The sequence below is a fragment of the Enterococcus sp. XAF26B05_ASV22 genome, from assembly GCF_056727285.1.
Genome location: NZ_CM161538.1, coordinates 1,441,786 through 1,498,986, shown reverse-complemented (window position 1 = coordinate 1,498,986; position 57,201 = coordinate 1,441,786). Strand labels below are relative to the sequence as shown.

General features: G+C 34.2%; 67 protein-coding genes, 1 other RNA gene, 1 pseudogene and 1 other annotated feature (2 of these 70 cut by a window edge). Of the genes and pseudogenes, 10 read left to right on the top strand and 59 right to left on the bottom strand.

All coding sequences use genetic code 11. The features are described 5' to 3' along the window. Positions 1–462 carry the beginning of an ABC transporter permease gene (locus AC1PU0_RS07455; RefSeq protein ID WP_206849837.1) on the bottom strand. 1,074 nt of this gene lie to the left of the window's left edge, so only the first 462 of its 1,536 coding nucleotides appear in the window; the start codon lies at positions 460–462; the stop codon falls past the left edge of the window. Positions 463–786: 324 nt separating this feature from the next. On the opposite strand from AC1PU0_RS07455, the gene AC1PU0_RS07450 reads away from it, so the two are divergent. Beyond that, entirely contained in the window at positions 787–1,743 is a 957-nt protein-coding gene (locus AC1PU0_RS07450) for a serine hydrolase (protein WP_242596595.1), read from the top strand. Positions 1,744–1,789: 46 nt separating this feature from the next. On the opposite strand, the gene AC1PU0_RS07445 is transcribed toward AC1PU0_RS07450, so the two are convergent. From AC1PU0_RS07445 to AC1PU0_RS07400, 10 genes and pseudogenes are all read right to left on the bottom strand, one after another. Beyond that, complete coding sequence (locus AC1PU0_RS07445; RefSeq protein WP_206849836.1) at positions 1,790–2,425, bottom strand: V-type ATP synthase subunit D; 636 nt, start codon at positions 2,423–2,425, stop codon at positions 1,790–1,792. 6 nt (positions 2,426–2,431) lie between these two features. Continuing rightward, positions 2,432–3,808 carry a V-type ATP synthase subunit B gene (locus tag AC1PU0_RS07440; RefSeq protein WP_206834803.1) on the bottom strand — a complete coding sequence of 459 codons (1,377 nt, stop codon included), beginning with the start codon at positions 3,806–3,808 and terminating at the stop codon, positions 2,432–2,434. Further along, positions 3,801–5,581: pseudogene (locus AC1PU0_RS07435) on the bottom strand (V-type ATP synthase subunit A). The gene AC1PU0_RS07440 and the pseudogene AC1PU0_RS07435 overlap by 8 nt, the downstream one beginning before the upstream one ends. 156 nt (positions 5,582–5,737) lie before the next feature. Next, complete coding sequence (locus AC1PU0_RS07430) at positions 5,738–6,049, bottom strand: V-type ATP synthase subunit F (protein ID WP_069654741.1); 312 nt, start codon at positions 6,047–6,049, stop codon at positions 5,738–5,740. Next, positions 6,039–7,040 carry a V-type ATPase subunit gene (locus tag AC1PU0_RS07425; RefSeq protein WP_206849834.1) on the bottom strand — a complete coding sequence of 334 codons (1,002 nt, stop codon included), beginning with the start codon at positions 7,038–7,040 and terminating at the stop codon, positions 6,039–6,041. The genes AC1PU0_RS07430 and AC1PU0_RS07425 overlap by 11 nt, the downstream gene beginning before the upstream one ends. A 36-nt stretch (positions 7,041–7,076) precedes the next feature. Then, entirely contained in the window at positions 7,077–7,658 is a 582-nt protein-coding gene (locus tag AC1PU0_RS07420; RefSeq protein ID WP_206849833.1) for a hypothetical protein, read from the bottom strand. A 13-nt stretch (positions 7,659–7,671) separates the two neighbouring features. After that, positions 7,672–8,145, bottom strand: a complete 474-nt coding sequence (locus tag AC1PU0_RS07415; RefSeq protein ID WP_010760283.1) for a V-type ATP synthase subunit K — start codon at positions 8,143–8,145, stop codon at positions 7,672–7,674. A gap of 15 nt (positions 8,146–8,160) precedes the next feature. After that, positions 8,161–10,161 carry a V-type ATP synthase subunit I gene (locus AC1PU0_RS07410; protein WP_206849830.1) on the bottom strand — a complete coding sequence of 667 codons (2,001 nt, stop codon included), beginning with the start codon at positions 10,159–10,161 and terminating at the stop codon, positions 8,161–8,163. Then, positions 10,148–10,474 carry a hypothetical protein gene (locus AC1PU0_RS07405; RefSeq protein WP_206849828.1) on the bottom strand — a complete coding sequence of 109 codons (327 nt, stop codon included), beginning with the start codon at positions 10,472–10,474 and terminating at the stop codon, positions 10,148–10,150. Before AC1PU0_RS07405 ends, AC1PU0_RS07410 begins: the two co-directional genes overlap by 14 nt. A gap of 165 nt (positions 10,475–10,639) precedes the next feature. Then, positions 10,640–10,687, bottom strand: a sequence feature (sodium ion sensor (DUF1646 type); this cis-regulatory element may regulate processes involved in with the transportation of sodium ions). A gap of 142 nt (positions 10,688–10,829) precedes the next feature. Beyond that, a complete protein-coding gene (locus tag AC1PU0_RS07400; RefSeq protein WP_206849826.1) occupies positions 10,830–11,147 on the bottom strand; it encodes a hypothetical protein in 318 nt (105 codons plus the stop codon). A gap of 888 nt (positions 11,148–12,035) precedes the next feature. Here AC1PU0_RS07400 and AC1PU0_RS07395 point away from each other — a divergent pair. After that, positions 12,036–12,950 carry a helix-turn-helix domain-containing protein gene (locus tag AC1PU0_RS07395; RefSeq protein ID WP_069654735.1) on the top strand — a complete coding sequence of 305 codons (915 nt, stop codon included), beginning with the start codon at positions 12,036–12,038 and terminating at the stop codon, positions 12,948–12,950. A 298-nt stretch (positions 12,951–13,248) separates the two neighbouring features. Here AC1PU0_RS07395 and AC1PU0_RS07390 read toward each other — a convergent pair whose 3' ends face one another. Next, on the bottom strand, positions 13,249–13,824 hold the full coding sequence (locus AC1PU0_RS07390) for a DapH/DapD/GlmU-related protein (protein WP_069654734.1): 576 nt from the start codon (positions 13,822–13,824) through the stop codon (positions 13,249–13,251). A 123-nt stretch (positions 13,825–13,947) separates the two neighbouring features. Between AC1PU0_RS07390 and AC1PU0_RS07385 the strand changes: the two genes are divergently transcribed. From AC1PU0_RS07385 to AC1PU0_RS07375, 3 genes are all read left to right on the top strand, one after another. Then, complete coding sequence (locus AC1PU0_RS07385) at positions 13,948–14,814, top strand: LysR family transcriptional regulator (RefSeq protein WP_206849823.1); 867 nt, start codon at positions 13,948–13,950, stop codon at positions 14,812–14,814. 280 nt (positions 14,815–15,094) lie between these two features. Further along, on the top strand, positions 15,095–15,229 hold the full coding sequence (locus tag AC1PU0_RS07380) for a hypothetical protein (protein WP_277989345.1): 135 nt from the start codon (positions 15,095–15,097) through the stop codon (positions 15,227–15,229). Between the two features lie 129 nt (positions 15,230–15,358). Continuing rightward, positions 15,359–15,733: a transposase gene (locus tag AC1PU0_RS07375; protein WP_206849822.1), complete on the top strand. Its 375-nt coding sequence runs from the start codon at positions 15,359–15,361 to the stop codon at positions 15,731–15,733. Between the two features lie 598 nt (positions 15,734–16,331). Here AC1PU0_RS07375 and AC1PU0_RS07370 read toward each other — a convergent pair. The 24 genes from AC1PU0_RS07370 to AC1PU0_RS07255 all read right to left on the bottom strand — a co-directional run bounded on the left by AC1PU0_RS07370 (position 16,332) and on the right by AC1PU0_RS07255 (position 36,580). Then, on the bottom strand, positions 16,332–17,468 hold the full coding sequence (locus AC1PU0_RS07370; RefSeq protein ID WP_206849821.1) for an SH3 domain-containing protein: 1,137 nt from the start codon (positions 17,466–17,468) through the stop codon (positions 16,332–16,334). A gap of 60 nt (positions 17,469–17,528) precedes the next feature. Then, positions 17,529–17,735 carry a BhlA/UviB family holin-like peptide gene (locus tag AC1PU0_RS07365; RefSeq protein ID WP_206849820.1) on the bottom strand — a complete coding sequence of 69 codons (207 nt, stop codon included), beginning with the start codon at positions 17,733–17,735 and terminating at the stop codon, positions 17,529–17,531. After that, positions 17,736–17,864, bottom strand: coding sequence for a hypothetical protein (locus AC1PU0_RS07360; protein WP_277989344.1), 129 nt, complete (start codon positions 17,862–17,864; stop codon positions 17,736–17,738). Next, on the bottom strand, positions 17,864–18,151 hold the full coding sequence (locus AC1PU0_RS07355) for a hypothetical protein (protein ID WP_206849819.1): 288 nt from the start codon (positions 18,149–18,151) through the stop codon (positions 17,864–17,866). The genes AC1PU0_RS07360 and AC1PU0_RS07355 overlap by 1 nt, the downstream gene beginning before the upstream one ends. Positions 18,152–18,163: 12 nt before the next feature. Continuing rightward, positions 18,164–18,676 carry a hypothetical protein gene (locus AC1PU0_RS07350; protein ID WP_206849818.1) on the bottom strand — a complete coding sequence of 171 codons (513 nt, stop codon included), beginning with the start codon at positions 18,674–18,676 and terminating at the stop codon, positions 18,164–18,166. Beyond that, on the bottom strand, positions 18,677–19,690 hold the full coding sequence (locus AC1PU0_RS07345; protein WP_206849817.1) for a BppU family phage baseplate upper protein: 1,014 nt from the start codon (positions 19,688–19,690) through the stop codon (positions 18,677–18,679). It lies immediately after the preceding gene. 18 nt (positions 19,691–19,708) lie between these two features. Next, positions 19,709–22,306 (bottom strand): phage tail tip lysozyme, encoded by a 2,598-nt coding sequence (locus AC1PU0_RS07340; RefSeq protein ID WP_340689584.1) that lies wholly within the window; start codon positions 22,304–22,306, stop codon positions 19,709–19,711. Beyond that, on the bottom strand, positions 22,306–23,019 hold the full coding sequence (locus AC1PU0_RS07335; protein ID WP_340689583.1) for a phage tail protein: 714 nt from the start codon (positions 23,017–23,019) through the stop codon (positions 22,306–22,308). Before AC1PU0_RS07335 ends, AC1PU0_RS07340 begins: the two co-directional genes overlap by 1 nt. 3 nt (positions 23,020–23,022) lie before the next feature. After that, complete coding sequence (locus AC1PU0_RS07330; protein ID WP_206849816.1) at positions 23,023–25,323, bottom strand: phage tail tape measure protein; 2,301 nt, start codon at positions 25,321–25,323, stop codon at positions 23,023–23,025. A gap of 191 nt (positions 25,324–25,514) precedes the next feature. Further along, positions 25,515–25,982 (bottom strand): hypothetical protein, encoded by a 468-nt coding sequence (locus tag AC1PU0_RS07325; RefSeq protein ID WP_206849814.1) that lies wholly within the window; start codon positions 25,980–25,982, stop codon positions 25,515–25,517. Next, positions 25,975–26,628 carry a major tail protein gene (locus AC1PU0_RS07320; protein ID WP_206849812.1) on the bottom strand — a complete coding sequence of 218 codons (654 nt, stop codon included), beginning with the start codon at positions 26,626–26,628 and terminating at the stop codon, positions 25,975–25,977. Before AC1PU0_RS07320 ends, AC1PU0_RS07325 begins: the two co-directional genes overlap by 8 nt. Further along, a complete protein-coding gene (locus tag AC1PU0_RS07315) occupies positions 26,625–26,990 on the bottom strand; it encodes an HK97-gp10 family putative phage morphogenesis protein (protein ID WP_206849810.1) in 366 nt (121 codons plus the stop codon). Before AC1PU0_RS07315 ends, AC1PU0_RS07320 begins: the two co-directional genes overlap by 4 nt. Next, positions 26,980–27,318, bottom strand: coding sequence for a hypothetical protein (locus tag AC1PU0_RS07310; protein WP_206849807.1), 339 nt, complete (start codon positions 27,316–27,318; stop codon positions 26,980–26,982). Before AC1PU0_RS07310 ends, AC1PU0_RS07315 begins: the two co-directional genes overlap by 11 nt. Continuing rightward, positions 27,308–27,634 (bottom strand): phage head closure protein, encoded by a 327-nt coding sequence (locus tag AC1PU0_RS07305; protein WP_206849806.1) that lies wholly within the window; start codon positions 27,632–27,634, stop codon positions 27,308–27,310. Before AC1PU0_RS07305 ends, AC1PU0_RS07310 begins: the two co-directional genes overlap by 11 nt. After that, positions 27,612–27,878 carry a phage gp6-like head-tail connector protein gene (locus AC1PU0_RS07300; protein WP_206849885.1) on the bottom strand — a complete coding sequence of 89 codons (267 nt, stop codon included), beginning with the start codon at positions 27,876–27,878 and terminating at the stop codon, positions 27,612–27,614. The genes AC1PU0_RS07305 and AC1PU0_RS07300 overlap by 23 nt, the downstream gene beginning before the upstream one ends. 1 nt (position 27,879) lies before the next feature. Next, a complete protein-coding gene (locus AC1PU0_RS07295) occupies positions 27,880–29,190 on the bottom strand; it encodes a phage major capsid protein (protein WP_206849804.1) in 1,311 nt (436 codons plus the stop codon). Continuing rightward, complete coding sequence (locus tag AC1PU0_RS07290) at positions 29,190–29,774, bottom strand: HK97 family phage prohead protease (protein WP_206849803.1); 585 nt, start codon at positions 29,772–29,774, stop codon at positions 29,190–29,192. The genes AC1PU0_RS07295 and AC1PU0_RS07290 overlap by 1 nt, the downstream gene beginning before the upstream one ends. Continuing rightward, on the bottom strand, positions 29,758–30,927 hold the full coding sequence (locus AC1PU0_RS07285; protein ID WP_242596593.1) for a phage portal protein: 1,170 nt from the start codon (positions 30,925–30,927) through the stop codon (positions 29,758–29,760). The genes AC1PU0_RS07290 and AC1PU0_RS07285 overlap by 17 nt, the downstream gene beginning before the upstream one ends. A 14-nt stretch (positions 30,928–30,941) precedes the next feature. Further along, on the bottom strand, positions 30,942–32,678 hold the full coding sequence (locus AC1PU0_RS07280) for a terminase large subunit (RefSeq protein ID WP_111247778.1): 1,737 nt from the start codon (positions 32,676–32,678) through the stop codon (positions 30,942–30,944). Next, positions 32,675–33,130, bottom strand: coding sequence for a P27 family phage terminase small subunit (locus AC1PU0_RS07275; protein ID WP_242596592.1), 456 nt, complete (start codon positions 33,128–33,130; stop codon positions 32,675–32,677). The genes AC1PU0_RS07280 and AC1PU0_RS07275 overlap by 4 nt, the downstream gene beginning before the upstream one ends. A gap of 105 nt (positions 33,131–33,235) precedes the next feature. After that, a complete protein-coding gene (locus tag AC1PU0_RS07270; RefSeq protein ID WP_206849802.1) occupies positions 33,236–33,619 on the bottom strand; it encodes an HNH endonuclease in 384 nt (127 codons plus the stop codon). After that, positions 33,612–33,896 (bottom strand): hypothetical protein, encoded by a 285-nt coding sequence (locus AC1PU0_RS07265; protein ID WP_206849801.1) that lies wholly within the window; start codon positions 33,894–33,896, stop codon positions 33,612–33,614. The genes AC1PU0_RS07270 and AC1PU0_RS07265 overlap by 8 nt, the downstream gene beginning before the upstream one ends. Positions 33,897–34,021: 125 nt before the next feature. Further along, positions 34,022–34,441, bottom strand: coding sequence for a sigma-70 family RNA polymerase sigma factor (locus AC1PU0_RS07260; RefSeq protein ID WP_206849800.1), 420 nt, complete (start codon positions 34,439–34,441; stop codon positions 34,022–34,024). A gap of 387 nt (positions 34,442–34,828) precedes the next feature. Further along, positions 34,829–36,580, bottom strand: a complete 1,752-nt coding sequence (locus AC1PU0_RS07255) for a phage/plasmid primase, P4 family (RefSeq protein ID WP_206849799.1) — start codon at positions 36,578–36,580, stop codon at positions 34,829–34,831. Positions 36,581–36,783: 203 nt separating this feature from the next. Here AC1PU0_RS07255 and AC1PU0_RS07250 point away from each other — a divergent pair, with 203 nt between their 5' ends. Next, entirely contained in the window at positions 36,784–37,512 is a 729-nt protein-coding gene (locus tag AC1PU0_RS07250; RefSeq protein WP_206849798.1) for a DUF4145 domain-containing protein, read from the top strand. Position 37,513: 1 nt separating this feature from the next. Here AC1PU0_RS07250 and AC1PU0_RS07245 read toward each other — a convergent pair whose 3' ends face one another. From AC1PU0_RS07245 to AC1PU0_RS07165, 17 genes are all read right to left on the bottom strand, one after another. Then, positions 37,514–39,199 carry a hypothetical protein gene (locus AC1PU0_RS07245; RefSeq protein ID WP_479998794.1) on the bottom strand — a complete coding sequence of 562 codons (1,686 nt, stop codon included), beginning with the start codon at positions 39,197–39,199 and terminating at the stop codon, positions 37,514–37,516. Between the two features lie 4 nt (positions 39,200–39,203). After that, positions 39,204–39,746 carry a hypothetical protein gene (locus AC1PU0_RS07240; RefSeq protein ID WP_206849794.1) on the bottom strand — a complete coding sequence of 181 codons (543 nt, stop codon included), beginning with the start codon at positions 39,744–39,746 and terminating at the stop codon, positions 39,204–39,206. A gap of 49 nt (positions 39,747–39,795) precedes the next feature. Next, the gene (locus tag AC1PU0_RS07235; protein ID WP_206849792.1) at positions 39,796–40,299 is read right to left on the bottom strand and encodes a DUF669 domain-containing protein; all 504 of its coding nucleotides are present in this window, start codon (positions 40,297–40,299) and stop codon (positions 39,796–39,798) included. Further along, positions 40,299–40,589, bottom strand: coding sequence for a hypothetical protein (locus AC1PU0_RS07230; protein WP_206849791.1), 291 nt, complete (start codon positions 40,587–40,589; stop codon positions 40,299–40,301). Before AC1PU0_RS07230 ends, AC1PU0_RS07235 begins: the two co-directional genes overlap by 1 nt. 71 nt (positions 40,590–40,660) lie before the next feature. Beyond that, positions 40,661–42,511: an AAA family ATPase gene (locus AC1PU0_RS07225; protein WP_206849789.1), complete on the bottom strand. Its 1,851-nt coding sequence runs from the start codon at positions 42,509–42,511 to the stop codon at positions 40,661–40,663. A gap of 199 nt (positions 42,512–42,710) precedes the next feature. Continuing rightward, positions 42,711–42,977 (bottom strand): hypothetical protein, encoded by a 267-nt coding sequence (locus AC1PU0_RS07220; protein ID WP_206849785.1) that lies wholly within the window; start codon positions 42,975–42,977, stop codon positions 42,711–42,713. Beyond that, positions 42,974–43,300 carry a hypothetical protein gene (locus tag AC1PU0_RS07215; RefSeq protein WP_206849782.1) on the bottom strand — a complete coding sequence of 109 codons (327 nt, stop codon included), beginning with the start codon at positions 43,298–43,300 and terminating at the stop codon, positions 42,974–42,976. Before AC1PU0_RS07215 ends, AC1PU0_RS07220 begins: the two co-directional genes overlap by 4 nt. After that, positions 43,301–44,551, bottom strand: coding sequence for an SNF2-related protein (locus AC1PU0_RS07210; protein WP_206849781.1), 1,251 nt, complete (start codon positions 44,549–44,551; stop codon positions 43,301–43,303). Continuing rightward, positions 44,548–44,853 carry a hypothetical protein gene (locus AC1PU0_RS07205; RefSeq protein WP_111247767.1) on the bottom strand — a complete coding sequence of 102 codons (306 nt, stop codon included), beginning with the start codon at positions 44,851–44,853 and terminating at the stop codon, positions 44,548–44,550. The genes AC1PU0_RS07210 and AC1PU0_RS07205 overlap by 4 nt, the downstream gene beginning before the upstream one ends. A 50-nt stretch (positions 44,854–44,903) precedes the next feature. Further along, positions 44,904–45,215 carry a hypothetical protein gene (locus AC1PU0_RS07200; RefSeq protein WP_206849779.1) on the bottom strand — a complete coding sequence of 104 codons (312 nt, stop codon included), beginning with the start codon at positions 45,213–45,215 and terminating at the stop codon, positions 44,904–44,906. After that, positions 45,199–45,483: a hypothetical protein gene (locus tag AC1PU0_RS07195; RefSeq protein WP_206849777.1), complete on the bottom strand. Its 285-nt coding sequence runs from the start codon at positions 45,481–45,483 to the stop codon at positions 45,199–45,201. Before AC1PU0_RS07195 ends, AC1PU0_RS07200 begins: the two co-directional genes overlap by 17 nt. Before the next feature lie 2 nt (positions 45,484–45,485). Continuing rightward, complete coding sequence (locus AC1PU0_RS07190; protein WP_206849775.1) at positions 45,486–45,683, bottom strand: hypothetical protein; 198 nt, start codon at positions 45,681–45,683, stop codon at positions 45,486–45,488. Positions 45,684–45,685: 2 nt separating this feature from the next. Next, positions 45,686–45,886 carry a hypothetical protein gene (locus tag AC1PU0_RS07185; RefSeq protein ID WP_206849773.1) on the bottom strand — a complete coding sequence of 67 codons (201 nt, stop codon included), beginning with the start codon at positions 45,884–45,886 and terminating at the stop codon, positions 45,686–45,688. Next, positions 45,883–46,095, bottom strand: a complete 213-nt coding sequence (locus AC1PU0_RS07180; RefSeq protein WP_111247762.1) for a hypothetical protein — start codon at positions 46,093–46,095, stop codon at positions 45,883–45,885. The genes AC1PU0_RS07185 and AC1PU0_RS07180 overlap by 4 nt, the downstream gene beginning before the upstream one ends. 2 nt (positions 46,096–46,097) lie before the next feature. Continuing rightward, positions 46,098–46,310: a hypothetical protein gene (locus tag AC1PU0_RS07175; RefSeq protein WP_111247761.1), complete on the bottom strand. Its 213-nt coding sequence runs from the start codon at positions 46,308–46,310 to the stop codon at positions 46,098–46,100. A 34-nt stretch (positions 46,311–46,344) separates the two neighbouring features. After that, on the bottom strand, positions 46,345–46,611 hold the full coding sequence (locus AC1PU0_RS07170) for a helix-turn-helix domain-containing protein (protein WP_206849772.1): 267 nt from the start codon (positions 46,609–46,611) through the stop codon (positions 46,345–46,347). A 9-nt stretch (positions 46,612–46,620) separates the two neighbouring features. Continuing rightward, on the bottom strand, positions 46,621–46,806 hold the full coding sequence (locus tag AC1PU0_RS07165) for a helix-turn-helix domain-containing protein (RefSeq protein WP_111247759.1): 186 nt from the start codon (positions 46,804–46,806) through the stop codon (positions 46,621–46,623). A 296-nt stretch (positions 46,807–47,102) separates the two neighbouring features. On the opposite strand from AC1PU0_RS07165, the gene AC1PU0_RS07160 reads away from it, so the two are divergent. The 4 genes from AC1PU0_RS07160 (at position 47,103) to AC1PU0_RS07145 (ending at position 50,970) form a co-directional block, all read left to right on the top strand. After that, positions 47,103–47,474, top strand: a complete 372-nt coding sequence (locus AC1PU0_RS07160) for a helix-turn-helix domain-containing protein (RefSeq protein WP_111247758.1) — start codon at positions 47,103–47,105, stop codon at positions 47,472–47,474. Between the two features lie 607 nt (positions 47,475–48,081). Then, positions 48,082–48,984 (top strand): helix-turn-helix domain-containing protein, encoded by a 903-nt coding sequence (locus AC1PU0_RS07155; RefSeq protein ID WP_206849771.1) that lies wholly within the window; start codon positions 48,082–48,084, stop codon positions 48,982–48,984. Between the two features lie 54 nt (positions 48,985–49,038). After that, positions 49,039–49,752 carry an ion transporter gene (locus AC1PU0_RS07150; protein WP_206849770.1) on the top strand — a complete coding sequence of 238 codons (714 nt, stop codon included), beginning with the start codon at positions 49,039–49,041 and terminating at the stop codon, positions 49,750–49,752. A 72-nt stretch (positions 49,753–49,824) separates the two neighbouring features. Then, positions 49,825–50,970: a tyrosine-type recombinase/integrase gene (locus AC1PU0_RS07145; RefSeq protein ID WP_206849769.1), complete on the top strand. Its 1,146-nt coding sequence runs from the start codon at positions 49,825–49,827 to the stop codon at positions 50,968–50,970. Between the two features lie 90 nt (positions 50,971–51,060). On the opposite strand, the gene ssrA is transcribed toward AC1PU0_RS07145, so the two are convergent. The 6 genes from ssrA to licT all read right to left on the bottom strand — a co-directional run. Next, positions 51,061–51,428: a transfer-messenger RNA gene (gene ssrA, locus AC1PU0_RS07140) on the bottom strand. Positions 51,429–51,563: 135 nt separating this feature from the next. After that, complete coding sequence (locus tag AC1PU0_RS07135; RefSeq protein WP_206838706.1) at positions 51,564–51,887, bottom strand: SMR family transporter; 324 nt, start codon at positions 51,885–51,887, stop codon at positions 51,564–51,566. A 159-nt stretch (positions 51,888–52,046) separates the two neighbouring features. After that, positions 52,047–52,523, bottom strand: a complete 477-nt coding sequence (locus tag AC1PU0_RS07130; RefSeq protein WP_206838704.1) for a GAF domain-containing protein — start codon at positions 52,521–52,523, stop codon at positions 52,047–52,049. Positions 52,524–53,293: 770 nt separating this feature from the next. After that, positions 53,294–54,724, bottom strand: coding sequence for a 6-phospho-beta-glucosidase (locus AC1PU0_RS07125; protein ID WP_479998793.1), 1,431 nt, complete (start codon positions 54,722–54,724; stop codon positions 53,294–53,296). 39 nt (positions 54,725–54,763) lie between these two features. Then, the gene (locus AC1PU0_RS07120) at positions 54,764–56,635 is read right to left on the bottom strand and encodes a beta-glucoside-specific PTS transporter subunit IIABC (protein WP_206838680.1); all 1,872 of its coding nucleotides are present in this window, start codon (positions 56,633–56,635) and stop codon (positions 54,764–54,766) included. Between the two features lie 164 nt (positions 56,636–56,799). Continuing rightward, positions 56,800–57,201 carry the 3' end of a BglG family transcription antiterminator LicT gene (gene licT, locus AC1PU0_RS07115; protein WP_206838679.1) on the bottom strand. Its footprint extends 435 nt past the window's final position, so 402 of the gene's 837 nt are visible here — the last part of the coding sequence; its start codon lies off the right edge, out of view — the gene reads right to left on this strand; the stop codon is at positions 56,800–56,802.

Here is a 57,201-nt window from a genome sequence, read left to right as displayed (position 1 = left end):
TTCACCAGCTTGAGGTGCACCTTCAACTTCACTGTTCGTTTGATCATTACTGTCTGCCGATGATGTTATAATTTCACTGTCGGATTCAGTAGAAATTGGGGTAATGCCCTCTCCTGCTCCTGCAGAAGATGAAGATAAAAATGAATACGATTTAACATTAGTCAAATTAGCTATCTTTTGTGCTTGAGTTAAAGAAACGGGTGTTAAACTAAAACTACCTGGATTTGGTTTTTCCCCTGTGGTCCCTTCTTGGCTTTTTTTCATTGCCGCTTCTCGATTAGCTGACAAAGTAACTGTTGCACCTACACTTTTTTTAGCATTTTCTGTTGCAGTCAAAGCTGCACTTTGAATCGTTAAACCAGCTAAAACAAAAATCAAAATAGCTGAAAAGACAGCACATAATAGAAATGTTCGCCCTTTCTTTGTCTTCATACTTAACATTGCACGTTTGATAAAATTCATGGACTTTAATTCCTCCTTAAATATAGGTAAAATAGCCTGTTTGACTATAACAGAGACTTTCAAGCTTATGCTTTGTTTCTTACATGCTTCCATTTGAAAGTACTCGTGAACAGGTATTACTTTATTCTCCTTACCTTAAACAAACCTTAAAGAGAATTTTATTTATCCATTCCCACTAAAACGAACCTTGCAAATCCATAGAAAAAGTGATTAAATGGTTGTGGTCGTATTTTTAGCTAAATTATTTATAGGCGATACATTTTCTATAATGATTCTTTGTTCTAATCATGACGATTCTAAAATTTTGAAAGGAACGAACGCGATTTGAAAAAGCAGAAAATGACTCTATATGGGATGATTTTCTCTATTTGTTTCTTTTTGATTGTTTCGTTCTTTTTTTCTACTCATACAGTAGATTACGCAAACGAAACGGAAACGAGTGAAAAAATTACTGCTCCAATAAAAAATACATCTGCTTCCACAGTTGAATCCCCTGCTTCTGAGGAAAAGGACAGTCCAGAACTGACCGCTTTTTATCATAAGATCGAACAAACAATGACCGATACTGCTAAAAGTTTTAATGGAGATGTCGGGATGACTTACGTAGATTTGACAACAGGGAAACAGGTTTCAATCAATGGAACAAAAGAATTCTATAGCGCGAGCACAATCAAAGTTCCTTTAGCAATGATGATTGCTGACAAGGTTCAAAATGGCGATTTAAAATGGGACGATCAATTGACCTTCAATGAAAAAGAGGATTATGAGGATGGTACAGGCATTATTATTAATAACATTCAACCAACCTACTCATTAAGAACGTTACAGGAGTATAACATTACTTATTCCGATAATATTGCTAAAAATATGCTTTACGATACATTCGGCGGAGATGTTGAAGCTAAAAAAGCTCTTTATGCACACTTCTTACAGAAAGAAACAGATTGGGACGATGCAAAGTTTACTTCTGAGGATGCTGCAAAAATCCTTAAAATGTTATACGAAGAGAAATCGTCCAATCAAGAATATCAAACGATTTATGATTATATGAAAAATACCGTTTTCCATGAGCGTATGGATACCCCGACAACATCAGGTAAAGTGGCACACAAGATCGGTTCATACGCTACTTTCTTACATGACATCGGCATCTTGGAAACGGAGCATCCGTTTATTTTAACTGTGTTTACAAACGGACCGACTGATGCTGGCATCTCATTTATTTCAACCATTACAGATCAATTGTGGAATATACAAAGGGATGAGCACCCAAAAAAATAGAGTAGCGATAACGTCCTTCTGTTATCGTTACTCTATTTTTAAATTATCATGCTTTACTACCCATATTTTTGATCTTGATCAAACGAGTGATTTCGCTACGTTCATTTTCTTCTAATTTCATTTGAATATAGTAAATTGTTTCTTCTAATTGAGGAATCGTCATATATTCTAACGCATTTACACGACGACGTGTCTTCTCGATTTCTTCAGCCATCAACTGACAGGTCTTTTCCACTTCTGCTAATTCCAACAATTTTGGCAAAACATTCGAAATTTTACCAAAAACATGATCCAATTCTGCATTGGAATTCAGATAACCATAGTTTAGTGGTGCTTCAGCTACTGTTTCGTCATAGTGAAAATTCATGATTGGAACCGTTACGCTCATAATATTTTTTTCAATCACATCGAGTGTGACATCGGCGGCTGGAACAGCCACAAGTTCTTCGATAAACGCTTCATTCAATGTCGCATTAGCTAACACGAAATTAGATAAGGCTTCTGTCAACTTTTCTTCTACATCGATTCGCAACTTATTATTCTTTTTCACAAGTAAAATAAACCGACGCATCAATTCATCTTGTTTATCTTTTAATAATTTGTGTCCACGACTTGCCGTTCCAAGTTGTTTCTTTAAACGAGAGAGTTCCATTCGAGTAGGATTCACATTTAACCGAGTCATAATCGATCACTCCCCTTCAGTCAAATACTCGTCCAGCATATCATCTTTAATACGCTTCAATTCAGTTCTTGGAAGCATTGACAATAGTTCCCAACCTAAATCGAGTGTTTCATTGATGGAACGATTCGCATAAAAACCTTGATTGACGTATTCTTTTTCAAAACGATCCGCAAATTTTGCATAAATTTTATCTACTTCTGACAATGCTGATTCTCCAAGGACAACTGCTAGTTCTTTCGCTTGTTTTCCCTGTGCATATGCTGCAAATAATTGATTCATCGTTGGCGCATGATCGATCCGAGTCTTCCCTTCACCGGTTCCTTTATCCTTTAAACGAGACAAAGATGGCAGCACATCAATCGGAGGCTGGATTCCACTCTTATATAAATCTCTAGATAAAATAATTTGTCCCTCAGTGATATAACCCGTTAAATCAGGAATTGGATGTGTTTTATCGTCCTCTGGCATTGTTAAAATCGGAATCTGCGTCACAGAACCTTTCAATCCTCGAATACGGCCAGCACGTTCATACAACGTGGCTAAATTAGTATAAAGATAACCTGGGTATCCACGACGTCCTGGCACTTCACGACGGGCAGCGGAAATTTCGCGTAACGCTTCACAATAATTAGTCATATCTGTCATGATCACAAGAACGTGCATCCCTTTTTCGTAGGCTAAATATTCAGCTGCTGTCAATGCCATTCTCGGCGTAGCAATTCGCTCAATCGCTGGATCATTGGCTAGATTCATAAACATTACAGACCGATCGATTGCACCTGTTTGACGGAAATCTTCCATGAAAAATTCAGCTTCTTCAAATGTGATACCAATTGCTGCAAAAACAACGGCAAACTCTTCATCACTATTTAAGACATTTGCTTGACGAGCGATTTGAGCTGCTAACTCTTTATGCGGCAAACCAGAACCTGAAAAAACAGGTAATTTTTGTCCACGAACCAAAGTATTTAAATGATCGATAGCGGAAATACCAGTTTGAATAAATTCATCTGGATAATCTCTAGCAACTGGATTGATTACTTCACCATTGATATCAACCATTTTTTCTGGTAAAATTTCTGGTCCATTATCCTTAGGACGACCTAAACCATCAAAAATACGCCCGACCATATCTTCTGAAACACCCAATTCCAAAGGATGACCTAAAAAACGAACCTTTGAATCACGAAGATTGATACCACTTGTTCCTTCAAAAATCTGAACCATTGCTTTATCACCGTTAATTTCCAGTACTTGACCACGACGGATTTCACCATTTTGCATACGAACTTCAATCAATTCTTCATATTTGACGCCTTCAACTTTTTCAACAATCATCAAGGGGCCGACAACTTCATTAATCGTACGATACTCTTTAATCATTTGTCATCCCTCCATCTGCAATAATTTGTTTTAATGTTTGCTTCATCTCACCAACTAAGTTATCTAATTGGTCGATTTGTTCCTCTGGTACATATTTACTTCTGGCAATTTGATCTCTTAACCCAACTGTTCCAGTCATGATTTCAGATAGATATGCCCCTAGATCCAAAGCATGTTGTCCTTCTTTGTAGAAAGTCAGAATCAAATACAACATTTTATATTGTTTTTCTCTTGAGGTAAACGTATCAACGTCATCAAACGCATTTTGCTGTAAATAATCTTCACGAATCGATTTTGCGACTTCTAATGTCAAACGATCTCTATCGGACAGTGAATCGATCCCAACTAATCGAACGATTTCTTCAAGTTGTGATTCTTCTTGTAAAATACGCATACCTTCCGTAACCATCTCAAACCAGTTGACTTGAAGTTGTTGATCTAAATATTTACCAACTTCTGAATCGTATAAAGAGTAACTTTGAAGCCAATTTATGGATGGAAAATGACGTTTTTGAGCTAATGTTGCATCTAATCCCCAGAACACTTTGACAACTCGTAATGTATTTTGAGTGACTGGTTCGGAAATATCACCACCCGATGGTGAAACGGCACTGATTGCTGTAATACTACCTTCACGATGATCTTTGCCTAAAGCCATCACTTGTCCAGCTCGTTCATAATATTCTGCTAAACGGCTACCTAAGTACGCAGGATACCCTTCATCCCCTGGCATTTCTTCCAAACGTCCGCTCATTTCGCGTAATGCTTCTGCCCAACGAGAAGTGGAATCTGCCATAATAGCTACAGAATAGCCCATATCACGGAAGTATTCCGCAATTGTGATTCCTGTATAGATGGATGCTTCACGTGCGGCTACAGGCATATTAGAGGTATTCGCAATCAAGACAGTTCTTTCCATCACTGATTCCCCCGTACTCGGATCGATCAGCTCTGGAAATTCATTTAATACATCGGTCATTTCGTTCCCACGTTCCCCACAACCAACATAAACAACTAAATCAACATCTGCCCATTTAGCAATTTGGTGTTGCACGACTGTTTTTCCAGCACCAAAAGGTCCTGGAACGGCTTCGCTCCCCCTTTTGTCACCGGGAAAAAAGTATCTATAACACGTTGTCCTGTAAGAAGCGGTACATCTGGATTTAATTTTTCTAAAATGGGACGACTGCGGCGGACTGGCCATTTTTGCATCATTGTAAATTCTTTTACACCAGTGGCTGTTTCTATAATATAAACCGTCTCTTCAATCGTGAACTCCCCTTGTTTGACGTCTTTCACAACACCGCTAATACCAAATGGGACCATGATTTTATGTGGGATCACTTTTGTCTCTTGTACTAATCCAATGACATCTCCTGTGGATACATCATCTCCAATAGAAACAGTTGGCTCAAATGACCATTTTTTCTTTCTATCCAACGCCGGAATCTGGACGCCTCTGCTTAAAAAATTACTTTCTGTAACTTCCGAAAAGGTATCTAAAGGACGCTGAATCCCATCAAACATTTCAGAAATCAAACCAGGTGCTAGCTCAACAGACAACGCTTCTCCTGTCGTTACTACAGGTTCTCCAGGTCCAATTCCAGTTGTTTCTTCATATACTTGAATAGACGCGACATCTCCTCGCATCTCAATAATCTCTCCTATAACACCCAGTTCTCCTACATGACAAATGTCCTGAATACTTGCATCAGACATATTCTCAGCCATAACCAAAGGACCGGATACTTTAATAATTCTACCAGTTTGCAAAATCATTCCTCCTATTCAGTAAAGCTGAGCGGGCTTGATCAACCTTGACAAGAAAAATCTAATGATATATTTTATCATTGGACTATTTTAGCTTTTCTTAAAAAGGCTAGCCTACGAAGCTAGATTGTATGTAAAGTTAAAAAAATTCTCCAACTTTTACAATATATTTTGCCCAACAGCTCTCTCAACATTATCTTGAATTTCTTTCAAACCAATCCCTTTTGAGCCATTGTGGCTTGGGATCAAGATAATTGCTGGTGTAACGTCACTTTTATAACGGTCGATTGTTTCAACAGCTAATTCCGATGCATCTTCTGTAATGAAAATAACGCCAAAATTATTTTTTGCCATTGCTTCGATTGTGTCTCTGACTTGTTTTGGTGAACTTGCGTAAACAACCTCAAAACCAAAAAGTTTGAGCGGCATAACAGAATCTCTATCGCCAATAACACCAATTTTATATGTCATCTGTCCTACGCATCCTTTCTCTAACAACTTCTACTGGGAAGTTACTTCGTTTACTGACTAGAATCAAACGTAAATTCTTCCATTCCACTTCTTTAGCGTTTAGAAATGCGAGTAAAGGCAATGGGCCAAAAGCCATAATTTTAGCTTTATCATACATACTAGTTAGATAATCATCTTTGACTTTTTCAAATGCTATTAAGTCTAATTCTTTTGTTTCAGCCGAAGCAATCGGCGCTAAAAGTCCGCTATATGTCGTGCTAAGAACATAATCGGTAAAAACAGCTAACGATTCTTGCGTATACTTTAAAAAGGTTGCTTTTGGAATAGTTCCTGAACTAGATAATACAGTAGACAAAAAATTTTCATTTTGCCCTTGAAGGATTCCTCTAGCCATCGTTGAAATATTCGTCAAATCAATAAACGCTGTAACTTCCGCTATGATATCTTTATCCCCTAATTTTTCAGCCAATTGTCGTTGAAATGTTAAAAAATTCCGATCATAAATGATGTCGATTGCCTGAAGAGTAGAAGATTCCTGAAAATAATCCAACACTTCAAGGACTGCCTTCATTAACGGTTGTGGTAATTCAGTTGAGACACGAGTACGAATCGCGCTTTTCAATGTTTCTATCGAAAAACGACCATCCTCAATATACAAATAGTCTAAATTTTGACCTGTTAGCTCTGCTTTTGTTAAAACTTTTAAATTATGAAATGTCGCTCTCGACGTATAAATCGTGATGACTTCTGGTTCTGGTGCCATTTCATAGAGCCACTCATAAAGTTTCCCTTTTTCTTTTGAATAAATATACTCAAAATTTTCTGCAAAATCGTCCGTCATGTACGTAGCGTATACCGTATTTTTTAAACTATCTTTTAACTCATCTAAATTTTTCGCATTTACTAATTGTTCATACTGGGCATTGCTTAAAAGTTCTGTTTCTTTAAGACGAATCAAAGGGTTAATTTGATTATATGCAGTCTCTTTCATTATGACCCTCCCATCATATAAGGTGGAGAAATTCTTTTATTGAAACAGCAATTCTGCTATTTTAAAACTTTCCATTTTTTTAATTTCTTGAACTAGACTTGAAAATAAGAAGTTATATTCAATGCCTTCTTTGGATACAATAAATCCGCCATCGTTTGGAATAACATCTTTTTCCAGTAGCAACCTCACTCTATCATTAGAGTGTTCTACTACCCATTGATCGGACAACTTATCTTTTGAAAACTCACCTAATGTTACGTAAGCCTCCCCTTCAACTGGTAATTGAATGACGATTTGTTCAACAAAATGTTGAAATTCATATTCTGTCCAATGATTCATTCGCTCAATAGATTCTGAAAAAAGCAGTTCGAGATAGCCTTGCTTTTGGTTCAGTGTTGCTTGCTTAATTTCTAATTGTTGGCGATTCTCTTTTTGTTTAAACGATTTATTGGTTTGTTCCTGGTTTTTTTCGACTAGCTTGCGCTCTTGTAAAAAAAGCGCTTCTTCTTGTTCTTGATACTCTCGATCAATACGATCTATTTCAACTTTTTTCATTTTTGAAACTTCTGCTTGCCCTTTTTCAAGAATTTGTTCGACAATTTTTTCAATAGCATCCATGTTTTTCCTCCTTTTACTTCACATTTAGTACAAGTAAGAATGAGATAACAAACCCAAGAATCGCATAAGTTTCAACCATAGCAGCGTAAATAATCCCTTTTGTTGCGTGCTCAGGTTTTTTAGCTAAAATTTGAATACCAGCTGCTGCAACACGTCCTTGTGCAATTCCAGAGAATAAACCAGCAAATGCGATTGGCAATGATGCAACAAAATAATCCAACCCTTGAACCATTGTCATATCATTATTCAAGTTAATAAAAATTAAAAAGGCAATTACAAAACCATATAACCCTTGTGTCCCTGGCAATAATTGTAAGATCAAGGCTTGTCCGAATTTTTCTGGCTGTTCTGTTGTTAGTGCCGCCGCTGCTTCTCCTGTAAATCCAACGCCTTTAGCAGAACCAATTCCTGCTAAAATTGTCGCCATTGCCATTCCTAATACTGCAAAAAGAATTCCACCATTGTTGTTAATTAAGTAATCTATCATATCATTATTCCTCCACTATTCTTCTACTTTTGTTTTTTCAATATTTACGTACTTCTCTTCTGTTTTCAACGGCTTGAAAGCACGACCACCGCCTGTATAAAATTTCCCGAAAAACTCTACGTACTGCAGACGTGCGCCATGAACATACGCACTTAATAAACTTAAAAAAAGATTCAATGCATGCAGGGCAATGATTAATACGATACCCACTGTAAACCGCGCCGCTGGTGGCATGAATGCTATTAGCATGTTAAAAGCGGCTGCAATACTTCCGCCTGAAATCCCCAAAGCCATCAAGCGTGTGTAACTCACTAAATCACCTATATAACCAGTTAAACCATATAATCCATATAGTCCTTTAGCGAATCCTTTTACTTTTGATTTAGATTGGATAACTGGAACGATGACGATTGATAAGGCTGAAATAGCTGCCACAATAATTCCTGCTGTAACCAAACCATCATTACTGAAAATCAGCATACCCACAACTACAATCAAAATCCCTACCAACAAACCTTGCCATGCAAAGCTCTCACTTATACTTTCCAAGTAACGCTTGCGTTTCGTCAATTCAATCCCGTTGACCATCAATCCTGTCAATAGCTGAACAAACCCAAAAATAACAGATAAAATTAAAATGGTGTTCACGTCTTCTGTCGTGGATAATATCGGAAATGGTAAATCGATTCCTAGAAACACTTTCGGTAACGTGGCCCCAAAAATAGATCCATAGATAAACCCCCAAACAATTGTTGGAAACGATAGTATTAGAAAGAAATCTGCAAAGCGCTTCATTCCTCGTGGTAAAACCATCAACTTCAACGCAAGGAATGCTCCAAACAACATCAACAAACCGTATCCAATATCTGCTACCATCATTCCGAAAAATACCATATAAAAAGGTGTCATGATTGGTGTCGGATCGATTTCGTCATATTTTGGCAAACTATACATCTCAGTAAGCATCTCAAATGGTGCTACCAAGGAATTATTTTTCAGTTTTACTGGAATATCCGCTTGAATCTCATCATTGGTTGGCTCGTCAAAAGCGATATATACTTCCTCCTTGGGTAATACTCGTTGTAACGCTGTAGACAATTGCTGTTTCTCATCCACAGGAATCCAACCTTGCATGATAAAAAAGTAAGACGTATTCAACAAATGTTTCTTAGCTTCTTCTCGATTAATAAACGCATAGGTCATTTCTTCAGCTAAATATATTTCTGCTAAATGATTGCGATAAGAAGCTAAATTACTTTTCAGTTGCTGCTCTTCTTTAACAAGTGAAGCTAATTCTTCTTTATTTTTTTGATAAGCTTCATTTGGTAAAATATCATACGGATATTCAAATTGGTTAAAACTATACCTACTTGTAATTTTATCCAAGTCTGCTAATTGACTTCTCAAATAAATCAAACTGTAATATACGTGATTTTGACTCTGATAGATTTCTTCTACATAAACAGAGGAAAGACATTCTAAATCTGCTAAAAAATCTATCTGACTGGCTGAACTAATCGAACCTAGCAAAATATCTGTACTTTCAGAAGAATTTTCTTTTGGAATAATATCTAAATATTGCCAGCGAGCCAACCATTTTTCTTTTGATAACAAGTCTTTTCTAGTTGTCTCAATCAGTGTGAGCTTACTTTTCAGTGAGGTTATTTCTTTTAGATACTTCCTTATAATCTGCTCATCAAAATCTTGTTCTAAAGAATGTAATGTACGGATTTGTCTTTTGATTGATTTCTTTTTCGATGTACTTTCTGAAAAACGTTCAATAAATGTCAATGAATCTTGAATTTCTGTTAATAAGGCTTGGAAATGTTTCTTTTTACTTTCTTCTGTTTCCAGAAAAGTTGTCGAAAAGTGTTTTTCTAGATAAGAGCTATCTACATTGGAATGAAAAAAATCTTTGATCTCAATTGCTTGCATTCCTTGAACTGCTTGGAGAATCGCTTCTTCTCTTTCAGCGGCCGCAATGATCGTCATTTTTTCCATTTTATTGACTGCCATAGACTTTTTTCACCCTTTCTATTACATGATCGATAATCGCTTCTTTGTTCTTTTCATATTTTGCTCTAAAATTTTGATTTTGTTCTTTCGCTTCGCTTAGTAAAATTTCTTTATCTTTTTGAAGTTGTTCATTTTGTTGTGTTTCTAATTCGTGAAGTAACGCTGTCACTTTTGCTTGACTTTTTTCCTGTCTTCTCTGAAATTCTTCTGACTTTTTTTTCTCATATTTTCCAAGCTCTTCTTTGGCAACTTGTCTCATTTTTTCAACTTTATCTTCAGCCTCACGGATTCTAACCAATGCTTCTAAAACCATTTTTTCACCCCTATCATTTGATGATCTAGTCATCATATTACTTATTGAACCTAGCCTTTTTTTTACAAATAAAAAGAGAATAACTCGTGCTTTTACTCTTTAAGAACACAACTTATTCCCTTATTTTTTGAGTAGACAAAAAAAGGACGTAAGTTCAAAAAACCGTTCTTCTCACCCCTTGAAGAACTTGATCCTTGAAGCTTGCGCCCAACCATTTTTATTAATATGCTCTTATCTTAGCAAAAAAAAACAAATATTACAACCGCTTTACGAGTATCCTTTATCCGAAAAGAAGAAAAAACAATCCAAAATACTTGCGACATAAAGCAAAGTTTTGATAACTATTTTTAGGTTTCTAAAAAAAGAAAACTTCCAAATCATACGGAGAACGACTAACACGTTCAACAATCGTTTCCATCCAGACATCCGTAAACCAGTCATATTGAATTTGATTGATAATACTTTTTTTTAGCTCAACAACCATCGTTTCACTATCTATTTCATCTTCATAAAATGAACCCGCTATGGTCAACATTTTTGTATTAGAGTATTGCTGAAATCGATAGACACGACCTTTTTCTATGTAATAAAACCAATGATTGATAATAACCGCAAATCGTTCTTCTTTATTTTCCAACAAGCTGATAAACATCTTAGTTGTAATCTTTTTCATGTTCTTTACTCCTTTAATCGCTTCTGTCATTTTATCATATCAAAAAAAAGGAGGAGAAACAATCTTCAATGAGATTCAAAAAATCTTTAACCATGTCTTTACTATTGAAAGTATAAAAAATGATTACACAGATTTTTTTGTTCACCAATACAGGCTATTGATATAAACGAAAAAAGAATATATTCTTTACGATTGGAGAAATAGCATTTAATCAAAGTAACCACTACATTTCATAATACAGGAATAACTCTTATTACTATTCTGAATCGATTGCCTTAACCTACGATAAAGACATTATATCCAGAGAGAAACCAACTGAGACTGGAGTTGCATTTTTCAACTATATGAAATTGGTTCAAGAAAAACCCTTTTCAAAAACGTTGGCAAACAAATACACTATAGAACAATATACCGTTTCTTATAAGAAATAATTGAAAAAAATAAATAATAGCCTCTGATTTACTTCATTCAACAGGAAAAGTAAATCAGAAACTATTATTTTGCACTTTTTTTGGTACGCACTTTTTACTTATACATTTTAGTTTTTTTAGTTAAATTGTTTGTTTACAAAATTGCTTTACTTAAAAATGAAATAGTTTAAATATGTTTTAGACTCCTCCTGTAACAACATATACAGAAATAACGCTTGTAAGAACTGCTATTAATGAAATCATTAACACACCTCCACTTCCTTTTTTTGAAATCAACGTTTGCAAACAAATAATTTCCCTTAGGTAAAGAATAACAAACAAGGGCCGAAAAATAAAGTAGTAAACGTGAAAAGTGCGAAATTGGCATTAAAAACAAATAAAATATTCACTTTTTTATTAAAAATATGAATTTTCTACTCGTTTCATGCTATAATCGCATAAGAAGGGAGAGAAAGTCTTGAATATCATAGAAACATTACGTTTTTTTAGACTGAAATTGAAGTTAACTCAAAGAGAAATGATGTCTGAATATACTGATCCCTCCACCTATTCTAAAATTGAAAGTGGTAAACGCTCTCTTAAGGTAAATGAATTAGAAGAAATCTTAAATCAAACTTCAATTAGTGTCGACGAATTTTTTAGTTTCACAACTTTTGATAAGCGCCAACAAGATTTCCGAGAGATTTTTTATTACTGCGGTGCTCATCTAGAAAATAAGAGTACCAAACAAAAATTACTTAACTATTATTTTTCATTAGAAGCCAACAATAAAAAAACACTGCGAGAATTATCAAATTATATTGGGATTAAAAACTTTTTCAATGCGCATTGGGAAGAAGTTGATTCTGTAACTTCTGAGGAAATAACAAATATTTTTGAAGATTTATTAAATAAATCTTTTTACCTTCAATATGACTATATTATTACTGCAAATCTGGCTCGCTTTTTCAATGCAAAACAATCTGATCTATTACTTGCACGGATGTTTCCGATAAAATATGAAGAACAACGAGATTTTACAACTAAAAAATTTGCTCATAATATCCTTATCAATTTAATATCAATGCGGTTATATGCAAAAGACTATGAGAGCGCAGAAAAATATATAAAACTTGCAAAAAAGCAAGATAAACAGAATGAAAATTACAGTTTTAAATTAAACCTCCAGTATCTAACTAATCTGTTAAACTATATTATTGAAGGTGAGCCTGTTTATATGGAACGTGTGTATGATTTTATACACTTATTAGAAAACACAGGTGATACGTTACAAGCCGAACAGGTAAAAAAAGAAGTGAAGATGCTGATACATGAACGAGACAGTGAAAAAATGCTAAATAACTATGCAGTCGGGTTATTAAAAGAATCTTAGTTTACGTAAAAATAAGAATATCCCATCTCTTTCAAGATGGGATAAGGAGTATTACTCGGATTGAGTAAAATGAAAATACTATTAGGGTATATTTATAATACTACACAATGTTATAAATATCAACCCTTTAGTTAATAAATGTTTTTTAATGTACTCCTATTTATAAACTTACTTTTCTATTTATTTGATGCGTTGTACGTCACTCAGGTTCAACAACTGCATTTTTTTGCCTATAAACGTCATTTTTTATGATTTCCTAAAAAATAGTTTTCTTAGAAAAATAAAACTCTAAAGACTCTTATACTTCCTCTTCCTCAATTTTCCTTATCACTTTAGCTGGACTTCCTACTACGATTACATTATCTGGAACATCTTTTGTCACTGTAGAATCCGCAGCAACAATCGAATTTTCTCCAACTGTAACCCCAGGTAAAACAGTCACATTTGTTCCAAGCCATGCATTCTTCTTAATACGTATAGGCTCTACTTTGATTCCGCGTCTATTTTTAGGAGAAATCAAATGATTAACTGTGATTAACCTAGATCCTGGACCAATTAAAACTTGGTCCTCAATCATAATGCCTCCTAAATCTACAAAGGTCACATTTTGATTTATAAATATATCTTTTCCAAACGTGATATGCTTGCCAAAATCACTGTAAAATGGCTGTGAAACTGTTACTGATGAAGCAATTGTTTGGCCAGTAATTTTCTCTAAATACTGTAAGATCTCTTCATTAGGATAATATTGCGCATTCAGCATCATGATCAGTTGCTCGTTCTCTTTTTTTATCAAATGAATTTCGTTGAATAGAGGTGAATCTTTTAAAATCTCTTTCCCGACAATTTTCTTTTGTAAATCACTATCTGTCATTCCTTTTACCTCCTAGTGTCCTTTTAATTTATACTATCTAAATTATACCTGAATCGTTTATACTTAACTAATACTAATAACTTATACGCAACTATTCTTTTTAGTTATAGGAAGGAGTATTACATGGAACTTCGTGTGTTAACTTATTTTTTAACTGTTGCAAGAGAAAAAACAATTAGTAAAGCTGCTGAGGTTTTACATTTGTCTCAGCCAACTCTGTCAAAACAATTAAAAGAATTAGAAGAAGAGCTAGATGTTACACTATTTATCCGAGGAAATCGATCAATCACGTTGACAGAAGATGGTATTTATTTAATGAACAGAGGAAAAGAAATTCTTGCTTTAGTTGAGTCAACAACAACAAACCTTGTCAAAAATGATATCATAACTGGAGAAATAACAATTGGTGGAGGAGAAACACAAGCATTTACGTTTATTGGAACTATTTTGCATAAACTAAGAGATACCCATCCAGAAATTGGCATACATCTTTATAGCGGAAATGCTGATGATGTCTTGCAAAAAATTGATAAAGGGCTAATAGATTTCGGACTTGTTATTGATCCTGTAGAAAAACAAAAATATGACTATCTACGTTTACCTGTCATTGATCATTGGGGGATTTTAGTCAATAAATCAAATTCTCTAACAAAGAAAAGTTCAGTCACACCAAATGATCTTAAGGACACTCCCTTACTCATTTCAAATCAATCACTAGTTGATAATCAACTGTCTGAATGGTTTGGAGGAAATATCGAACACCTTAATGTTGTTGGTACATATAACTTACTTTATAATGCCTCACTGCTGGTAAAAGAAGGTGTCGCAAGTGCCCTTTGCATTGACGGTATTGTGAATACGGCGAATACAAACCTAACCTTTATTCCCTTTTCACCAGCATTAACTGCGAATATCACTATCGTTTGGAAAAAAGATAAAATTTTTTCACGTGCTTCAAAAGAATTTTTACGTCTACTAAAATTGGTTTAATTCTCTCTGCCTCAACTTATTAAAGAATCAAATCTGTACTTTACAACAAATTTTTACTTCATTTGAAATGGTTACATTTTTAAAAATCTATTCGTTAAGGCTTATTTAGACTTAATGGGAAAATAAAAAACAGCTATAAATACCAATAGTCAGGCATTTATAACGGCTCTATACTTTCTGATGTTGGTGAACAATCACCGGCATCTTTTTTTATTTTTTTATACAAACTATTAGAAAAGACACCCTGATAACCTTTAGAATTAAGTCGACTAAAGCCGATATGCTGAACTATTTAGCCCACTCTCGTACTCATTGTGGTGCTAAAGAATACGGATCGATTATTCGTTGGAGCTTTACAACGGGTCTGATTTTAGTGAATGATGTTTCTGAATACCAAACATACTTACGCTTATAGAAACAACCTTTCTTCTGTCATTCTTGTGATAGAACCTTTGTCGCTGAAACAAATCTTATCGAAAAGTGTTGTTTGATCTCGAATAATGTAAAGCTCTCGATTGCCAATCGTTTAAGAAAAACCACGACTATGAGCGAAATTGCCCGTCAAAAAAAAGGTCTCCGTTTCTTCTGTGTATCGCGTATTGAAACAGTTTTACGAACCGAAAAAAATCAATCGACTCACCTTGCCAGAAATCCTTTCTTCCGTGCCTATTTAACAGAAATAGAACTCGTAGATCGGTTACTTGCTTATGTTGAAGAATTGAAAGCTGGCTACACCTGTTATCAGAATTTTCTCTATACCATAAAAACAAGAGATTACACACGGTTTCATGCGTTATTAGAACAAGATCATTCTAGTCTTCCAGCTTATTATCAAACGACCATTACTACCTTTAAAAAAGTTCAAACGGGCATTAAAAATGCGTTGGATTTACCTTATTCCAACGGACTGCTTGAATAACCATATAAAAGTATTAAAGAGAAACGCCTATAGCTTCTGTAACTTCTATAATTTTAAATTGAGAATTACTTTATGCTTTGGCACTGTTCTTTTTCAATCAAATAGAAAAACCTAGAGGAATTTCCCTCTAGGCTTCATTAATGATTTAATTCTTTGGATTTCTTCACCAACATTAGTTGACAAAGGGCCTATAAATACCAATAAACAGGTATTTATAACTGTTTTTACGTTTCAACTTTTCTTCCCACATTTTCTAAAAATGGAGACGGCGGGAGTACAAAATTACTAGTGCCATCAAGTGCTAATTAGGAATAATGACTAGTAAATAACTTTATTAGTAATTATATTTTAACAAAAATAGTTCTACAAAATCCCTCAACGGATTCAGAACTACATCAAAAACTACATCAAATCTTGGGTGAGCTAAATGAGATCATTATATATATATATGTACAAGTCCTCTATACAAAGGAGGGCTATTTTAACGCAAAAAATCCCACCTCAAAAGAGGTGGGAACGGAGAGATTATAAAAAAATATTATTAGAGTAAAATAAGTATATTAACTCTTGTCATATTTTGCAAAGAAAAAGACTTTATTTAATTAAAGAATCCAGTTCCCCAAGTAGTATTCACTTGACCATCATCAGGACCGACAGCAACATAACGTCGAGTTCCACCGTAATCAATATAACTAATCCATACATAACCAGCTGATTGTGTATACCCATCATAAACAATAGATTCGTAAGGATCATACCAAGCTAAAGCTGGGCTTGCTACTGTAGTGTCTCCCGAAACAGGCAAGCTTTGATTTGTAGTAAAGGTGCCGTTCATCTTAACAAGATTAAGCTGTTCTGGTTTAGATGGTGTAACAGGTTGTTTGGGTGTCAAAACTTCTGCGATATCGCCATCATTTACATAGCCTAATAGCTTCCCAGTATTTTTAACCTCATATAAATTTTTACGACCATCAAGCTTACGAGTGATTGTACCGACTTGTGTCCACTTTTGATTTGCATTGATATGTTTCTCGTTTGGATCATAGGGACCATTATAAATAGTAGTAAAACGGATGTTTTGACCTACTTTATATTTTGGCGTGTTGGGTTTATTCGGTTTGACGATTGTTTCGCTTCCATCTTCCGGCAATCCGTTCATTAGGTCTTGAGCTAAACGTGATTTACTAATGCCCCACTGAGCTAAATAACCGTATGGATCAGTATGATCACCCCACCAGTTATTAGTAATCCATTCATGAGTTTTAATGCCGTATGGTGTAGCATCATCTAAATCAAAAGTAAACCCTGCTTGTTTTGCTAAGTCACGAGTAAGATTGACATATGTTGTATAGTCTTTTTTAAAAGTTTCTGCATTATTTGTCCGAGCTAACTCAATTTGAGCATATGCTTTGCTGTTACCAGTAGCCCCAGCTCCATATTGATAGTAGCCATTAGGTGCCAGCTGCTTAACTCGACCACCTGACCCAACAAAATATGATACATAAGCATTAAACCAGTTGCGTTTCATAAAACTTACTTCTCGATCTAAGCTGTCTGCACCAACATTACTAGGGTTGCCAGCTTCATGTAACACAATAATCTCGTTACTTGCATATCCCGGGTGGTAACTAAATTGAATTGGATCTTGTTCAATCGTATAAGCTTGTGCACTCATTGGTAACAACAAACCTATAACGACAATCAATGACAATAAAAACTTACTAATTTTTTTCATTTCAAAACCTCTTTCATATTTTTATATAAAAAAGAAGCCACCTATGTGACTTCCGTTCTATTAATTTAATTTTTCATGAATTTTATCCACTGTACTTTTGATAGATTCAACGTCTCCTAATGCATCTGTCAATTTATCGATAGTTCCTTGATACCGTTTTTCACGCTCGTTATTTTGCCGCATGACCCAAACTAATAACCCTACGAATAATGCAGCGAATGTTACTTGTTCAGGATTCGTTAACATTCCTTCTAGAATTTTCTCCATTTACTCACCAGCTTCCTTCAATTCCTCCAAAATTTCATTAACTCTTTTTCGCAACATTTTAGGGCACCGTTCATTTTCTCTAGTTCCATTTGCAATTGCTGCTGCCCAAATTTGACAAAGTCCTTCCATTATTCTGTTCCTCCCATACTTTCAGAAATAAAAAGAACAGCGTCCATTAACTCAGATACTTGTTCTTTTAATTCTTTATTTTCTTCTTGTAATACCTCGATATCTGTTGGTGGTGCGGACTCTGGCTGTGGTGCATTTTTAACGTCATGCGCTAATTTTTCGCCATCCCAATACCAGTTGAAAAAATCGACGGGTTCTTTTTCAACTTTGATTTGCACTAAATCGGGTTGCTCCTCCAACGAATAACCACCGATATAACCTACTTCATTCCTTATCCAAATATCCAATTTTAACCCCTCCTAATATTCAAAGACCCTTGTCATAACTACGGTATTATTGGGTACTGTGCCATTCATCTCGTGCCCCTTAATCGTGGTGTCATTAACATATATATACTTAATTCCTCGGTTAGCGCCTTTCCAATCTGATATTTGTAGATTTATGCCTCTACCACTAAAGTTGACAGCGTGCGCTTTCGGAACGTGGAAAAACTGGAAAATAGAGTTAGAGCTCGAACTAGTACTACTATCCCACCCTTGGAATACTAGTATCCAACCTGTTTGACAATCTGTGATTTTTCGCTTTGGCGTCACCGTTTGTACAGCGTTCATCATCCACGCGCCGGACCACAACGGATCGGTTTTTACAGTTGTTAAAACATCATTTCCAGCAACTCGTAAATTACCAGTAAAGTTTTTTATCCCAGTAATCGTTTCGTTTCCAGTTTTTGAAACCTTTCCATCTGATAATTCTTTGAAATTATCATTTAACTGTACATGATAGTCTGGATCACCTTTTTTAAATATATACATTTAATTCCCTCCTATTTTAGCGGTAATCTTATCTTCAAGCAGTTCTACTTGGATTACTTTGTAATCGGTAATCAAGCGGAATATCTTAGCATCGATAAGAATTCTTTGCGGATTAACAGTTTTGTACGTAGCTGGCACACTTACTTTTAAACTATATGGATCAAGATACTCAACACTCGATTCAATGGTACAGACATTCCCACCACCAACTCCAGTCGGTTCGGTCCCGAGTGGTCTTGTATCCAGTCCGTATTCCCAATAAAGGACCCTCAGTCGTGGGTAACCTTTAAAATCATGGTTGATGGTGAGTAGTTCAGTGTCAGCAGAGAATGTCGCTTCGATATTTTCTAGACGTTCGTCCAAATTTTTAAACACACCGTATCGATCACTTTCTCGCGCTCTCATAATTTCACCTAGCAAAATGCCACCAGGGTCTATGGATTCTAAAATTTCACGTACTGATTCAAACCATTCACTAAATTCCGTTTTTTTATCTTTGAAGAATTGATCCATTTCTTTCATTAGATTATCTATTTTTTGGCGATTCGCAGATAACCATTTTTCAACTTCTTCTTGCGACTTTTCCATTGCTTCTTGCAATTTTTTGAGTAACTCTTCTAACCGTTGGATATAAGATTCTCCATCCATCAATTGTTTTATAATAGACGTTTGCACGGTGTACGTAAAATACTGTGTTGCATCTAAGAAGGTATCTTCTTTGTAAATTTCAAAATACCCTTCTTGATTACCAACTTTTTGCATGCAATCATCATCCATCGTAAAACGGATAAGACCTTTCTTTGAATCAACAATAACCGCATTTTTTTCAACAGATATATAAGGATCAAAGTGAACACAAAAGAATACCCTATAGCCTGAAAGGTCATATGGTATTCCGTTTTCTACTATTCTAAATTCAAATATTTCACTATTTTTATTCCCTTGCCTTACAGGTAACGTACCTAAATGATTATATGGTTCAGTGGTACTCAGCGTGCCCGCCCATTTTGACATTTTTACACGCTCCTCTCTTTAAATATTTATAACATCTCGTGGATTTATGCGGAAGTTTGAGCTCTGTCCGCCTTTTCGAACCTCAAAGTGTAGGTGTACGCCTGTAGAACCTCCAGTTGTCCCCATCGTTCCTATGACTGTATTGTTAGTTGCTTTGTCACCTTGCTTCACTTTAACACTACTTAAATGACCATAGTAAGTATAGAAGCCTTCCCCATGATCAATCATAATATAATTTCCTTCCACACTTCCGACTCCTGTAATCAGGATAGTTCCAGATTTAGCAGCGTATATATCCGGTGTGCTACCTGCCGGTACAGAAGCCAAATCAATACCGCCGTGGATTCCTGCACTTCCTCCACTCCAATAGTCTGGAGCATCCCATTCTTGGGTCACAACATAACTGGATCTTACTGGATTCTTCCAGCTACCGTCACCAGTTAAACCACGTAATTTATCATACCAATATTGAGCTTGTGTCGCTCTAATCGGCTGATTGGGATTAAGTGGGCGCTCATAATTCGTGATAAATGCATATGCACATTCAGATATATTTTTTTTGTTTGTGAATGCTTTGAAGCTGTAGGGGTAAGAGTTCGTAGCGATCCACTGTTGTTCATTTTCCATCTCCCATTGAATTCGTTGACACTGCGCATCGATTGTACGGTAATTAAGCCCTCGATCATTACACCAATTAACAAGTTTTGATTTTGGTGTCCACTGTACAAGACCATATCCACCTCCACCGCCTAACTCGTCTATATCTGCCACGATCCCTGATTCTGATTGCATGTTGCCGAGCATCCCAGCGATAGATTGCTCCGTCCATCCACGAGCTTTGAAGTAAGACCATATAGCCCATGCATTTTTTTCTTGTTCGGTCGTTAATCCTGGTGGAGTTCCACCGCCACCACCGCTTCCTTGTCCAGGCACGACTTCTTTTCCGCCCACAAATAATCTATCAACATGGAGTTCGCCTTTATGAGTGTGTTTACCAAAGGTATTGAGCGCAGGAGATTTTTGAGTTGAATTCACAGGGATTTCAAATATTAACGTTCCCTCACCGTCGTGAAAAGATAAGTATTTCCCTTTTTCAAGTGTAATACTGATTCCTTCTCCCTCTTTGGCACTAGATGGCGTTAATCGTCCAATTCTACTTTTACTGTCAAATCCAATGAAACTAATTCTCCCTTTTTCAATTTCAATTCCTGTTGCACTTTTTTCAAACGTGGTTCTGAATAGAATACCTTCTAAAGTACCCGCTTTAATAAAATCAGCATTGAACACTCCATCAATTGTCCAAGCTGTCAGATATTTACCGTTCCAACCAGTTTTTGAAAAGCCGATACCTGATTTATTCATACGTAATACGTGTTTTGCTGTGTTGATATCATCTGTATCCATGATACCAATATCGGAAGGCTCATTTTTGGGATGTTGAATGACATGTCCGCCAGAATTACCTGTGATCATCTGAGAAGCTTGAATCACGCTATTTGATAATTCACTCGCAGTTTGTTTCAACTCTTTTTTTGCCTCAGAAACTTGCGTTTGTACTTGGTCAGTATACATTCCAAGGTCATTACCCAGTACAATAGATTTGTATTTACCCAATGTAGGTAAATAGACACATTCAACCATTCGTTCGGAAATGTTTGTGACTCCCATATAATCGATATCACAATGAACAGTATCTCCAAAATTAACTCTCGCTATTTTCTCATAAAGTTTTTTGTATTCAACTGTGTTTTCTAAATCGATCATATTAATTTCATGAGTGACTTTAGGTTCGTGTATTCGGTCATTATCAAATAATGTTTGTCCCCATTTTTTCAGATCACCTAGGTTTTTGCATTCACTATTTTCTCGTTTACCTATTTGGCGATTTTCATCAGTTACACCCTTTATTTCTAAAAATTTATAAGTAATCGGAGGCTGTTCATCGTCATAAACTTTATCGTCAGGAACTCCACCAACTAAATAAAGACTATTCTTGATTCCTGTGTCATCGACTGTTTCCTTGATTGATTCCAAATTCACACCTAAATCAATTCTGAACCCTCTGTCTTCACCTATCCGATTTTTCAGTATCAATTTGTAATTGTCCATATCCAGTTCGCCGTTAGTAACACCAGCCAAGTTTTGATTGCCTTCGTTTTGTCCTATAATCGCACTAATAGGGTTTACTTCTTTAGCAGTAAATTGATGCATCGTTTTAACGTTGCTTAAATATTCGAACGGTTGTTTAAAAGCGAGGTTATTTTTTAAATTTGCCATGATTTGTTTTCCGTTGCCTTTAGCTGTGTATGCTAGTTGGATAAAATTTCTATTTGCTTCATATCCTAAGTGTGTTGCATTGAATGACACGGATTGCAATGTCTTATAAACGGTTATAATTTTAAAATACTGCCATGTTCCATCCGTCCACTGAGCTTTTATCCAGTTACCTTTTTTGATCATTTTACGATTCTGACCGTTCATAGCGTAATTTCCATAGAACGAATACATCTGATTGATGATTCGAGTAATTTCAGGAGCATCTTTCCAATCGATTAATGCTTTTCCATTTTCTTCAAGGTCCGTTGGCAATTTTTCATAGATATAAACTGGTTCCACTATAAGTAAACTCCTCTCATTTGGATTTTCCCGCTAATATTATTTCCTGTTACTTTTATAGTTTGATTACCTGGAGAGACTCGCATCCATTTTCCTTTTGTCCGTAGTTGAATGTTATTTTGTACACACATTGCTAATTCAGTATCTACAGTGACTTTCCCTTTGCCTGTATTCATAATTGTGAGTTTATACTCATTACATTCTAAAGTAATGTCCCCACCGCTAGATTCAAACTCAAAAAAAGGAGCTGATTTATCATCTCCATGATTTGTAACAAAATTTGCACCATGCTTCAATTTTATTTCAGGTTCGTTTACCCTGTATTTGAGCGGATCACATCGAAAAACAATACTGAATGTATAAAAAATACCCAACTCGTTTTGATAGGGTTGTTCTTTAGACATATTGCAAACCGCATGACAATATTTATCAGGATCATTATGAGTGATAAGAGTTGATTCGCCTAGTAACCATCGTTTTACCTTTGCCAAATTCTCATAAGGAATGCTGACATTTGAGATTTCCAAATCATAAGGTTCATAGTCCTCAAACCATTCGTGCAAAATTCGATTGCTACCCAATACTGGCGTTTCCTCGTATTTTCTTTTTGCAACAATGTAGGGTAATTCTTGTTCGATAATCAGTCCGTGATCAACTAATGCATTTTCGTTTCTCCAAATAAAATTAGGAGTGTATCTGTCTATTAGATTCACTATCTAAGCACCTCCTAGTTGTAATCCAGTGAGATTGGCAGCTTGTTTCATTTGTCGATTCAATCGCATCAGTTCGCTCGGATTGTTCGCATCCACATTTCCAAAATGATTGTGCTGTTCCACAGTCACACTACCATCGTACTTACCACTAATACCTTTACGTTTTTCATTGTCGGACAATGGCGTTACAGTGGTTTTTCCATTCTTAGCGGTCAACAATTCTGGACCAGCTTCTCCAACGATTGCTTGACCATTTATCAAATGACCACCCTCGGCTAGATAAGGAATTTTACCAATGCTGATCCCTTTGCCCCCAATACCCGGGACCCATTTGGGAAGCTTTATATTATTTAGCCCACTAATCATCGCATTTATCATCCCAATAATTAGGTTCAACGGCGCTTTTACGACTGCTGCCATTCCATCAAAAATACCACCAACAATATTAGATAAACCTTGCCAAGCTTGTTGCCAATTACCTGTGAAGACTCCAGATATGAAATCAACTAATCCACCGAGTATTCGAGATCCAGCATCATAAAAATTCTGGAAATTCGCTAAAATCCCACCAAACATTTCTCCAATATATCCAGCCATAAAATTGAAAATCTCAACAGCCACATCGGATACTCCTTGGAAAAAGGCGTTCACTCCGTCATGAAACCACTGGACGTTATTATATGCCCACACTAATCCAGCTACTAAAGCTGCTATCGCAATAATAATTAAACCAAAAGGATTCGCTGTAAATAACGCACTCATTACTGTCCAAGCAGTTTGAAGCATTTTAATCCCTTGAACAATTTTTGTAACTGATCCCATTAAGGTACCAATAATAACAAGTAATGGACCTATTGCAGCAACAACACCAGCGACAACAATTATTGTTTGCTTTTGTCCGTCTGATAGACCTCTAAACCACTTCGTAACTGAAGAGATAGCCTTACTAGCTGCTTCAAAAGCAGGTAATAAAGCTATTTGGATTTGTTCTCCCAACTCACCCATTCCGACTTTCATTTGATTTTGTGCAATTTTTGCTTTGTCAATTGGATCTAAAATATCTTCGAAAGTTTGATCAACTGTACCAGCTGCATTTTTAGCAGAATCAGACAAGCCATCCATAGACAAGGAACCACTATCGATCGCTTCAACCATTTTAGTTGCTGCTTTCGTTCCAAACACTTCACTAGCAATAGTTAATTTTTCTTGTTCATTTGTTGCACCTTTAATAGATGCAATCGTTCCACTAAGACCTTCTTGCATTGTTTTGTTGTCCTTAGCATAAACGACGTTCGCTTTCGCTAGATAACCAATAGAAGCTGCCGAATCAATACCAGCTTTTTCCATTTGACCGATTAATGTCGTGGATTCAGCGAATCCTAATCCCATATTTTTTAATTGCGGAGCGCCACGATTGACTGCATCAAATAACTGATCCACACTCACACCAGTATCTTGACTTGTCTTGCTGACAACATCTAATATCATTGGAACATCATCTACAGATAATCTAAACAAATCCATTGATTTTTTTGCATTAATAGTTGATTGAGAAACATCTGCATCATTAATTTCTGAAAACTTGAGCATACGCTCAGTTGTATTTTCCAAAGCATCATCCATCAGTCCAAATTGAGTATTAACTTCACCGATACCAGTTCCGATATCTTCTAGCTCAGCTGGAACAACATCGACTACATTTTTAAAACTATCTTGTAATGATTCCAATTGATCACCCGTAGCTCCTGTGGCAGTAGTTATTCCATCTAAAGCATCATCTAAATCTCCAAAGGCTGAAATTGCAGCAGCCCCAATAGCTAAGATTGGAGCTGTTACACCGATAGACATTTTTTTACCTACCCCACTAACCTTTTCTCCAGCTTCTTCAATTTTTTGTAGTTTTTTTGCAGTATCAACTGATACATCACCTTGTTCTTTCAATGCTTCATTTGTTTCTTCCAATGCTGTTCTTAATTTATTTTCTCCTGTTTCAGATTCCAACAATCTTTTATACAGTTTTTGCGATTCGTTTGAATATTCTCCTGTTTCTTTCACAGACTTCTCGTATTGCTCGCGCAATAATTGTGTTCTTTTTTCAGCTAAAGACAGTTGCTTTTCTAGTTTTTGTTTAGTTGCAGTTAATTTTTCTGTAGCTGTCGCATCTTTGCCCATAGCTGAAACTTGATTTTTGTACTCAGTGGCAGCGATGTTCATGTCTTTGTTTATTTCTTTCACTGTTTTTGAGTACGAAACCTCACCATTTGTTTTAAAATTTAAAACAACATCCGATTCCTTTTCAGACATATAAGCACCCCTTTCTTACCACCAAGGACTTTTATCCATCGTTATACTTTCTGGTGTTTCAAAATCGGTATTACTTTCTAACCATTGTAAATAAGATTTAAGCCACAAGTTGGGTGTAGCACGTAAAAAGAAATCCTCACGCCAACCTAGTAAAGTGAGGGCAACATATATGTAGAAACTCCAGGGAGTTCCTATTTCTTTTTGTAATTCTTTCTTTTTTTGCTTACCTTTCTTTGTGTCGTTTGATAATCTTGTGGCTTCCTTGATTTTTTTAAGTCTTCAACCTGAAAACTTTGGTCAGAAAAAATTTCCATACAAACAGCATAAATTTCTAACACGGAACTATTCATCCCTAAAAATTTAAAAATAGTTGAGGGTGATTCATCTAGTCCCCCAGTTTTTAGCATTCCGTAAATTAATGCACGCATAATTTTTAAATCTGGTGCAGTAAGGTTTTTTGAATTTATTTCACCATTGCTTTTTTCGATCATAACGTTCATGTCATCTTCAAACTTAGAATAGTCACCACCGTAAATATCAGCAATGTATTCCATTGTTTCCATCGTAAAAACAATAGGAAAGTCGTGCCCTTGAATAGTAACTGTTTGACTGTTTGTTAGATCGTCAACGATAATCCCGTAATCCGACAACTTAGCCATTTTTCTTTTCTCCCTTCGTTTCAGGTGCAGCAACTAAATCTTTCCATTGCTCTTCTGAGTATACTGGTTGACCAATGAACTTTTCAAAATCTCCAGCTTTTGCACTATCACGATTCGTATCAAAACTAGCATACATTACGTTGTTATAATTAAGACCGTTAGCCACAAAATTAGCAGTCACATCATCAATTTTTGTTTCTTCTTCTGCAGTAGCATATTCGTCATCAATCACATTAGATAGCTGCGTTTTTGGATACCACACAGCTTTCTTACCTCCACCTTCAATGTTTCCAATAAATCCAAATGCAAAGTACGGAAATTCTCTTGCAGTAGTTTTACCAAAAGTTACTCCATTAGTAGCGATCAGCCCTTTCAGTTCATCCATTACTTCAATTGGAATTCCCACATGATCTAATCCAATCTCATGTTTTGTTTCTCGACTCACTCGTCTAAACATTTTACTTGATGCCCATTTTTCTAATGCAGATCCATTTCCCTTGATACCAATTTTAGTTGCAATTGGTAATCTAACGATTGTGTCATATGTCGGTGCTTGATTAACGGCATCAGGCGTTTTCATCATTGCAATTAAAATGTCATCTAATCCTTCAAAATAAAAAACATCTTGTTTTCCCAAATTACTCATCCTCTCCATAATTTTAAAATATCTTGTGTCATCAACTCTTCAATTGTCGATCTTTCTTGTTCATAAGTACTACTTGCAAAATGTTGCGCACGTTGATTTACGGTCCCATTCTCAGCAAAACGCCAATAAAAAGTTGTTTCTTCAAATGTCACTTTTACTCGATCGTTATCAACTATAACTTTTACTTGATCCGCCATATGCTTTTTCTTTAATAATGACTTAGGAATTTTAGGTATAAGCTGCTGAGTGTAAAAATTTGCAGCATTTTCCAATGACTTCAAACTTATTTTTCTAGGATCAACAGCGCTTATTTCCCCTAAATGATCTGCCATATCAGCAAAACCATTATTGTTACCAGACATACTCGATACACCTCACATACGTATAATAATTTGTGACTGTTTCATCATTTTCATCACCTTGAATACCAACAAATTCTTTGTAAGGAATGCCGGCAGTTTCCAAAGCATTTTCAATCGTTACTAAATCATCCTCTGTTCCTGTTGTATAAAATGAAATTTGATAATATGGTAATCGTTTATGAACTTTAGAGGACGCCATCTTTTTCCCTTTACTTACATTTGAATAAACAATATAAGGGTACATTGTTCCCAATTTGGCGTTATCTCTAAAAACTGGTAATTTAGTTGATTTTAATGCAGATTTTAGTTGTTCAAAATTAATCGACAAAAGCCAAACTCAACTCCATTTCTCGTTTATCCATATCCGTATAAATGCGGGTTATTCGATAACTCACATCATCAATTCTAATAGCGCTGAACTTCTCAGTGATAGATTTATCCCAGCGAACTTTAATGCGCCTTACAACGTCTGTCTTAGCTTGCTGAGATAAATATTTTTCTTGGGTAGTCACACCACGTTCTTCATAAAATATTGATCGCTTAGAAGTATATGTGGTTACTGGTCTATCATTGATATCTTGAGATTCTTTGATATCTAGTAATTCAGCTTTCCACTTCATTTTATTCTGCATTAATTTTGGCATCATCTTTCACCAGCCCTTCTTGTAAAATCAAAGGTGTTAACGAATTGAACGCACTTTCCATTTCTGATTCAGGAGTTCTATATTGCCAAAAGATAGATGCAATATAATAAGCAACAGACGAATTTTCATCATCTGTCGCTCGTTTAGCATACTTTTTACCCATATCCAAATAAAAAGAAAGCATAGAGTCATCCATACCTTCTTCAAATTGTATGTGTTCTTTAAAACCTTCTAATGAGATCATTTTACTCACCAGTAGATGGTGTACTTAAATCCAAGTTATAGACTGGACTTTCAAACGGTCCATAAATTAATTGACCATCATTTAAGTGGTAAATTTTGAATCCAATTTTATTTTCACGAGTGAATAATTCGGTTAATTTTTCGATCTCCATTGATCCAATAACATCTTGAATATGGAAATATGAGAAATTACCAAAATAAATTACTGGTACAGTTGGATCAAATTGTTTCTTAGATTCATCATATTTATCAGTGTAATCAGTAACTTCTACTGGATAAGTGAATAATTTATAATCAAAATCATCATTTCCAGAATCTTTAAGAATTGGGTTACCGTTACTATCTAACATAGATTCTAATAATGTTTGAGCTGCACGATTAATCATGAAACGAGCACCTGAACGCATCGCTGTAGGTAAAGCATTTTTCAATTGAATTACTTTCAGATAGTTATTGTCACCTTTACCTGTAAATGTAACTGCTTTTTTAACTAACGCACCTTTATTTTCAGGGTTAGAAAAATACCAGAATGTTTCTTTACGTAAATACGCCTTTTTCAACTCTTCCAATACGATAGCTTCAATATCAAAATCAGACATATGAGTTAATTTTTTAGTTACTTTGATAATCGCATCAAATTCAATTGGGTTTAAGTAAACATCATCAAATTCAATATCAGTGAATGGAATTAAGTTGTTTTCATCACGTTCACTAGTGACGGTATTCGCTTCGGCTTGTTTCACCTGAACTGGGAAACCTTGAGTTCCTTTAGTTGAGTGAACCGTTGCAAACTTACGTAGTGGATTTTCTTCTTGTAAATAAGAAATAATTTCTTTATTTAATTCTTCTGGTACAAGAACTTTTCCATTATTAAAACCAACACCAAATGAACGAGCTTGGTTCGGTGTAATTCGACCCGCTAAGTAACGTAAAAATGCGCTACGTTGTGATAACTTTTTCACTTTTTCTTCTCCTCGACTTGAAATTCCTTTTCCAATAATACCTAATACACGACTGCGCTGTTCATCATCTACAGCTTCTGGATCGTCAGTTGGTGTAACTTCTTCAACGATTTCATCAGTAGCTGCACCAAGATCTTCAACAACATCACCTAATTCGGTCGCGTCTTCCTCAGGTAGCTCAGCGATGGCATCATTGATTTCATCTAGTTCAACGGTAACTTCCTCTACTTGTGATTCAATATCACTTAAATCATCACGTGTTAACGTTTCACCTTTCGCACGTTCTTCCAACATTTGCAATTTAGCTTTCAACTTAGCAGCTCTTTTTTCTAAAATTTTACGCATTTTCATTATTTATATTCTCCAATCATATTTAGTATTTTTTTTCTTAATTTAATTGTTTCAATATTTTTTTCTTGAAACTTACTTCGTAATGCAGCTTCGGTATCTTCATATGCAGGTAGCGGAACAATAGATACTTCCCACAGTTCAACGTTTGTAATTCTAATAAGCGGAACGTCTCCAGAATAATCTTCCTCTTGAGCAGTTACCCAGAATCCAAATGAACATTGGTTAATGTCTCCACGAGACATTGACTCTTTTAGATCATTTGCAAAAGTTGTATTAGGTAACGTCACCTCAAACCTCAATCCTTTTGAATCTTCTTCAACAACCAAAGTGTTTGCACTTGAACGACCAAGCACATAATTCCAATCGTGGTTGAATAAACACCTAACATCTTTATTTTGGGAAAGTGACTCTGAAAAAGCTCCTGGAGCAATTTCTTCATCGTACCAACCATCAATATTTGTTTTTGAATTAAAAACAGACGCATAACCTTCAATAATAGTTGCTTCACTACCATCACTTAAAGTTCTCGTCTGCATATTTTTAATATCAAAACTTCGAGTTTCTAGCTTAACCAGTTGACTCACCTTCTTTCATTTTCGATTTATTTAAATCGGCTAGTTCATCTAATCCGACTAAATCCTTAGAAGCGTAAAGTTTTGTTGATTCATCTATATTTAAACGTTCAGCGCCAACATCTACACGTGCATCATCAGGTGTATAAACCATCGTCCGTACTAGGCTGGCTGCATTCGTAATTTTTTGAGACATAGTTAAGTATTTCTTGATGTCAATATTTAAAGTAATTCGTTTACCTGAATCAGCTCCAAAATATAGCGCTGATAAATGTTCGCAAACATTTTGAACAATTGGATCAACCACAAAAGCTTTCAAATATATTGCAGCTTTTTCCAGATCTACTTTCAAAAGGGCATTGTATGCGTCAGGATCAAATCCTAAAAATTTTGCAAGTTCAGGTTTATAAACATTTAAATAAGATAAAATCTTGTCATCCTGTACGGGACTTTCAAATCCTTCAATGGAATAACCTTTCGGTAAAGGGATAATAACTGTCTTCCCTTCATCCTGAATTTCCTCCAATTGACTTTGAATTGCTTGGATCATTTGATTTTGCACAGCATTTTTAGGCGAAAGGTGAGTATCAATTTTCATTAAGTAGGCAAGTAAACCACCTTTTTTATACTTATCCGTCAACGCTTTTTCAGCATTCATCACACCTTCTAAGGTTTCACGTGCTAGATCAATTAGTCCATGACCCGAATTACTTGATAATCCCATATTTTTAATTTGTCGAACTTCATTTTGATATAAAGTATGACCGTCATATTTAAATTGTTTAATTCCTTCATCTGTAATTTCTGGCGTTATCCCTTTCATAATGTGTAATTGACTCCCTGCTTTAATAACAAAAGCTTCACCTTGCAACAAATACACATTAACTAACAAGCGTTTAAACTCAAAAGGGGTCAAGTAGCCATTCGGATTATTTAAGCTTTTAAGTGCACTATGATTAATAATATTCTTACCATTTTCATCTTCAATTTCCCATTTACCACATGCGAACATATTTGAAATAGCTAACAAATAATGATAGATATCACTAGAAGACAAGATATTTTCATCAGCTAAAACAAATTGACCTGATAAAATGGAGCTACCAAGAAGTTTTTGTTTACTTCTTTTCCTAAATCTTTGGTTGAACCAAGACCTTATTCCCAAATTCTCACCTCCTTTCATTTATTTCTGTTAAATAGATTATTAATGTATTCGCTATACTCTTCTTCATTGCCAACTTCTAGCATCATGTTCATTGATTCTTTATGACCAATTAAAAAAGCAACAAAACCATCTATGTGTTCAGGCGATTTACGTTTACTTGGAGCTTTTTGATTATTGATATTAGTAACAACGGTGGTATTATTTGTACACATAATAAATAATGGATTATCAGTTTGTACTCTATCTCGATCAACTAGCATCTCAAAGTCATCTATCATTTCATTCATGACAGTTGGATACTGAGGAACTTCCACACAATTAAATCCTTCCAACTCAAACCTTTCAACTAACTTTTCAGCCATTGCAGGATCATAATTTATTTGAACAATATCCAGCTCGTATTTGTCATACATTTCAATGACATAATCAAAAACAAGGTCATAGTCAATTGTGCGACCTTCACACAATGTGACAAAACCTTGTTCAGAATAATATTGATATGGAACATTTCTCACTTGTTCTTTTTCCTCAATGTTAAAACTTGGAATAAAATACATTTGCTTAATTTTAATAATACTTTCACCAACATCATTAAACGTTGGAATATTAATTGATACACACGTAAGATCGGTTGTTCTGGATAAATCAATTCCAATAACAACTTGTTCACCCGTAATATCTCCTAATGCATCGATCAAACAATTTTCTATTTGTTCTTTGTCGAAATAACTTTCGGCGTAATTAACAAACACATCTAAATGCTTAGACATGAATTCAGCTTTCCGAAATGGATTTCTTTTAGCATCCTTATACTCACCACGTAAAAAAGTAATATCAAATGATACCCCTAAATTTGGATTAACCATCATCCATACTTTTTCATCTTCCCAATCATACCCTTTATTTGGTTCGTAAATCATAATGAACCAATCATCATCATTATCATTTTCAAGAATATGTTTGCTGTCAGTATAGATTTGAACTCCTAACGCTCCACTATTTTTACCAGCAGTTGAACAAACTAGTAACAGAGGTTCTGGTTGTGCAGCTTGTCCAGATTTCAAGCCATCATACCTGGAGGTATCTTCCCATTCATGTACTTCATCGGCAACAACAATATACGTGTTCTTACCATCAACTTTTTCACGTTTAGATAAAACGCGAAAATTATTTTGATATTTAAAATCATCTTCAAAAAATGCATAGTTGATGGTTGTAACTTTTTTCTCTTTTCGGTAAACACGTGTACCATCCAACAGATCACTATCGTTTTCAATGACTGTTGCCAATGGATGTGCAACATTTTGCGCTTGATCAAAATCTGCAGCAAGGCAATAAAATTGTGCACCTTTTACTCCTTCACCATACATACCATAAAGGATTGGTGCACCTTCCATTAATGATTTACCATTCTTTTTCGGAACCTGCAGGTAAGATTTACGGATCACACGTACATCACGACCCCATTTATCAGACCACTTTTGCCAACCATATACGTTTGAAAAATAAAACATTTGCCACAATTCTAATTCGAGTGATTTACCAGCCCATTCTCCAGTAGAATGTTTATAAAATGATTCGGTAAAGCTCAACATCATATTGGCTTTTTCTAAATCAAAAAAAATATCCTTTCTTTTTTTCCATTTATTGTATCGTTTTACGGTCAAACGAATAGAAATAGGATATCTTTCTTTATGCCTACGAACATTTTTAGCAAACTTATCAGCGTAATTGATATCCATATCTATCATGAATTACCACCACGCTTATTCCTAAATTGAACCAGACGATTATTTGTTTCTGGTTCGTCTGTTTTAACTTCTTTTTTCTTTTTTTCAAGTTCTGAACCAAGCGGACCAACAAACTCCAATTCTTTTCCTTTCATATCCAAGCCTAATTGATTTAGAAGTTTTGATTTTTTCTCACTCCAAACCTCAACTTGTTGTGCTAAAGGGTGTTTAATTTCGTTTCTAGCACCATTTTTATTTGTGTGTTGTTTCGTTGATTTAAAACCAGTATCTTTCCATTCCAAATACTTGATGTGATAGACTTCGCACGCATCCAGATACACTTCAATTAGAGGGTGTAAAGCTGGAGTATATTTTCCAAGTGATTTCAATATTTCTTCAATTCTTTTACGCTCAAAATCCTTATGTTCCAACGCTTCATCAAGTATTTTTTGAGATTTTAGTTTTCTTCCCATGATTCACACCCCCCTTTCTTTTTGAAAATGTTCTGGAGTTGTCTAAAGTGGTCCCCCTACCCTATCCCCCGAAAGAAAATTAATTTTTAAATTGATAGGGGGGCTTTAAAAATAATCTGACGGATCAAATGATTTTTTTAAATTAGATTCATTTTGTGTTAATGGTCTATATTCTACAATTGGATGACACTTTGCACATACTAACCGTAAGTTATTAACATCAAGTCTCAAATTAGGATTCAACCAAATAGGTTTGATATGATCAACTTGACTATCACGACCAAACACAGGTTTACCACATATAGTGCATTTGTATTTATCACGGTAGCGAACAAAGTCAGCAACTTCTTTCCATCCATCAGTTTTATAAAAAGCTTTGTTCTTTGAATAATAACGTTTAGCAACTTTATGTTTGCGCTTATGATCCTCACAGTATTGACCTTTTTCAATTAAGGAACGACATCCTTCTTGACGGCAATACTTAGCCATTTTTTAACACTGTCCGTTTTTCAATAGGATCCCAAACTTCTGTACCAAATGGTGTTTGACGCTTGATGGGTTCGGTGGTAAAAATTGTAGGTACCAGCTCTCCATCATTCGTTTCAGTAGAAACAATCTCTGGTACTAACTCAGTTTCTTTTTCAGCAGCATTTGTTTTTTTCGTACCCTTAACTGATTGATCACTAACCGATTCTTCAATTACTTTTTCTTCTACTTCTTTGTCCTCAGCTTTTGTTTCTACTTCTTCTTTTTTTCTTCTTGCCATTTTAATTGCTCCTTTCAAAATTAAAAAGACACCTCACGAATGTGAAATGTCTTCTCTCAAAATTTTCTACACTAATAGAATATCATGTATTAATCAACCTGTCGGTAACATCTTGGTAACTTACGTCACTTACTATTTTTACTGAATCTAATTATCCGCATGATCTCAGCATGTTTGTTTTTAATATATTGATAGTTATAGCCTAATTCATCTGCAATAGATTCTAATGTTAAACCATCAACATATTTCAATTTTAAAATTCGATGATTTAAACCATTGAACTTATCAATGAGCTGAACGATTTCTTCACGCTCTTTATTTAATTTTTCAACTCGTTGATCCAATTCATCAATCACTCCTTTAATTTGTTTTTGTTTATGCAAAGCAGTTAAAAACGTTTGATGTTTGGCAAGATCTCCATCCGTATCAGTATAATTTTTCCATCGTAATAGTTCTTTTTCATTTAATGTTAGTGACAGTTTTAATTCATATAATTCATTATCAATAGAAATTAGTGAATTTAACCACTCATATATTTGAATCACCTCCATTTTGTTACGACTTGATTTTTAACCGTAACACCTTTAAGCCTTAGAGCTACATGAGATACAGCAGTTTTCAATTAGAAATGTTACGGTTAAACCCCTATTTTTTTATATTATAAATAATAGATTAAAGCTTTAATGACTATTAATATAAAAGAAGTAAAAAGTAACCGTAACACCGTAACATAATCGCTGTACCACTTGTTACTACTACAGTATAGCTGTTACGGTTAATCGTTACATGTTACGGTTAGAGTAGTAACAGTTACTAGTTTCTATCATTTTAACCAGAAATCACATGTCAAAAGTGGGTAAAATTTGACCAAAAACAGCCATTTTAGGTCAAAAATGACCAAGTATAAAATTTTGAATAAAAAGTTTCTTCTATTATATAGTGTCTTTTTTAATAAATATTTTTTTCGGTTTACCATCAATACGTTGTACTTTAGTAAACAGATTCTTAATTCTGTTTATTTCCCGACTAAATACATTAGATGATGTAGCTTGATATCCATTATCTACACACCACACTTGATAAATTCGGTGAATATCTGCTACAACCTCATTTTCAAGTTTCGGTTCCACTTCTTTAAGAAATCCAATGATAGGATTATTTTGTTCTTCGTATTTCGTTGTTTCTTTATCAATTGTTCTGGAAGGTGAGAATTTTCGATTTTTTAACAATCGTTTCAGTCCTGAGATAGCCATTTGAAGAACATATTCCATTGATTGTTGAGAAATTAATTTGTCTTGAATAAATGGATCATAATCTTTATCGTCAGCTGTAAATTTTGCATTAAATGGAATCATCATCAATCTACGCATCAAACCATTACTTGTATCATTTATTCGTGGCATTCTATTCGCTGAGAAAATCAGTTTTGCATAGTTTGCAAAATCAAATGGATCTCGTCCCTTTCGCTCAACGTTCAATGCTTCACCTGTAACAAGTTTTTTAAACTCAGAATTATCTTTGATAAATTCACCTGAAATATCATCACCTATATTTGCTAACTTCCCAAATAGTTCAGCCGTTTTAAATCGCTGATTTAATTCTTTTAAATCTAGTGAGGATGTATTTTCTTCTCCAGCTAATTTACGAACTATCTTTAGGTAGGATGATTTACCATTACTTCCACCACCAGTTAAAATGAAAGCTTTCCCTAATTCATTACGCCTTAACAAAATATAACCGAATATTTCTTCAAGAACTTTTCTAAGGGACTTATCATGACAAGCAATTTTATTTAATGTTGTGTCAGTCACTTCATAATAAGCGTCTTTCACATAATTAACTGGTATCTTATTTTTGATAATTATGTTCGGATCAAAGTTCAATAACTCCCAAGTATCCAGATTCAATATGCCATTTTGGACAGCTACAAAATTAGTTGCTGCTAAACTTTTTTCTTCTGCTTTCAATTGGATATAGCTTAATACTTCCATTCGCCTTGCTTTAGTTAAATGAGGTAAATGTTTGATCATAGCACGTTCAATTTCGTTCTGATTATCGGAATAGACACCATCTTTATAGATGTGTAATACATCCATGATTGTAATAATGTTGTGTTCTGCAATTAGAAACTTTGCAAAGTGATCATGTAGAAAAATATTCCCTTTGAAGAATGATTCTTTCATAAAAGCTTCATCACGTAAGATCACATTAATTTCTGAATCATCTAATGGTGACGAAAGAATAAACTTGTTGATTAATTTTATTGTTTGACGGATCTCTTTTTTATTCATTCCGACTGATTGAAGTTTCAAAATATAGTTAAATAGTTCTTGATTCCGATTTCCTTCATCAATTTCAGTAATTGGACTTCTTGGATTCGATTTTTTCTTTTTCTCCATTGGACACAGCCATTTAGGTAGTGGATCATAATTAGTTGTCTTAATTAACCACTTACGAGATTTACCATCTATTTTCAAAGGATCAGCAGTATTTTTATTACCCAACTTAATGGTCACTTCCACACCGATTGCTGAGTACCACTCAATACTATTTTTTGTTAATTCATATCCTTTAAAATAAACATGAATACCTTTTGATGTTTTTAAAACAGAACACCCTAAGTTTAAGGATTTGATGATTTTTAAAAGTAGCTTTGCTTCAGCTGGAGTATCAATATCAACCATTACAAATTCATCATCTAATATTCCAACATAAGAATCAAACTTACGAACAGTTTCATATGATAGTAGTTTTTTAGAATCATTTTTAAATGATTCAGCAGCATGTTTTTCACTACCTTTTAAGTAACCTCTATAAATTTTTATTCACCTACCTTTCCGACTTGTGATACAATTAGTTTAAAATAATTTAAAGGAGTTTTACACAAATGCATAATGTACATAGAACTAGATGGTTTAACAAAGATGAAGGTACTTTTTCTAGTGATGAATTAAATATGGAAATACCTTTGATTTGTAATCATTGTAAAAATACTGGTAAACAGGTTGTGGTTGAAACAGCTGCCCTAATCGGCAAATATGATCAACATCAATTACTGTCAGTAACAACTTGTCCATATTGTGGTAGTAATAGTGTTCACTACTATGACTTAATAGATGATACTCCTAAGGTTGGATATGCAACTGAAAAGGTGTATAAATTTGATATAGTTAAGACCTATCCCTCCATTATTTCAAATACTATAGTCCCTGAAATTGTTTCGGATAAATTTAAACGTTTTATAAAAGTTTATAACCAAGCTCAAATCGCAGAAAAACAAGATTTAGACGAACTAGCAGGTATGGGATACAGGAAGTCTTTGGAAATATTATTAACAGACTTTTTAATAGAAGTTCCACAAAATGGAGCTGAAAAAAATTGGTTAACTAATCCAAAAACTCCATTAAAACAAAAAATAGATAAATTGGAAAGTTCTCGTATTAGAAATTTAGCTACTACAGTCGCATATCTAGGTAATGATGAAACTCACTATACTAAAAAACATGAAGAATATGATTTACGATCCTTAAAGACTTTTATCGAAGCTCTTATAAGTGAAATAAATCATGAATTGGTATTAATTGATTCGGAAAAATTCTTAAGTCCAAAAAAATAACTCAACCAAGAAAATCCTTAATTCTTTTTTTAGCTAAATCTATATACCAACTCCTGTCTAACCAATCAGGAGTTTTGTTTTTTGTCACATCAGTATTCACTATCTTACAAACATCTGGTGTGTAACCAATTTTTTGAATACTTTCACCCTTCACTTTTTTCAGTTCTTTACCTGATTTACTTGCGAATAGACGAAACACTCGTTCATGTCTCTTTTTCTTTCCATACAAAGCATAGTCAAATTTACCACTGATTTTGGTGATCTTTTGGAATTCAATTAAATTGTTGCATTGATCAATTGTTTCTTCAACTGGAGTATTTCTCACAAGATAATTAACTACAGCCTTATTTACAATTGGTAAATCATAATCCAAGTGATCTAATTCTTTTACATATGCACCCTTCGACTTATGTTCGCCATCCATCTCAACAATCAAATAATTATTTACATCCTTCTGGTAAATCTTTTTATAAAAATCAAAACTCATGTGTAAGTGTGTTCGCTGCTCCCATTCATAAACTATGTCGTCAAATAAATCAAAGTCCTCACGTTTGATTTTTACTAAAATACCGTCTGTATTGGATTGAATAAGTTTTAATGATGAGATCACTTCTAATTTTTCAATCAAATCTAGTAAGAATAATTGACCATAAATACAAACCAATAATCTATTTCTCGGATCATACATTGCATTATACTTATCACCCTCGGCACCATAAGTTATATTGCATATTCGTTTATATGGTTCACGTTCTCTTTTTTTCTTTTCTGCTTTCAATTTTAAACTAGTATCTAAAATATTTTTGAATTTAACTGGTTGTGAAACACCCCTAGATAATAAATTATATTCAGTCATTATTGTTGGGTATAGTTGATCTACGTCAGCCATGATCATTAACTCATTGGGACCACATTCACAATAATATTTTGTAATGGCACCATGTACTCCTCCACCAGCAAAAACATGTGGTACACCCAATATCTCAGTTTTTAGTTCTTTTGGATCACCAGTATAATTTTTGAAGAACTCAAGTACATTACTATATTTATTAATGATTAATGTATTTGGAAGAAAGATATCATATGCATCATTAGTTTCTTTTTTTGTTGCTCCTAATATCGTTGAAGCAAGCTGAGCTTGTGTTTTTGATATGTGTTTTAATGGTAGCTGGAATTCATTAATCAATGATAAATGAGATTGAAACTCTACTAGTTGTCTTCCAAATACTTCCATTGTTTCATGTACATCATGACGACAATAAAAAATAACTTCATCGATTTCTTGATCTGTTAATTTACGTTCAATATCGAATGGAACGGTTGTTTCTCTAATATCGTGACCCATGAAACCTTCTAACTGTTTCAACGACTTATCACGTTTTACCATTGTGTCATAGCTGAATAAAGGTATCATGTTAAACTGTCGGCTGAATTCCCATCCTTTTTTATGTTGTACTATGATCCAATCATTTACTTCTTTTGGATTAAAAACCCAGATGATAGATTTTAAAATGTAACGATCATATCCATTACTGTTAAAGCCTACCCATATATCCTTTTTATGTTGATGATAAAATTTAATGAGTTTATCTGGATCATTGATTATAACAGTCTCCTGTTGGGTATCAGTGTCCATCAATACTACTAACCAATCATATTTAAAAACCTCAAAATCATAGAAAATCATTGTACTACTCCCTAGTTACAAATAACATCGCATCACGTTTTAATTCCACGTTTGACCATTTTTTTAAAAGTTCTCTTGTGTCAAACCCATGTTCTACAACAGCAGCATAACCATTAGGTGTTTCAATTTTTAAAATTTCTCCATCAATTTCTGTAGATAAGTCAGAGATAAATTCTTTAAATAAGGACTTGTCATCATCAAAATCAAATAACCATTTATTCGTTAATGCAGTTCCATTTTTCATTGATAAACTAGCTATTAACTTTTCAATATTCGTGAGATTTAGATTCATCTGGTCAATCAATTGATGCTGTAATGCCTTATAAATAACACTATATTTCCGTGCATTCACTGAAATATAGAATCTGCAAGTTTCATTTGGAACACCTCGTTCATAAAATTCTTTAAAGTCTACTAATAGCTCACCTGGTGTTTTTTGTGTTAAAAACGCTCTACTTCGTTGTTTAAATCCTTCAACCATATCATTGTCTTTATTTCTAGAAACAAACATTGCGACATAATATTGTCTATCCTCATATGTTTTCATTTAACATCACCTTAATTTAAGGGAGCTTTTTCAGCTCCCTATTTAATTTTTAGTCCAGAATTTCTAAAACTTCATATTTGTCATAACCTTTATTTGTTTGGCTTTTTTCCAAAATGTATTCCCATTCGTCTTCAATGATTTCTTCTGCAATATCAAGTATTAACTCGTTGTATTCTTTAAATCCATTGAAATCAACTTCATCATGATCCGCATCCCACAACGCTCTTAATAAATCATTATTGTTGTGGACCTGGAACCCAAATGCTTTTTCATTCGCTGGTTGCATAACTCCGTTGTAAAAAATTAAGTTACCTTCAAATTCACCATCTAAAATTTGGAATTGAATTTTAAGCATTGGATCCCCACCAGAACCATCATCTTTCACTTTTGATTGTCCTAACTCCATGTTTTTAACTTTCACTTCGTATTTGCCAATTGGGATTTCTGGAAAGTCTCCCCCGCCATTTTCCTCAGCTGATTTCACATCGTCTTTCAGCGCATCTAGATCCACCTGTTTATCAAATTTACTCCAGTCAAATTGTTTTTCAGTCATTATTCATCATCCTCCGTAGTTGTATTTTCTTCTGTTGATTCATTTTCCCCTTCATCCCAATCATCTTCTTCTGATTCATTGGACAGTTCACTTTCCATAATTCCAGCTGGTGTGTTAAATTTCATATCTAATTTAACAAGAAAATATTCCCCAGCTTTATTTGATTTTTGCTGAATTGAATGACCAATCATTTCATCTGGAAATTCTTCTTTTGCTTCATCAACAATTTTATTGGCTTCTTCCTCAGTATTTGCAAACCATTGTTCTTTTGTGTTTAGTTGTTTTCTCATTATAAATTCCTCCTAAAATGGTAAATCATCATCTGATATTTCAATTGATACCCAATCTTCACGTCGGGACTTTACTTTGACTCTCTTTTACGACGGCGACGAGTTGTTTTTTCTTCCACTTCTGGTTCTTCATCTTTAGATTTGCGCTCACGTCTTTTACGTTTTGGCGGTTCTTCATCAGTTACGGTTTCTTTTGTTTCTTCTCCTGGAGGAGTTTCATTGTCTTCTGGATCAGTATCAACTTCTTTTTTAGCTCTACGTTTACGCTTAGGTTCTTTTTCTTCTGATTCTGTTACTTCATTTTCTACATCATCAGTAGTAGCTTCTTCGGTCTTTTTACGTTTTGAACATTTAGGTTTTTCTTCAACAACTTCTTCATCTGAACCTGTTGTTTTAGACAATCCTTTATTTGCTGAATCATAAACATCTAGTAAGTCTTCAACCTTTAAATCAATTTCGGTCACTGGAAGATTTGGTAAACGTCCTCCACCAAAAACATAGTCTTTTGACTTAAAGATAATTTTACGCTCATCATCGTCAGCAACAACACGACCAACGATATCAACCATACCAGCAACTTTTAACGCTGCTTTGTCTTGTAAGTTTGGTGAAATTGCAGTGATCTTATCACCTGTTTTCTTTGTCACATCTTTAGAAATATCTTCATGGCTGATAAAAATGATATTTTCATATGGTAAATGAACAATTCGTTTAACTACGTTTAGAAATTCATTACGCACCATGTCCCATGCTTTAAAACTATTATCTGATTCATGTTCAATTCCTAATTTATCGTACATATATGATCTAGCTGATTGATAAGTATCTTCCAACAAATCAATGACAATCGTTTGAAAATCATTATCTTTCTTTTCAAGTTCTGAAACGGTGTCTTTTAATTTGTCCCATGCTTTGATAGTTTCAGTTATTCGTCCACTCGATTTTACTTCATCAGCGATACTGATAAATGGTGCATCAACAAATCGGATGTTACCATCTGTATTTAACATTAACGGATTGGGAAATTCATTTGCAAAAGTAGTTTTCCCACTAAATGGTGCGCCGTAAAGCCAAAAGACTCTCTTTGTAACTTTTTCAACATTTCTTCGTTCTGTAGTAGGTAATTTCATTAATATCTCTCCATTCTTATCTTGTTCATAATTTAAATAACTTGGTGGTGTTAACGTGGTCCATCTACCAGACTTTTTTGCATTGATTGCTGCACAGCTAAAACATTTTCCATGTTGATCTCGTGGGTATTCTGTAGCTGATTCAATTTGATTAATTTTATTTAGGAAACTATTTACCTTGGATTCATCACATTCAATTGGTACTAAAGTAACTTTTCCTGATACTAGCGTTTTGACTAGGCGCTTGCGAAACTGAAATAAATCTTCTGTTTTTCCTTGTCTGATACCAATTTTTTCAACGAATAAATATGCTAGTCTATTTACTTCAAAACCATCTTCTTCTAAATAATGTTTGTAAATATGCAGTTGCTTGGAATCCATATAATTTTTAATATTATTGGAATACTTAAAATCAATCACAATACATGTACCCTCAGGTGTTTTTACAATCAAATCAACGTAACCAACATATGACGGCTTATCAATCTTATACTCATGGATTAACTCACATCCTTGGAAACTCTCTTTTAAAAAGTCTTTTACCTTTGGTAACATTCGATCAATTTTTATCGCTTCATTGACAATGTCATCAGTAATAATAGGATACGAATTATAGTAATCTTGGATCATTGTCTTTGAATTAGTCTCAATCCCTTTGTGTAACGCTCCACCAAGAATAAGTGGACTATTTGCACTGTAGTCTGGAATCTCTGGTTCTTTATCAATGTAACGTAATTTAAAGTGATATGGACATTGTTCAAAGAGTGAAACTCTGGAATAACTGTATTGCATTATGAATCACACTCCTGTAATTGAACCTGAGTAATTTCGTAATTATCTGAGCACTTTCTTAATTTGAAATCAAGTTGAGCAGATTCTAAACTCTCATATGTTACTGCTCGATCAAAGCTTATTCTTTGATGTGCTGGATTGTATCTATAGTCTGTACCATATACACATTGTTTAGTTTTTTTATTACGAATGACATACATTATGAATCACTTCCTATTCCGTTCTTTGTAACATATCCTGGTGGTACAACTACTTGAACATGCTTACTTTCTTGTTCATCTTTAGGAATGTATTCTTGTTTGATGTAGAAATTTTTACGATCTAACTCACTCAATGTAAAATTAAAATTTTTTGCTGGACTAAGTGACTTTTGATATTCAACGAAAATCTGTTCTAGTTTTCCATCTTCAATCATTTCAAAAACGTCTAATAATGATATTGGTAAATAAATTGGTGCTTTACTCATCTGAACCACCTCTCTTTCCATTCATCAAAGGTAAGTTGGTAATAATTAAATTCTGGATATTTATTTTTCTTGACTTTAGTAGGACGTAAAATATACCCCTCACCATCGTTACCATTAATCAGTCCCATGTTGTAAGCCTGTAATTTTGATTCATAGTAATCATCATTTTTTAGTTCAATCCCATGAAAGATACCATCTATGCAGACTAATAAATCTGGAACACCTTCGGACGTAAATTTACTACCAGCCCAATATTTCACGTACCAAATGTGATTGTCTTTCAGGAACTGAATTACTTGCTGTTGAAACTTGGACTCTTTCATCTAAGTCATTTCCTCCTGTTCAAATAGTTCATCTGTATAGTCTTTTCTCATTTTCAATACATCTAACATTCGCCACTCAACACTTCCTTGAGTGAGTAGATAATAGTAGAAACATGGTTGTTCTTGTCCAATTCGGTGGGTCCTTTTTTTACTCTGTTCAAACAATTCACTTTTATCGGTCAATGTGAAATAGATGATTTTATTTGATTTTTGTAAATTCAATCCCATGGCTCCAGCTTGATATTGGATCAACGTAATACTATTAGTTTGTGTTTCATAAGCTTCCAAGTCTTTAATATCACCATTTACAGTTGATAATGGACGTTCTAATTCATCACATAATTTTTTGATGACTTCACACTCTTTTTTGAAATTATAGAAAATAATTAAGCGATCATTCGTTGATTCAATTAGTTCTTTTAATCGCATTAATTTGTTGTTATTCATGTATCCAGCGAATTGACGTTGATATAATTTCGCCTTTGATGGTGTATCTCCAATAAACATTTCTCCATCGTATTCACACATATGATGTGTTGAGAATTCGTTATATTGTTTGGTTGATTTAACTGGTACATTTATATGGTTCTGTGTTGGTAAATCAAAAACTTCTTCTGTCTTCATAAATACAGCACCATACTGTCTTAATTTACGTTTCAAGCGATCAATGTTCTTATAACCTATAATCTTCCATCCACCGTCTAACTCGTCCCATTCACGTTTTACATACTGCTTCATGAAAAGATCCTTACTCATTTTCCAACCAAGTAGATTTATTTGTGAAATGATTTCCTCATACTTACCACTTACTGGTGTTCCAGATAGCAAAATGACATTGTCTGGTTTGAGGTTGTTTAAGATAAATTTAGAGCGATTAGACTTCTCATTTTTAATCAGGGAAGATTCGTCTAGCATCATTGTAAAGTCTCTTAAATGCTCTAATTCTGGTCTTCTCCACACCTTGTCATAGTTGATTATCAGAACTGACTCTTGTGGAATAATTTCCAATGATTGTTTGTCGAAAATGATCACATTATATTCTGGATAAAATTCTTCAAAATGTTCTTTCCAATCATCTATTTTTGATTTTTGACAAACTACTAGATTATAGGGGGTATTTAATTCCCACATCTTTTCAGATCCTATAAAGGTTTTACCAAGCCCCATGTCAATATAGTACGCAACACGGCTAAACTCATAGGTAGTATTTAGTAGATTATCTTGATGTGGAAATAGATTTATTTTAGTCATAGATGCTTATTGATTTCTATTTGTATTTTCCGTAGCTCTACACCCATCGGCTCATTCGTTAAACCACTATTCGTTAAGCGATCAATCTCATCTTTCGTATCTATTAACACAGTATTTAATTCTTCATTTTTAGATTCATACGCATTTAGTTCTGTTTCTAAATTCTCAACTTCTTTTGATAAATCGTTTTGTTTCAAAACCCACTGAACAGCCTCAAATATTTCATCGGGTATGAACTCTCTTAAATCATTAACATCGTCAATTAAAATGTTTTTACCATCAACCTTAATTAATTTAGGCACTTAACTTTCACAACCTTTCGTGGTACACTCTCCTTAGATTTGATATTTATTTAATGGCTTGTATCGTTGGCAGACGATGCAGGCTCTTGTTTTTGTTTTAAATCATCTAAAGCTTGTTTCTTTTTCTTAGGTATGAAGGCTACATAAATTTTATTACTTACCCAAGGACCAACTACTTTTCCCCTACCTCTTGTTGTCCTTTGTTTCTCTTTGATAATTACTAAATGTTTTCTTTTAGAGAACCATTTGACTTTATCTTCTGCAGCATGTTTCATTGACCACCCTTCAAAAACCATGACTCTGACACCAGCTGCTCTTTCTTTTGCGGAAACTGGTAAAATAGGTTTATAATTTCTTCTCATTCTCATCACATTCCTCATCAGTAATTGTTAAATAACCTGTTAAAGTCAAAATCTTCAGTGCAAATTGATTTAATTCTTCTTTCGTTAGCATTGGCTGAACCCCATGGGTTATTAGCATATACTCAGCGTTTTGTGGTTCATGCTCATCTGGTATAAATTCTCTAATTTCAGTACAAGTATAATTTTTTGCATCAGTGAGATAGATTGAATCTCCCCACCTATCTAACGAAAATTCCTGACCTGAAAACGTTAGTCGTTTTTTACTCATTACTAATCACCATCTTTTAACTTAACCGCAGTCAGTGCTTTACTTTTATCTTTACGAGACTCAAAATGCTTCTTACCCGATGGTGTAGTAAGCCATTGTATAAAGCTAGGTTTTACATCTAAACGGCTTGCACACTCCCTTGCACTCCCAATAAATTGGAATGAATCGCCCTTATAAATCGCATATTCAATTTTGACCATTTCTACATCCCCCTCTCATGAATAACATCTAGTATCAAATTGTACTGATGATACATTTCGGTTAGCTGATCTGTTTTCTTGAGATCCTGCTCCTTTAACGGTTTAGCATTTTCGTTCCTGATTAATGTTGCATAGTTATCAGCTTTATCTTTGATTGCTTGGACAACTAGCTTATTTTGTTCTGAATTTAGCAATTTACTCACCTACTTCCGTAATTTACTTTTTCAAATCGATTGATATAGTATGGGATATTATCTAAATCAACTGCATTTCCTATAATGTCCTCATCATCAATATCAGTTTTTCCGTATTCACCGTTAGCCCATTTCTTATAAGCTTCTTCTTTTGAATGAGCCTCGATCAACACGCTTCTTTCAACCCTTGCTTCCCATCTGAATTCAAAACTCTCCATGATTAGTCCTCCCAATCATGTTCGTATTCTCTTCTTTCGTTTCTTGCGTGGACCATTTCTTTAATGTGGAAAAATGCAACTGTTAGGTAAACCCCTAAAATGATAAACAGAAACTCAGCCGGAATTTTAGTCGACACTCCTACTCCAACAAGGAAATAAGTTAAAGCTAGAAAATAGTTTTTTAGTTTGATTCTGCTAAAGGTTATATTTTTCATTTTTCGTACCATCCTTTCATTGCTTGCCCAAGATTTATATATTTTGTGTTAAAACCCATTGTTTACATTGAATGAAATCATAGAATTTAGAACTACCAATTGTTCCATGTGGCATTCCTAACGTTTCCCATTCTCGAATCGTTTTAGTTGATGTGTTTAGTTTCTTAGCAATTTCTGTTTGGTTATATGGAACTTCCGAAATGTGAACATCATTCCTAGCAGCTTTAAATTCTTCTACAGCTATTTGATGAATAAAACTTCTAAGAGATTGTTCATCTTCCTCCGTTAAAATTACTTTCATTGTTCTCACCTACTTAATGTTCAAGATTTCTTTGATCGTTCGGATGTGTTTCTGAGCTTTTTCGCCATCACGTTTACCATTTAAAATATCTGAAAGATAAACTGGTGTGATACCAACCATTTCTGCTAGTTGATAATGTTTCATTTTGCGTTTTCTCAACTCATTTCTAATTTGTAAATCTAAGTTTTCACTCATCTTCTAACCTCCTATTTATTTTTGTAAGCTAATAAATTAGCTAATTTTATAAATTCCGTTGACAAAAATTATTCAATAAGGTACTATTTAACCATAGCTAAATAAGACTTTAAAAGCCTACAAATTAACATTCACACGTTCCCCAACGATTTAATGTATTTGTTTTAAGGTTTTGTTTGTCAAATAATTAGCTAATAAATTAGCTTACGAGATAAATATAATTCAATTGAATACTTTTGTCAACTGTTTTATTCAATTAAATATTTTTCTTTCGTATTTTTATAAGGATGGTTGATATGACAACATTTGACATCATTAAAAAGTTATCCTCAGATAGAGGTGAAAATATTAAAGATGTGGCTAAGAAGCTTGGTTTTGGAGAAAACCTTTTTTACAAATGGAAAACACAGAGTCCTACGTCTGATAAATTAGAAGCCGTAGCAGATTATTTCAATGTGACTACAGATTACTTATTGGGAAGAACTACTGAACCACAATTAAAACATTATGATGACAAAACGTTTGCAGCTATTGCAAAATCTTTCAAAGCAGACAACGAAGCATACACTCAACTATTTGAAAGTTTACCTTCATTAAGTGATGAAGAATTGGTAGTCGTTAATAATATGGTTCAGTCACTTATTGAACTAAAACAAAAAAAGAGCTGATAAACAGCTCTTAGTCTTTCAAGTGTAAAATTATATTTAGGATGTAGTTAATAAGATTTGGATCTTGAATTTTATTTACCAAATCAATAATTTGTTCTTTTGAATTTTCCATAAGTAACACTCCTTTTAATATTGGAGTGTACCGCTCTTTAATAATATATAACATTACATTTCAACAATTTATCCAATTGAAATAAATAGATGTTAAAATGATTTCTTAATGTTATACTATCATTGTTGTAGCAAATTGCTACACTTAGGGAGCAGTACACTAGTGTGTTTAGTGTATATCGTTAATAATCGAGGGAAAGTCGATTATTAACGGCTCCTATTTTTTATGCCCCTGTTTGGATGATGAATACTGAAATAACAGTGATCGCAATTGTTAGTAATGACATTATCTTCACCCCTCATACATTTGATTACGCTTATTGTAACAAAGCTTTTTCATTAAGGAAAGGTTAAAAAAAATTCATTTGCCAAAATCACAAAGCTCTATCCTTATAATTACTGCTTTCGTGTTAAGCAATACTAACATAAACTCAAAATATTATGATATTAACAATATAATTAGCTTTTTTGGCAAACGATAAGAAAGGATATACTAATGAATATTCCTAGAACTATAAAAATATTCAGATTAAAAAAAGGACTTAAACAATCTGACATACATATTTCAAAATTCAGCTCTACTTTATCAAGAATAGAAAATGGAACAAGGAACATAAAAAGTAATGATCTAGATGAAATTATTAATATCTTAGGGATTAATGAGAGAGAGTTTTTTTCATACGCAATATTTGATGATCCTTCAAATGATTTCGCAATAAAAATAAGACAAGCATCATTGAGAAAAGATCAAATGCTGAAAGATCATATACTACAACAATATTATATCAAAGAATACCAATTCTCTCGTTCTTCGAAAGAACTTGCGTACTACTATACTGTGAAAGCTCATTTTAGTAATAATTGGAAATTAGGCGAGCTCGTTATTGTTGAGCTACAACATATTTTCAATCATCTAACAAGTCAAAAATATTGTGGATACTATGAGTATTTGCTTTTTGTTAATACAGTTCACTTTTTTAAAACTGATCAATTAACGACTATTGTGAAACATCTTCTTCCAATAGAAGAAGAATCTCTCAGAGATCATGATACTAAACGATACGCATACACAGGATTGATTAATGCAATAAGCATTGTAATGTATGGTAGAGAGTATAAAGTTGCATTAGAATTAATTGAACTAGCTGAAAAAATGGACGTGAATAATTCAAACTACTACTTTAGATTTTCAATACAATATTTTAAAAATATTATATTTTATATCAAAACTAAAGATATGAAATATCACAGCAAGATTCACAATTTCATTGATCTTATTAGAGACATTGGAGATATCGAGATTGCAACCCAATTAGAGCAAGAAGTGAAAAGGATTATTTTTAAAGATGATAAAATAAATATCGAGGATCTGCATGTATCGTTGATAAAGGATCAATAATACTCATTGTATGATATAATTCTATGTAAAAATTGAATTATAGAGGGAAAGTAAATGAAAAAATATAGTAACATTTATAGCTATAGTATTGTATTTCTAGCGTTAGTTTCAATCTCTTTGGTAATATTGGATTTTTCTAATGTCCTTAGTATATCGGAAAAACCTTATAGTTATATTGATAATTCAATTCTAATAATTTTTGCAATAGATTATTTAGTACGATTTTATAAATCCGATAATAAATTAGTCTTTTTCAAACAAAACATATTTGATTTGATTGCTATCATTCCGTTTGACTCAGTATTTTCATTCTTCAGGGTAGCACGTGTTTTCAGATTAGCTAAGATTGGACGACTAGCAAAACTAACACGAGTAATTGGAGTAACAGGGAAATTAACTCGCAATACTAAAACATTTTTAAATACAAATGGATTTTTAAAAATAATATATGCTAGCATAGTCTTAATTGTGATTTCGTCATTAACCTATTCATATGCAGAAAATGTTCCTTATATTGATGCGTTTTGGTGGGCATTAGTTACCACAACTACAGTTGGTTATGGAGATATTTCACCAGCTACACCTTTAGGTAGGTTAGCAGCTATAATACTAATGTTTTTAGGTATTGGTTTTATAGGTATATTGACATCTACGATCACTGAGTTTTTTAATAAATCCGACAAAGAAGATGTTTCAGAAGAAAAAATTGATTTGTTAATAAAAAAGATTGAGAATTTAGAACAAAAAATAGACGATCTTAGCAAATAATAATTCCCTATTGAAAGGAGTGATGCCAAAAGTTATGTATCTCATTGCTTGCCCAAGTAGAAGGAGAACAAAATGGCTACATTTAAAGAATACAAAAAGAAAAATGGCGATAAGTTATGGATGGTAACAGCTTATTTAGGAATTGACTATGTAACTGGAAAACAAGTAAATGTCACTATCAGAAATGCCAAGACAAAAAAAGAAGCCCAAAGTAAGTTAAATAAAAAGCGGCTTGATTTTGAAGCAGGTATTTCAACAACCGAAGTAAATTACACTTTTCAACAAGTTTATGATGATTGGATTGAACAGTACCAACATACTGTTAAGGAAAGTACATTTGTTAAAACAAAGCGAATTTTTAAAAATCACATTCTCCCCTATTTTGGTGAAATGAGGATTAAAAAAATTAAGGTTCAACATTGTCAAAAGGCTATCAACCTTTGGTCTAAAAATCTTAAACGGTTTAATATGATAATGAACTATGCAGGGATGGTTTTTGATTATGCAATACGTATTGAACTAATAAATACTAACCCAACTAAACTAGTAACCAAACCTATGGTGAAAGAAACCATTGAGGAAAAAGAAGATAATTTCTATACAAAAGAGGAATTAACGCTTTTTTTCAATTGCCTTGCAAAAGAAAGCGAACCAAAAATCTATTCATTATTTAGAGTATTAGCTTATACTGGTATGCGTAAAGGTGAAGCTTTGGCTCTTACCTGGAGTGACATAAGTTTTGAAGATCAGACAATCACGATAAACAAAACTTTAACTCGTGGTGAAGAGTCTAAACTTATCATTCAAACACCAAAAACAGGTAATTCTAAGCGTGTTGTAAGTGTTGATGATGAAACACTAGACATATTAAAAGAATGGCGTAAAACGCAAAAGAAAGACTATTTTGTGATAGGCATAAATACATTGGATAGAAATCAACTTGTATTTAGCAATCTTAAAAATAAGTTTTTACAACCCACTGTTACTAGAAAATACATGAAACAAGTTTGTGATAAGTATGAATTGAAACCAATTACTACTCATGGATTTAGACACACTCACTGTAGTTTACTCTTTGAAGCTGGTGCATCAATCAAAGAAGTACAAGACCGATTAGGACATACAGATATACAAACAACGATGAACATCTATGCTCACGTTTCTCAACAAAAGAAAGATGAAACTGCAGCACGTTTTGCTAATTTTATGAGTAACTAAACTAAATCTACATCAATCTCTACATCAGCAAAACAAAAAGGCGTTACAAACGTTGATAAAACAACATCTGTAACGCCTTTTATTGTCTCACAATGGAGACGGCGGGAGTCGAACCCGCGTCCAAACACATTGTCACTTAAACTTCTACGCTCATAGTCATACTATTTTAAGGCTTCGCTGAAGTTTATGCCGCATAACAGGCCCAAACTCTCGCTAGTCTGATGTTCTCTTCTAAATTTTACAGACTGAAAAATTTAGCGTATCCCACTTAATTTGAGACCCTTACCCGAGCACATGGGCGATGCCGGGAGGATCTTCACCCGCTGTTTTTACGCAGCTAGAGCGAAAGTATTGTTTTCGTTTTTAGCAGTTATATTTAACTGTAACGTTTTTACGTAGACGTAACCTACGAAACGCAATTCAAGCTCAACTATGCCTGTCGAATCCGTAACGTCCCCGTTAAGATTAAATAGCATAATATACGCTTTCATTAGTATAACATATTTTTCTGGCATTTTAAAGGATCAGCTTTTGTTTCTTTACCTTTCTATTACAGCCGAATAACACTCTTTGAGTAATTTCTGGACAAAAAATTAATGCCCGGTTCCAAAAGTATTGACTAGAATCGTTCCAATAATGATAAAACCAATACCAATAATTGTTGGTGTATTGATCTGTTCTTTCCAATATACAACCGAAAAAATCGTGATCAAAATAATTCCAGTCGCTCCCCATAATGCGTATGCTACATTTAAAGGCATATATTTTATTGCTTTAGATAAGCTATAAAAACAGACAAGATACGCAACCAAACATTCAACTGATGGCAATAATTTGCTGAATCCATCTGTCGCTTTTAATAAATTTGTCGCAATAACTTCGCTTATTATAGCGATAAAAAGATATCCATACCCTATCAAAAAAGTTTTCCTCCTCGTCTACTTGCATCAAATACTGTTTCATAAAATCGTTCTTAAAATTCAAGTATATTTCTAACCTGGATATCATCCACTCTATCTATGTTTAACATTATCTCATGTAAAAATAGCTTAAGCGAAAAGCTTGCTCGTACTCTCCTAAAAATCTGTATCTTTTAAAAGCGTTTGAACAAATTGCTCTAAATACTCCTGATCTATTTCATCATAACCATGTGTTACGGAACTATCTAAATCTAAAACGCCAAGTAATTTTCCGTCCTTGACCATTGGTACAACGATTTCGGATAGAGCAGCTGAATCACAAGAGATATAATTTTTATGATTTTTTACATCATCAACTATCAATGTTACACACTTTTCTGCGGATTCTCCACATACACCTTTTCCCATTTTAATTCGGGTACATGAAACTTTCCCTTGAAAAGGACCTAAGACTAGTTCTTCTCCATCAAACAAGTAATAACCAGCAAAAACGGTATTAGGTAATGCATCTGCTAGTAGTGCAGAAGAATTAGCAAGATTAGCGATTTTGTCATGCTCAATTTCAATAATCACGGCTTGTTGTTGTACTAAAAGTTGGTATGTCGCGCTCTTTTCCTCTTTGGTTTTCCACATTTTCAGTTCACACTCTTTTCTATGTTTTATAAATAAGAAATTTTTTAATTGTTACTTATTATACCATAGACTTATTATTTCTTTTCACTATCGGTTTCTGCTTATAAAATTTGAATACTACCTTTTACCTGCTTGATATAGTGAAACTGTTTTAACATACGATTTTGTTTTTTTATTCGGTAATATATTCATACTCTTCATAGCAAATTCAAACGAATTCACACTTTTTTCAAGCTTTTTTATGTTTGATTTAATCTGTTAAGGGTATAGTTTAATCATGGTAAACAGCCAATAACTTTGTGGATGAACGTGGTGTTAAAACTCTTTGAGGACTAACGGATGTTTATTCTCGACCTGATGAGGTGTAGGTTCGAATCCTACCGTCCACGTATGTGCAGAACTTTTGCACTTGATTTATATAGTTGTTATTTCTAACTGAAAGGAAGGATGTTCTATGAAAAAAATATTCGTTACAGGAGCAACTCTATCGGCAATCACTATTGCTGCCTATTCATTTTTGAAATATACACCAAAACATCAACATGACTATGGTAAATTATAATCAAAAAGTTGTCCTGATCGATTTTTGTTCAAGACAACTTTTTTATGTATATTTTTGATAAGCATCTCGCAAATAATATCAAGTTAGTTATTTAGAACCAAGAGATATTCTCCTTCTTCTTCGCTGTCTATTTATTAACAAATAAGTAAAGGTAAGAACGAGTATCAAAATTCGTCCTTACCTTTTGCTATTTTTTATTGAAATAGATCTAGTTCGTCAGATCTTCTCCATTCGTCGCAATCACTTTTTTGTACCAGTCAAATGATTTTTTCTTCGAACGGTTCAAGGTGCCATTTCCCTCATTATCGCGGTCGACATAGATAAAACCATAGCGTTTTTTCATTTCGCCTGTTCCGGCAGAGACAAGATCGATACAGCCCCATGTTGTGTACCCTAATAAGTCGACGCCATCTAGCTCTACCGCATCTTTCATCGCTTGGATGTGCGCTGCTAAATACTCGATTCGATAATCATCGATCACATTGCCATTTTCATCTGGTGTATCAACAGCACCTAAGCCGTTTTCAACAATAAATAATGGTTTTTGATAACGATCGTACAAGTCATTCATTGTCACACGCAATCCTAACGGATCAATCTGCCAACCCCATTCGCTTGCTTCTAAATATGGGTTTTTCACTGAAGCGAAAATATTGCCGGCTGTTTTTTCATTGACTGCTGGATCTGTTGATTGCACACGAGATGAATAGTAAGAGAATGAAATAAAGTCTACCGTATGTTCTTTCAGTAGTTCCAAATCACCTTCTTCAATCGGTAATACAATCCCGTCACGTTCTAACTCTTTCAGTGCATATGCTGGGTATTCCCCACGAGATTGCACATCGATAAAGAAGAAATTCTCACGATCCGCTTTTTTCGTTGCCCAAACATCTTCTGGTTTACAAGTATAGGCATAGTTTGTGCCTGCCGCTAACATACAACCCACTTGGTTTTCTGGATCGACTTCATGCGCAATTTTTGTTGCGATTGCACTTGCCAACAACTCATGGTGAGCCGCTTGATATTTGACTTGTTCTTTGTTTTCGCCTTCTTCAAAGTAAAGACCAGCGCCCATAAACGGTGCGTGTAAAATCATATTGATTTCATTGAAGGTCAGCCAATATTTTACTAAGCCTTTGTATCGGTTGAAAATCACGTGACATAAGTTCTCATAAAAGCCAACCATTTCACGGCTGCGCCATGCGCCATATTTCTCTACTAAATGCATTGGACAGTCAAAGTGCGTAATGGTTACAAGGGGCTCTATATTGTGTTTACGGCATTCTTTGAACAAATCCTCATAGAACTTCAAGCCTTCTTCATTCGGCTCTGTTTCGTCTCCTAGAGGGAAAATACGACTCCAAGCAATCGATAACCGGTACGTCTTAAAACCCATTTCGCCAAATAGTGCAATATCTTCTTTATAACGATGGTACATATCGATCGCATTTTGAGCTGGGTAAAAATGGTCCTCATCAAACGCAAACATTTTTTTCTCGCCTGTGATCACTGGAAAACGATCTGGTCCAACAGGTGCTAGATCTACATTCGCTAACCCACGTCCTCCTTCTTTATAGCCACCTTCACATTGATTGGCAGCTGTTGCGCCGCCCCATAAAAAATCTTTTCTAAATGCCATTTCAAAATCCTCCACTAATTTATTTGAATAAAAGTCTTATTAACGAATGACTTTCATTACTTGTTCTCCTGGTTCAGCCAAAGTTTTAGTTAAAGTAATAATATCACCAAAATCAGTTGAATTTGTTAAAACAACAGGCGTAATTATATTATAGCCTTTTTCAGCGATTTTTTCTAAGTCAAATTCAATAAGTTTGTCCCCTATTTTAATGTTTTGACCTTTTTCAACAAAGTATTCATATCCTACACCATTTAATTTAACAGTATCGATCCCAATATGAATCAAGAGCTCCAAACCAGAATCACTCGTTAAACCAATTGCATGTTTGGAATCAAACACTGCAGTTACTGTTCCTGAAACTGGTGCATAGACAACACCTTCTATAGGCTTTACTGCAAAACCTTTTCCTAAAATTTCTTCTGAAAACATTCCATCTTCAACTTCTTTCAAGTCCACTACTTCACCTTTGATCGGTGTGACAACTTCTGTGATAACATTCTCTTTAGATTCGCTGTTTTTAATCGTTGTTTTTGAAGTTTCAGTCACTGGGTCTCTGTATAAAATATAGGAAATGACAAATGAAAGCACAATACTGATGGCTGCACCAATACAAGCCATATATAAATGTTTCAGCGTATCATCACCAATATAACTTGGCAGTGTCAATAAGCCTGGTGAACCTCCAGTAAAATTCTTAACACGTGTGATGCCCATAAATAAACCACCGAATCCTCCACCAATCATTGCTGCATATAAAGGTGTTTTAAATCTCAAGTTAACCCCATATAAAGCAGGCTCTGTAATGCCAAACAAACCTGTTAGACCAGCGGAAGCTGCTAATTGTTTAATCGAAGAATCTTTACTTTTCACACCTACAGCCAAAGAAGCAGCTCCTTGACCTAGGTTCGATGCTAACATTCCTGGATAGATCACGCTATCATAGCCGCTTGTCATACGATTGTTAATCCCGATCGGTACTAAACCGTAATGTGTTCCTGTTGCTACAAATAATGGTGTCAACGAACCAATAATCGTTGGAACTAACCACGGACTAAAGTTTTCCAATGCTTTGATTCCATTTGAAATAGCGTCACTAATGAAATAACCCAACGGTCCAACAACTACTAAAGAAACAGTTCCAACAATTGCAATCGTAATCAACGGTTTACTAAAGAATTTGATTGCTTTAGGTGATACTTTATCCGCCATCGGTTCAACAAAAGACATAAACCAGACCGCTAAAATAATCGGAATAACTGATGATCCGTAGGTTACTGCAGATATTGGTAATCCGAAAAGATGAATACCACCTTCACCAGCTTCCTTAATGGCATTCACCATTCCAACAAAGTTTGGATGTAACAAAATCCCTCCAACCATCATAGCTAGATACATATTTGTTTTAAATTTCTGGGCAGACGATGCTGCTAACAGAATAGGTAAAAAGTAAAATGCAGAATCTGCCATAAAATCGATAATAATATATGTTTGTCCTGTTTTGTCGATCGCATTAAAAACAACTAAAAGAGACAAAACAGCTTTTAACATTCCGGCAGCAGTAATCGCCGGCAAAATAGGTGTAAATATACCTGTAATCGTATCTATAATTTTCGAAGCTGTACCACGTTCGTCCTTTTCATTCGCTTCAACGTGCTCTCCATCTAAGACAGGTATTTCTTTTAAAATTTCTTTATAGACACTGCTTACATCACTACCAATAATTATTTGGTATTGTCCACCTTTTGAAACAACCCCCATCACTCCATCTGTTTGTTTCAATAGGTCTGTTTGTGCTTTTCCTTCTTCTTTCAAATTGAAACGTAATCTTGTAGCACAATGTGTTAAACCAGAAATATTTTTCTCTCCACCAATTTTTTCAATAATCGTTTGAGCTAATTCTTGATAATTCATCATTCATCCTCCTAATTTTAAAAGTTTAATCTTAGAGTTAATTAATTTTAAACAAGTAATAGACTTTTACTATAAACAGAAATCCATAAAAAAATACCTAAGAAACCTCTCATTTAAAAGAGATTTTTCTTAGGTATAGCCTGCTTTGACGCAGTAACAATCCTTTAATTGTTGGTTATTCTTCTGATATGGATAGTCAGATAAATCATCTCATCCTCTTGCAGATCTCGATCAAATTCTTTTCCTATATACTCACGAATTTTCAACGCACAAAGGTATTCTTCTTGGTACTTTTCCTTTAACATAAACAAGAAGCCTTCATCTTTATCTTTATCCAATTCTATTCCACTAAACAAACGTTGAACGAAAAACTTCAAATGGGTAATAAATCGCTCATAATTTAGCGTGTATTCATCCAAATCGGTCTTATAATGATATTTCACAATATTAATGATTTTTTGAATGACTTTTGTCATTTCAGACACTTGACTCACTTGTGACAAATCTAGTTCTGCATTTACGATATGTAATGCAATAAAACCAGCTTCATCTTCTGGAAGTGAAAT

What these genes read in the sequence shown, in the direction of transcription:
- AC1PU0_RS07275 (WP_242596592.1), bottom strand. Translation starts at nt 33,130, where the DNA reads ATGGGAAGAAAACTAAAATCTCAAAAAATACTTGATGAAGCGTTGGAA.
- AC1PU0_RS07255 (WP_206849799.1), bottom strand. Translation starts at nt 36,580, where the DNA reads ATGGTTGATATTGATACTCCAGCTGAAGCAAAGCTACTTTTAAAAATC.
- AC1PU0_RS07180 (WP_111247762.1), bottom strand. Translation starts at nt 46,095, where the DNA reads ATGGAGAGTTTTGAATTCAGATGGGAAGCAAGGGTTGAAAGAAGCGTG.
- AC1PU0_RS07405 (WP_206849828.1), bottom strand. Translation starts at nt 10,474, where the DNA reads ATGGTTTTAGAAGCATTGGTTAGAATCCGTGAGGCTGAAGATAAAGTT.
- AC1PU0_RS07320 (WP_206849812.1), bottom strand. Translation starts at nt 26,628, where the DNA reads ATGAGTAATTTGGGAAAACAAGATGTTTTTTATTTTGAAGGATTAGAT.
- AC1PU0_RS07170 (WP_206849772.1), bottom strand. Translation starts at nt 46,611, where the DNA reads ATGAAAGTAATTTTAACGGAGGAAGATGAACAATCTCTTAGAAGTTTT.
- AC1PU0_RS07250 (WP_206849798.1), top strand. Translation starts at nt 36,784, where the DNA reads ATGCATAATGTACATAGAACTAGATGGTTTAACAAAGATGAAGGTACT.
- AC1PU0_RS07280 (WP_111247778.1), bottom strand. Translation starts at nt 32,678, where the DNA reads ATGATAGATATGGATATCAATTACGCTGATAAGTTTGCTAAAAATGTT.
- AC1PU0_RS07150 (WP_206849770.1), top strand. Translation starts at nt 49,039, where the DNA reads ATGAAAAAATATAGTAACATTTATAGCTATAGTATTGTATTTCTAGCG.
- AC1PU0_RS07245 (WP_479998794.1), bottom strand. Translation starts at nt 39,199, where the DNA reads ATGATTTTCTATGATTTTGAGGTTTTTAAATATGATTGGTTAGTAGTA.
- AC1PU0_RS07165 (WP_111247759.1), bottom strand. Translation starts at nt 46,806, where the DNA reads ATGAGTGAAAACTTAGATTTACAAATTAGAAATGAGTTGAGAAAACGC.
- AC1PU0_RS07370 (WP_206849821.1), bottom strand. Translation starts at nt 17,468, where the DNA reads ATGAAAAAAATTAGTAAGTTTTTATTGTCATTGATTGTCGTTATAGGT.
- AC1PU0_RS07345 (WP_206849817.1), bottom strand. Translation starts at nt 19,690, where the DNA reads ATGTCAAAATGGGCGGGCACGCTGAGTACCACTGAACCATATAATCAT.
- AC1PU0_RS07430 (WP_069654741.1), bottom strand. Translation starts at nt 6,049, where the DNA reads ATGACATATAAAATTGGTGTTATTGGCGATAGAGATTCTGTTATGCCG.
- AC1PU0_RS07220 (WP_206849785.1), bottom strand. Translation starts at nt 42,977, where the DNA reads ATGAGTAAAGCACCAATTTATTTACCAATATCATTATTAGACGTTTTT.
- AC1PU0_RS07400 (WP_206849826.1), bottom strand. Translation starts at nt 11,147, where the DNA reads ATGAAAAAGATTACAACTAAGATGTTTATCAGCTTGTTGGAAAATAAA.
- AC1PU0_RS07410 (WP_206849830.1), bottom strand. Translation starts at nt 10,161, where the DNA reads ATGGCAGTCAATAAAATGGAAAAAATGACGATCATTGCGGCCGCTGAA.
- AC1PU0_RS07265 (WP_206849801.1), bottom strand. Translation starts at nt 33,896, where the DNA reads ATGGCAAGAAGAAAAAAAGAAGAAGTAGAAACAAAAGCTGAGGACAAA.
- AC1PU0_RS07225 (WP_206849789.1), bottom strand. Translation starts at nt 42,511, where the DNA reads ATGCAATACAGTTATTCCAGAGTTTCACTCTTTGAACAATGTCCATAT.
- AC1PU0_RS07200 (WP_206849779.1), bottom strand. Translation starts at nt 45,215, where the DNA reads ATGAGAAGAAATTATAAACCTATTTTACCAGTTTCCGCAAAAGAAAGA.
- AC1PU0_RS07415 (WP_010760283.1), bottom strand. Translation starts at nt 8,145, where the DNA reads ATGATAGATTACTTAATTAACAACAATGGTGGAATTCTTTTTGCAGTA.
- AC1PU0_RS07350 (WP_206849818.1), bottom strand. Translation starts at nt 18,676, where the DNA reads ATGTATATATTTAAAAAAGGTGATCCAGACTATCATGTACAGTTAAAT.
- AC1PU0_RS07295 (WP_206849804.1), bottom strand. Translation starts at nt 29,190, where the DNA reads ATGAAAATGCGTAAAATTTTAGAAAAAAGAGCTGCTAAGTTGAAAGCT.
- AC1PU0_RS07300 (WP_206849885.1), bottom strand. Translation starts at nt 27,878, where the DNA reads ATGATCTCATTAGAAGGTTTTAAAGAACACATACAATTTGAAGAAGGT.
- AC1PU0_RS07270 (WP_206849802.1), bottom strand. Translation starts at nt 33,619, where the DNA reads ATGGCTAAGTATTGCCGTCAAGAAGGATGTCGTTCCTTAATTGAAAAA.
- AC1PU0_RS07120 (WP_206838680.1), bottom strand. Translation starts at nt 56,635, where the DNA reads ATGAATTATCAAGAATTAGCTCAAACGATTATTGAAAAAATTGGTGGA.
- AC1PU0_RS07305 (WP_206849806.1), bottom strand. Translation starts at nt 27,634, where the DNA reads ATGCCAAAATTAATGCAGAATAAAATGAAGTGGAAAGCTGAATTACTA.
- AC1PU0_RS07365 (WP_206849820.1), bottom strand. Translation starts at nt 17,735, where the DNA reads ATGGAGAAAATTCTAGAAGGAATGTTAACGAATCCTGAACAAGTAACA.
- AC1PU0_RS07215 (WP_206849782.1), bottom strand. Translation starts at nt 43,300, where the DNA reads ATGAAAGAGTCCAAGTTTCAACAGCAAGTAATTCAGTTCCTGAAAGAC.
- AC1PU0_RS07315 (WP_206849810.1), bottom strand. Translation starts at nt 26,990, where the DNA reads ATGTCTGGTAACAATAATGGTTTTGCTGATATGGCAGATCATTTAGGG.
- AC1PU0_RS07155 (WP_206849771.1), top strand. Translation starts at nt 48,082, where the DNA reads ATGAATATTCCTAGAACTATAAAAATATTCAGATTAAAAAAAGGACTT.
- AC1PU0_RS07360 (WP_277989344.1), bottom strand. Translation starts at nt 17,864, where the DNA reads ATGGAAGGACTTTGTCAAATTTGGGCAGCAGCAATTGCAAATGGAACT.
- AC1PU0_RS07230 (WP_206849791.1), bottom strand. Translation starts at nt 40,589, where the DNA reads ATGAGAAAACAACTAAACACAAAAGAACAATGGTTTGCAAATACTGAG.
- AC1PU0_RS07420 (WP_206849833.1), bottom strand. Translation starts at nt 7,658, where the DNA reads ATGGATGCTATTGAAAAAATTGTCGAACAAATTCTTGAAAAAGGGCAA.
- AC1PU0_RS07375 (WP_206849822.1), top strand. Translation starts at nt 15,359, where the DNA reads ATGAGCGAAATTGCCCGTCAAAAAAAAGGTCTCCGTTTCTTCTGTGTA.
- AC1PU0_RS07330 (WP_206849816.1), bottom strand. Translation starts at nt 25,323, where the DNA reads ATGTCTGAAAAGGAATCGGATGTTGTTTTAAATTTTAAAACAAATGGT.
- AC1PU0_RS07445 (WP_206849836.1), bottom strand. Translation starts at nt 2,425, where the DNA reads ATGACTCGGTTAAATGTGAATCCTACTCGAATGGAACTCTCTCGTTTA.
- AC1PU0_RS07380 (WP_277989345.1), top strand. Translation starts at nt 15,095, where the DNA reads ATGCTGAACTATTTAGCCCACTCTCGTACTCATTGTGGTGCTAAAGAA.
- AC1PU0_RS07145 (WP_206849769.1), top strand. Translation starts at nt 49,825, where the DNA reads ATGGCTACATTTAAAGAATACAAAAAGAAAAATGGCGATAAGTTATGG.
- AC1PU0_RS07175 (WP_111247761.1), bottom strand. Translation starts at nt 46,310, where the DNA reads ATGAAAAATATAACCTTTAGCAGAATCAAACTAAAAAACTATTTTCTA.
- AC1PU0_RS07240 (WP_206849794.1), bottom strand. Translation starts at nt 39,746, where the DNA reads ATGAAAACATATGAGGATAGACAATATTATGTCGCAATGTTTGTTTCT.
- AC1PU0_RS07190 (WP_206849775.1), bottom strand. Translation starts at nt 45,683, where the DNA reads ATGGTCAAAATTGAATATGCGATTTATAAGGGCGATTCATTCCAATTT.
- AC1PU0_RS07160 (WP_111247758.1), top strand. Translation starts at nt 47,103, where the DNA reads ATGACAACATTTGACATCATTAAAAAGTTATCCTCAGATAGAGGTGAA.
- AC1PU0_RS07440 (WP_206834803.1), bottom strand. Translation starts at nt 3,808, where the DNA reads ATGATTAAAGAGTATCGTACGATTAATGAAGTTGTCGGCCCCTTGATG.
- AC1PU0_RS07210 (WP_206849781.1), bottom strand. Translation starts at nt 44,551, where the DNA reads ATGACTAAAATAAATCTATTTCCACATCAAGATAATCTACTAAATACT.
- AC1PU0_RS07425 (WP_206849834.1), bottom strand. Translation starts at nt 7,040, where the DNA reads ATGAAAGAGACTGCATATAATCAAATTAACCCTTTGATTCGTCTTAAA.
- AC1PU0_RS07385 (WP_206849823.1), top strand. Translation starts at nt 13,948, where the DNA reads ATGGAACTTCGTGTGTTAACTTATTTTTTAACTGTTGCAAGAGAAAAA.
- AC1PU0_RS07130 (WP_206838704.1), bottom strand. Translation starts at nt 52,523, where the DNA reads ATGTGGAAAACCAAAGAGGAAAAGAGCGCGACATACCAACTTTTAGTA.
- AC1PU0_RS07325 (WP_206849814.1), bottom strand. Translation starts at nt 25,982, where the DNA reads ATGGCTAAGTTGTCGGATTACGGGATTATCGTTGACGATCTAACAAAC.
- AC1PU0_RS07390 (WP_069654734.1), bottom strand. Translation starts at nt 13,824, where the DNA reads ATGACAGATAGTGATTTACAAAAGAAAATTGTCGGGAAAGAGATTTTA.
- AC1PU0_RS07235 (WP_206849792.1), bottom strand. Translation starts at nt 40,299, where the DNA reads ATGACTGAAAAACAATTTGACTGGAGTAAATTTGATAAACAGGTGGAT.
- AC1PU0_RS07195 (WP_206849777.1), bottom strand. Translation starts at nt 45,483, where the DNA reads ATGAGTAAAAAACGACTAACGTTTTCAGGTCAGGAATTTTCGTTAGAT.
- AC1PU0_RS07125 (WP_479998793.1), bottom strand. Translation starts at nt 54,724, where the DNA reads ATGGCATTTAGAAAAGATTTTTTATGGGGCGGCGCAACAGCTGCCAAT.